This window comes from Roseivivax sp. CAU 1753 (assembly GCF_054482575.1).
The window spans coordinates 1-57,671 of the sequence record NZ_JBTLRF010000009.1 but is presented as its reverse complement, the minus strand read 5'-3'; the positions used below and the strand labels follow the sequence as shown (position 1 = coordinate 57,671).

38 protein-coding genes and 1 pseudogene (1 of these 39 running past the window's edge) are annotated in these 57,671 nt (G+C 68.0%); 14 read left to right on the top strand and 25 right to left on the bottom strand.

Annotated features, from left to right (window positions below; translation table 11 throughout):
- On the top strand, positions 1–687 hold the 3' portion of the coding sequence (locus tag ACXYMN_RS16375; RefSeq protein WP_459014733.1) for a sulfotransferase family protein. It extends 219 nt beyond the left edge of the window; 687 of the gene's 906 nt are visible here — the last part of the coding sequence; its start codon lies off the left edge, out of view; the stop codon is at positions 685–687.
- A 5-nt stretch (positions 688–692) separates the two neighbouring features.
- Complete coding sequence (locus ACXYMN_RS16370; protein WP_459014732.1) at positions 693–2,078, top strand: hypothetical protein; 1,386 nt, start codon at positions 693–695, stop codon at positions 2,076–2,078.
- An 88-nt stretch (positions 2,079–2,166) separates the two neighbouring features.
- Here ACXYMN_RS16370 and ACXYMN_RS16365 read toward each other — a convergent pair whose 3' ends face one another.
- The 14 genes from ACXYMN_RS16365 to ACXYMN_RS16300 all read right to left on the bottom strand — a co-directional run bounded on the left by ACXYMN_RS16365 (position 2,167) and on the right by ACXYMN_RS16300 (position 28,587).
- The gene (locus ACXYMN_RS16365) at positions 2,167–2,982 is read right to left on the bottom strand and encodes a sulfotransferase (RefSeq protein ID WP_459014731.1); all 816 of its coding nucleotides are present in this window, start codon (positions 2,980–2,982) and stop codon (positions 2,167–2,169) included.
- 5 nt (positions 2,983–2,987) lie between these two features.
- Positions 2,988–4,019, bottom strand: a complete 1,032-nt coding sequence (locus tag ACXYMN_RS16360) for a CE1 family esterase (protein WP_459014730.1) — start codon at positions 4,017–4,019, stop codon at positions 2,988–2,990.
- Between the two features lie 260 nt (positions 4,020–4,279).
- Positions 4,280–9,169: a beta-ketoacyl synthase N-terminal-like domain-containing protein gene (locus ACXYMN_RS16355; protein WP_459014729.1), complete on the bottom strand. Its 4,890-nt coding sequence runs from the start codon at positions 9,167–9,169 to the stop codon at positions 4,280–4,282.
- Positions 9,166–17,367: an SDR family NAD(P)-dependent oxidoreductase gene (locus ACXYMN_RS16350; RefSeq protein WP_459014728.1), complete on the bottom strand. Its 8,202-nt coding sequence runs from the start codon at positions 17,365–17,367 to the stop codon at positions 9,166–9,168. The genes ACXYMN_RS16355 and ACXYMN_RS16350 overlap by 4 nt, the downstream gene beginning before the upstream one ends.
- Before the next feature lie 59 nt (positions 17,368–17,426).
- Entirely contained in the window at positions 17,427–18,107 is a 681-nt protein-coding gene (locus tag ACXYMN_RS16345) for a hypothetical protein (protein ID WP_459014727.1), read from the bottom strand.
- Positions 18,108–18,167: 60 nt separating this feature from the next.
- On the bottom strand, positions 18,168–19,022 hold the full coding sequence (locus ACXYMN_RS16340) for a sulfatase-like hydrolase/transferase (RefSeq protein ID WP_459014726.1): 855 nt from the start codon (positions 19,020–19,022) through the stop codon (positions 18,168–18,170).
- 10 nt (positions 19,023–19,032) lie between these two features.
- On the bottom strand, positions 19,033–20,175 hold the full coding sequence (locus ACXYMN_RS16335; protein ID WP_459014725.1) for a tetratricopeptide repeat protein: 1,143 nt from the start codon (positions 20,173–20,175) through the stop codon (positions 19,033–19,035).
- Between the two features lie 644 nt (positions 20,176–20,819).
- A complete protein-coding gene (locus ACXYMN_RS16330) occupies positions 20,820–21,503 on the bottom strand; it encodes a heme oxygenase-like domain-containing protein (RefSeq protein WP_459014724.1) in 684 nt (227 codons plus the stop codon).
- Positions 21,504–21,762: 259 nt separating this feature from the next.
- Positions 21,763–23,091, bottom strand: coding sequence for a TRAP transporter large permease (locus tag ACXYMN_RS16325; RefSeq protein ID WP_459014723.1), 1,329 nt, complete (start codon positions 23,089–23,091; stop codon positions 21,763–21,765).
- On the bottom strand, positions 23,088–23,654 hold the full coding sequence (locus tag ACXYMN_RS16320; protein ID WP_459014722.1) for a TRAP transporter small permease subunit: 567 nt from the start codon (positions 23,652–23,654) through the stop codon (positions 23,088–23,090). Before ACXYMN_RS16320 ends, ACXYMN_RS16325 begins: the two co-directional genes overlap by 4 nt.
- 101 nt (positions 23,655–23,755) lie before the next feature.
- Positions 23,756–24,811, bottom strand: a complete 1,056-nt coding sequence (locus ACXYMN_RS16315; protein WP_459014721.1) for a C4-dicarboxylate TRAP transporter substrate-binding protein — start codon at positions 24,809–24,811, stop codon at positions 23,756–23,758.
- A gap of 67 nt (positions 24,812–24,878) precedes the next feature.
- Positions 24,879–27,260 (bottom strand): xanthine dehydrogenase family protein molybdopterin-binding subunit, encoded by a 2,382-nt coding sequence (locus ACXYMN_RS16310; RefSeq protein ID WP_459014720.1) that lies wholly within the window; start codon positions 27,258–27,260, stop codon positions 24,879–24,881.
- A complete protein-coding gene (locus ACXYMN_RS16305; RefSeq protein ID WP_459014719.1) occupies positions 27,257–27,757 on the bottom strand; it encodes a (2Fe-2S)-binding protein in 501 nt (166 codons plus the stop codon). The genes ACXYMN_RS16310 and ACXYMN_RS16305 overlap by 4 nt, the downstream gene beginning before the upstream one ends.
- Entirely contained in the window at positions 27,754–28,587 is an 834-nt protein-coding gene (locus ACXYMN_RS16300) for an FAD binding domain-containing protein (RefSeq protein ID WP_459014718.1), read from the bottom strand. The genes ACXYMN_RS16305 and ACXYMN_RS16300 overlap by 4 nt, the downstream gene beginning before the upstream one ends.
- Before the next feature lie 154 nt (positions 28,588–28,741).
- On the opposite strand from ACXYMN_RS16300, the gene ACXYMN_RS16295 reads away from it, so the two are divergent.
- The 7 genes from ACXYMN_RS16295 (at position 28,742) to ACXYMN_RS16265 (ending at position 40,687) form a co-directional block, all read left to right on the top strand.
- Positions 28,742–29,383, top strand: coding sequence for a TetR/AcrR family transcriptional regulator (locus ACXYMN_RS16295; RefSeq protein WP_459014717.1), 642 nt, complete (start codon positions 28,742–28,744; stop codon positions 29,381–29,383).
- Between the two features lie 92 nt (positions 29,384–29,475).
- Positions 29,476–30,729 carry a metallophosphoesterase family protein gene (locus ACXYMN_RS16290; RefSeq protein WP_459014716.1) on the top strand — a complete coding sequence of 418 codons (1,254 nt, stop codon included), beginning with the start codon at positions 29,476–29,478 and terminating at the stop codon, positions 30,727–30,729.
- On the top strand, positions 30,726–34,172 hold the full coding sequence (locus ACXYMN_RS16285; RefSeq protein WP_459014715.1) for an ATP-binding protein: 3,447 nt from the start codon (positions 30,726–30,728) through the stop codon (positions 34,170–34,172). The genes ACXYMN_RS16290 and ACXYMN_RS16285 overlap by 4 nt, the downstream gene beginning before the upstream one ends.
- A 183-nt stretch (positions 34,173–34,355) precedes the next feature.
- Positions 34,356–35,564 carry an efflux RND transporter periplasmic adaptor subunit gene (locus ACXYMN_RS16280; RefSeq protein WP_459014714.1) on the top strand — a complete coding sequence of 403 codons (1,209 nt, stop codon included), beginning with the start codon at positions 34,356–34,358 and terminating at the stop codon, positions 35,562–35,564.
- On the top strand, positions 35,561–38,689 hold the full coding sequence (locus ACXYMN_RS16275; RefSeq protein ID WP_459014713.1) for an efflux RND transporter permease subunit: 3,129 nt from the start codon (positions 35,561–35,563) through the stop codon (positions 38,687–38,689). Before ACXYMN_RS16280 ends, ACXYMN_RS16275 begins: the two co-directional genes overlap by 4 nt.
- 159 nt (positions 38,690–38,848) lie before the next feature.
- Complete coding sequence (locus ACXYMN_RS16270; protein WP_459014712.1) at positions 38,849–40,108, top strand: D-amino acid dehydrogenase; 1,260 nt, start codon at positions 38,849–38,851, stop codon at positions 40,106–40,108.
- A 147-nt stretch (positions 40,109–40,255) separates the two neighbouring features.
- The gene (locus ACXYMN_RS16265) at positions 40,256–40,687 is read left to right on the top strand and encodes a DUF302 domain-containing protein (RefSeq protein WP_459014711.1); all 432 of its coding nucleotides are present in this window, start codon (positions 40,256–40,258) and stop codon (positions 40,685–40,687) included.
- A 237-nt stretch (positions 40,688–40,924) separates the two neighbouring features.
- On the opposite strand, the gene ACXYMN_RS16260 is transcribed toward ACXYMN_RS16265, so the two are convergent.
- Positions 40,925–42,262, bottom strand: coding sequence for a SulP family inorganic anion transporter (locus ACXYMN_RS16260; protein ID WP_459014710.1), 1,338 nt, complete (start codon positions 42,260–42,262; stop codon positions 40,925–40,927).
- A 236-nt stretch (positions 42,263–42,498) separates the two neighbouring features.
- On the opposite strand from ACXYMN_RS16260, the gene ACXYMN_RS16255 reads away from it, so the two are divergent.
- Positions 42,499–44,847: a Tex family protein gene (locus ACXYMN_RS16255; RefSeq protein ID WP_459014709.1), complete on the top strand. Its 2,349-nt coding sequence runs from the start codon at positions 42,499–42,501 to the stop codon at positions 44,845–44,847.
- A gap of 52 nt (positions 44,848–44,899) precedes the next feature.
- Here the strand turns inward: ACXYMN_RS16255 and ACXYMN_RS16250 are convergent, their stop codons facing one another.
- The 4 genes from ACXYMN_RS16250 to ACXYMN_RS16235 form a co-directional block, all read right to left on the bottom strand.
- Positions 44,900–45,688, bottom strand: coding sequence for a crotonase/enoyl-CoA hydratase family protein (locus ACXYMN_RS16250; RefSeq protein WP_459014818.1), 789 nt, complete (start codon positions 45,686–45,688; stop codon positions 44,900–44,902).
- A gap of 330 nt (positions 45,689–46,018) precedes the next feature.
- The gene (locus tag ACXYMN_RS16245; protein WP_459014708.1) at positions 46,019–46,399 is read right to left on the bottom strand and encodes a DUF1761 domain-containing protein; all 381 of its coding nucleotides are present in this window, start codon (positions 46,397–46,399) and stop codon (positions 46,019–46,021) included.
- A gap of 97 nt (positions 46,400–46,496) precedes the next feature.
- A complete protein-coding gene (locus ACXYMN_RS16240) occupies positions 46,497–47,798 on the bottom strand; it encodes an NAD(P)/FAD-dependent oxidoreductase (RefSeq protein WP_459014816.1) in 1,302 nt (433 codons plus the stop codon).
- A gap of 8 nt (positions 47,799–47,806) precedes the next feature.
- Complete coding sequence (locus tag ACXYMN_RS16235; protein WP_459014707.1) at positions 47,807–49,156, bottom strand: glutamine synthetase family protein; 1,350 nt, start codon at positions 49,154–49,156, stop codon at positions 47,807–47,809.
- 124 nt (positions 49,157–49,280) lie between these two features.
- On the opposite strand from ACXYMN_RS16235, the gene ACXYMN_RS16230 reads away from it, so the two are divergent.
- Positions 49,281–49,982 (top strand): GntR family transcriptional regulator, encoded by a 702-nt coding sequence (locus tag ACXYMN_RS16230; protein WP_459014706.1) that lies wholly within the window; start codon positions 49,281–49,283, stop codon positions 49,980–49,982.
- 224 nt (positions 49,983–50,206) lie between these two features.
- Positions 50,207–50,797 carry a rhodanese-like domain-containing protein gene (locus ACXYMN_RS16225; protein ID WP_459014705.1) on the top strand — a complete coding sequence of 197 codons (591 nt, stop codon included), beginning with the start codon at positions 50,207–50,209 and terminating at the stop codon, positions 50,795–50,797.
- A 28-nt stretch (positions 50,798–50,825) separates the two neighbouring features.
- On the opposite strand, the gene ACXYMN_RS16220 is transcribed toward ACXYMN_RS16225, so the two are convergent.
- From ACXYMN_RS16220 to ACXYMN_RS16200, 5 genes are all read right to left on the bottom strand, one after another.
- Entirely contained in the window at positions 50,826–51,410 is a 585-nt protein-coding gene (locus ACXYMN_RS16220) for a poly-gamma-glutamate hydrolase family protein (protein WP_459014704.1), read from the bottom strand.
- A 72-nt stretch (positions 51,411–51,482) separates the two neighbouring features.
- Positions 51,483–52,433, bottom strand: coding sequence for a class II glutamine amidotransferase (locus ACXYMN_RS16215; protein ID WP_459014703.1), 951 nt, complete (start codon positions 52,431–52,433; stop codon positions 51,483–51,485).
- Positions 52,434–52,711: 278 nt separating this feature from the next.
- Positions 52,712–52,939: a hypothetical protein gene (locus ACXYMN_RS16210; protein ID WP_459014702.1), complete on the bottom strand. Its 228-nt coding sequence runs from the start codon at positions 52,937–52,939 to the stop codon at positions 52,712–52,714.
- Positions 52,940–52,997: 58 nt separating this feature from the next.
- The gene (locus ACXYMN_RS16205; protein ID WP_459014701.1) at positions 52,998–54,554 is read right to left on the bottom strand and encodes a GTPase; all 1,557 of its coding nucleotides are present in this window, start codon (positions 54,552–54,554) and stop codon (positions 52,998–53,000) included.
- The gene (locus ACXYMN_RS16200) at positions 54,544–55,650 is read right to left on the bottom strand and encodes a YcjF family protein (RefSeq protein ID WP_459014700.1); all 1,107 of its coding nucleotides are present in this window, start codon (positions 55,648–55,650) and stop codon (positions 54,544–54,546) included. The genes ACXYMN_RS16205 and ACXYMN_RS16200 overlap by 11 nt, the downstream gene beginning before the upstream one ends.
- Positions 55,651–55,955: 305 nt before the next feature.
- Between ACXYMN_RS16200 and ACXYMN_RS16195 the strand changes: the two genes are divergently transcribed.
- The gene (locus tag ACXYMN_RS16195) at positions 55,956–56,321 is read left to right on the top strand and encodes a hypothetical protein (protein ID WP_459014699.1); all 366 of its coding nucleotides are present in this window, start codon (positions 55,956–55,958) and stop codon (positions 56,319–56,321) included.
- Between the two features lie 688 nt (positions 56,322–57,009).
- Positions 57,010–57,192, top strand: coding sequence for a hypothetical protein (locus ACXYMN_RS16190; protein ID WP_459014698.1), 183 nt, complete (start codon positions 57,010–57,012; stop codon positions 57,190–57,192).
- Positions 57,193–57,568: 376 nt separating this feature from the next.
- Here the strand turns inward: ACXYMN_RS16190 and ACXYMN_RS16185 are convergent.
- A pseudogene (locus tag ACXYMN_RS16185) lies at positions 57,569–57,671 on the bottom strand (IS110 family transposase); the annotation flags it as partial.

The window sequence follows — 57,671 nt, the reverse complement described above, 5'->3', positions numbered from 1 at the left end:
GAAGAGGCGGTGATCCGCGCCCGCAGCTGGCTGATGGAGCACGCCCACTGGACCGTGGCGGAGCTTTTTGCGCATCTGCAGGACCAGGTCGGCGACCGCGCGCTTTTTGACAAGAGCCCGCTGACGGTGATGCGGCCCGAGAACCTGCAGCGGCTGGCGCGGATCTTTCCGCGCGCGTCCTACCTGCACCTGACGCGGCATCCGATCACCACCGGCAAATCGGCGATGTCGCTGCGCAACGACATCCAGTCGGGCAATGTCACCGGCGAGAAGATGCAGACCCGGCGCAAGCTCGACCCCGAGACGTCATGGCTGCGCGGTCATCAGAACATCACCAATTTCACCGCCAAATTGCCGGTGGGCCAGTGCCTGAGGGTCAAGGCCGAGATGCTGCTGAGCGATCCCGAGAAATACCTCGGACAGATCTGCGACTGGCTGGGCATCGCCGCGGATGCCAAGGCCATCGAAGAGATGATGCATCCCGAGAACTCGCCCTTTGCCTGTATCGGGCCGCCTTCGGCACGCTATGGCAACGACCCCAACTTCCTCAAGAACCCGGTCCTCGACATGTCGCGCCTGCAGAACATCCAGGAGCCGGACGTCGAGATGCCCGCCCCCTGGCGCGACGACGGCAGCACCCTGTCGCCCGAGACGATCAAGCTTGCCCGGCAATTCGGATACGGATGACTGACATGACCAAGCCAATGCCGCCGATCTCCTTCAAGACGATTGCCAATCGCGGACTGGGCCACGAGGCCTCGACGCTGGCGCATGCGCTGATCTGGTACAACGACTGGCTGTATCTGGGCGTCACCACGCCGCGCGGCAGCGGCCCCGAGGATTGCGCCCGCATCCTGCGCCACAATCCCGCGACCGGCGAATGGCAGACCGTCTACGAGGCCCCCGCCCGCGACACCGACGCGGTCAGTGTGGCCCGCCACCAGGCGCGGTCGGCCGAGTATGGCATCAAGACCAGCCCCGCGGTCCTTGCGGATTCGTTCGGGGTGCGGTCCTTCGCGATCTACCAGGGCGAAAGCGACCCGCATCCCTGCCTTTACGCCGGGACCATGTCGGTCTTCGGCGGCGGCATTCTGCGGTCGGAAGACGGCATCGACTTCGCGCCGGTGGTCACCGACGGGTTGCACGACGACACCATCCTGTCGTTCCGGGGGCTGACCCCGTTCAAGGGCTGGATGTTCACCGCGCCCGCGGGCATCACCTCGGCCGAGCGGGCGGATCTGAACTTCCCGCCCGAGACCGAAACGATGGTCTATTGCAGCCGCGACCCCAATGCCGGTCCGGACAGCTGGCAGGCGGCCTGCACGCTGGGTTTCGACGACCCGGTCAACGAGGCGATCTTCGCGCTGGGCAAGGCGCACGGATATCTCTACGCGGGCACCGCCTCGGCGAAACGCGGCTTTCAGCTGTGGCGCACCGATGGCGAAGGCGCGCCGCCGTTCAAGTGGGACCGCGTCATGGTCGACGGCGCATGGCGCTTCAACCACAACCACTCGGTCGCGACACTGGCCGAGTTCGACGGCGATCTGTATGTCGGCGGCGGCATTCCCGGCTTGGGCGAGGACCGCGAGAACAATGTCGGCCCCGCCGCGGCGGAACTGCTGCGGGTCTACGAGGACGGCACCTGGGATGTGCTGTTCGGAGAGCCGCGCTGCACCCCCGAAGGGCTGAAGGTGCCGCTGTCGGCGATGGGGCCGGGCTGGGACGATCCGTATAATTCGGTGATCTGGTGCATGGAGGTGCATGAAGGCGCGCTCTACGTCGGCACGCACCACTGGCAGCCCTTCGACTACGCGCTGAACGCCCGCGGCCAGGCGCTGCGCGGCGGCTACCAGCTGTGGCGGACGACCGACGGGACCGAGTGGGAGCGGGTCATCAAGGACGCGCTCGGGCATGTGTCGCAGACCGGGCTCAGATCGCTTGCCACGACACCCGAGGGGCTGTTCATGGGCACCACGGTCCACGCCAAGCTATTGCAGATCCTCAGCCGCAACTCGGACCCGGTCAAGCAGCAGATGGCGACGGAAACCAACGGCTTCACCATCCTGCGCGGGACCTGAGCGGTCTGATCCGGAGCGGTCGGTTTCGGAGCGCGCAGGCGGCGTCGGGCTGGGCGGAGCCCTGTTGCGGCACGCAACCGGCGCGGCCTCAGGCCGGGGCGTGCGCCGCGCGGAGCTGATCCCCGAGGGGGTGAATATCGCCGCGCCCATGTGCGCCGTAGGGTCCGACGGTGGCAAAGGGCGAGCGTTCGGGATGCCGCATGCGCGCCAGTTGCGCCGGGTCGTGGGGCAACGCCAACGCCTTGGCAAGACGGCGCAATTCCGCCTCGGGATCGCGGAGCAGATCGTCGAAATGCACGTGGTGCACCGGGCTGTCGGGCATCGATCCGAGCAGATGCTCCATCCCGTCTTCGGCCATCGACCGCAGGCGCGCCGGATCGGGAAGCGCCGCCCCCGGCTCTGCCGTGTCATAGGCCCCCAGCAAGGTCGCCGCGGCGCCCGCGTGGTCGGACATGACCGCGGCCTCGTGGGATGCGGGGTCGCGGGTTACGATCAGCAGGTCGGCACCGCGATAGATTTCGGCCAGCCGGTTGCGGGCGGTTTCGCTGAACAGACCGGAGGCCACCGGAACGATGGCGCGGCGCGGGGACAGGCGGGCGCAGACCCAGTGCGCCAGCTCGGCGCTCGACAGGTGCAGGCGGCGCATCAGCCAGCGGCGCGCCATGTCAACCGAATGCAGGCTCTGCTCGCCCGAGAGCAGATAGGCCAGCGCCCGCAAGGTGCCGTGCAACTGCGCCGCGCGCACCCCCTGCATCTCGAAGACCATGGCGTAGATGGTGTCTTCCAGCTCGGCGTTGAGCACCGGCAGATCGAAGGCCGCGGCGTTGCGACCCAGCGCCGACGCCACCACCTGCCCGCCGGCACCGGGCGCTGCCAGGACGATAACGGGGGCTGGCTGCGTCATGGCGCTTACAGGCCGTATCCGCGGAAGAAGGACAACATGGCGCTGGTGGCGCTGATTTCACGGCTGACCGTACCGGCCAGGCGGCTGCCTCCGACGCTGGAGTCGGGCCAGGTGTGACCGCCGCCCTCGATCAGGTAGAACCGCAGCGACGCGCCGCTTGCGCATTCGTAGCGGATCAGTTGCAGGCGGGTGTCGTCGTTCACGCGGTCTTCCTGCGGGGTCGAGGTGGGCGCGCCGCAGCTGTTGGCGCCGGCCCAGAAGTCGCGGGTCTGGACGTTGGACAGCACGTTGCCGCCGACGCCGAGCCCCATCAGGCGCGAGGTCGGGATGGCGCCGCCGCCGAAGGGCATCAGGCGATCGTCGGTACCGTTGAAGAAGATCATCGGCTGCGGCTGGCCGGTGCGGCAGCGGCCCGACAGATCAGCGGGCATGTTGGCCGCGACCACCGCATAGGCGCGGAAGAGGTCGGGCGCATCGCAGGCCAGACGCTGCACGAACATGCCGCCATTGGAGATGCCGCTGGCGAAGACGCGGGAGGTATCGGTGCCAAAGCGGGTCCGCAGATCCGAGACCAGCGCACGGGTGTAGCCCACATCGTCGATCCCCGAAGCGGTGGTCGCGCGCCCGTCATTCCACTGTTGCCCGGGCGAGTTCGGGAACACCGCCGTAAAGCCCTGCTGGCGGGCATAGCTGGTCAGGTCGGACACCTGCTGCGCCTTCCGGCCATCGCCTTCGCCGCCATGGAAGACCAGCACCGCGGGCCGCCCGCTGCCCGTCGTGGCGGGATCGACGAAATAGGACCGTTCGCGGCCCTGAAACGAGAACGAGAATTGCTGCAAGCCGTCGACCGACGCGCCCACCGGCTGGTCGCCATTGCGCGCCGCCCGGCGTTCGGCGATCCGTTCGCGCAGGGTCGACGGGGCCTCGCCGGTGGCGAGATCGGCATCGCTGGAGGCGGTGGTGGGCGCGGTGTTGGCGCAGGCGACCGCCGCCAGCAGCGCCACGATCATCACTCCGGTGAGACGAATTGCAAACATGGTCGATCCATTCCTCATTCTGTTCAATGCCCGGCCGGTTGGCTGGTCGGGCTGTATCGGGGCCGGGCTGTGTCGGGTCCGGGCTGTGTCGTTCCGGGCTGTATCGGGCCGGGCTGTGTCGGGGTCTGCGTGCGGCAAGCCCCGGACCGTCCGGGGCCCGAACGGACGAGGCGTTCGCGCAGCGGTTGCGCCAAGGCGTATCAAGCACCGCGAGACCTGTCTACGACACCCGGCCCGGATTAAGCCATATCCTGCCTGCGTTATCCGATAGCAAGCGCCATCACGTTGTCGCCGGACCGGGCCAGGGTCACGCGCACCGGCTCGCCCGAGGGGGGGGTGACCTGCGCGTTGTCGCGGGTCGCGTCGATCTGGCTGAGCACGAAGGCCTTTGGACGGCCGGTCAGCCCCTCGCCCAGCATCTTGGCGGTGGCCTCCTTGGCGCACCAGCCCGACAGCAGCTTCTCGGCGCTGTCCGGCCCGAGGCTGCCGTTGATGCCCAGACGGCTCAACTCCTCGGCGTCGAAGGCACCGTCGGCGAGCAGGTCGGAGGCCACGCTGCCCGCGGTCTCCATGTCGATGCCGATGCGGCGACCGGCGGGCACGGCGGCGGCCAGTGCGGCCCCCCCGGCATGGGACAGGCTGACCTCGGGCATGGGGGCGGCCACGCCCAGCGCCGCCGGACGGTCAGCCAGCACGAAGGGGCGGCCCGCGGCGTCGTTGGCGATTTCGATATCGGCGGGCAGGAGCGCCAGACCCTCGGTCTCCTGGATATGCGCGCGCACCACTTCCTTGAGCGCGATGCGGCCCATCAGCCAGTCGCGGCGACGCTTGCCCACAAGGCCCGCGAAGGTGTCCCGTTCCGCCCGGGACAGGATGGTCGCCGCCAGCACACGGGTCCAGATGCTGCCCGCGTCATCGAGAAATCCGCGCGGGAAGGCCGGAACCGACCAGAGCCGGACATCCGCCGGAGCCTGCGGAAAGAGGGCGGCGGCATCGACGCCGTACCACGCCGCGCGCGGGCGGTAGCGGGCTTCGTAGAAGCTGTGCGGCACGTCGAAGAAGCGGTCGCGCCAGCCGCGCACGGACAGCAGGCGCGCGCCGTCCGGGCCGATGGCATCGAAGTCGCCTTCGAGAAACCGGGCATGGGCGGGGTCCGGGACGGAACGATCCTCGTTGTCGCGAAAGCCCAGCCGACCGCAGATGCGCGCGCCCGAGGTGGCCTCGATGCGGGCATCCGGCAGGTCGATCCGGGCGATGCTGGAGGGGAAGGAACTGAAATCCGTGCCCCAGCCCTGGGCGATCCAGAAGGCGGTGACATGGCCCACCTGGTCAAGCAGCGCGGGGTTGATCAGCAGTCCCTCGGGGGCCTCGCCGTAACCAAAGAAGTCGTCCAGCGGCATGTCGCGCAGGCCCGCATCGAGACCGCCGGCATCCCATGCCTGCAGCGCTTCGACGCCTTGAAACAGCGGCCCGTGGAACATGCCAGTGCCGTAGAGCGCGTCGTTCGACCAGACCGGCGGTTGCGGCTGCACAAGCGGCGGCAGGGGCGGCGGCAGGTCGACGTCGGTCAGCACCGCCTCGGCCTCGAACAGCAGCGCATCGCCACGGCGGATCTGCACCGTGACACGGTCGTCCTGAAGGGTGGCATCGGTGGTCAGCGTCGCGGGGCCGTCGTCGAACGCCACCCAGTCGCGGGCGCGCACATTCTCGAGGCGGGTGGGCACCTGACCGGTCAGGGCGGCGGCGGCTTCGAGCACCATCTCGAGGCTGACCGCCAGCGGCAACACCGGCAGGGATTGCAACTCGGGGTCGCTGTCGGAGACGACATCGGCGTAGAAGGTGTGCTGCGCGATGAACGGGTCGCCGAGCGGGTCGAAATCGCTGGTCGCGCGCAGGTGTGTGCCGTCGGTGTCGACCCGGTGCAGCAAGGGCGGCTGCCAGTCGGAGGGGTCGGGCATTGCGTCGGGCATGGCGTCAGGCATTGCGTCGGGCGCGGACATGGCCCCGGTGCCCGATACCGCGACCGAGGTGACGTTGCCCGCGGTGTCGAGGAACCGCTGCATGATGTCGAAATGGCCCTGCATCACGCCGGGGTCGGCGGACATCGCGGGTGTGGCGCAGGGCTCGGCCCATGGGGTCGGGGCGGGTGCGGCCGCGGGCGCCGGACCGGGCGCTGGCGCGGGTGCTGCGGCGGCGGGCCGGATCATGGCGGCGACATCGGGCGGCACAAAACCGCCGCGCCCGGCCTGATCCGACAACGCGCTTGCGATCTCGGCGGCGACGTCGGTGGGCAAGCGCATCACCGGCAGGGTATTGTCGATATGGCGCGCGCGGCGCTTTGCCGGTTCGGCGGCCAGGTCGAGCGGTTCGAGATCGCGCCCGGCAAACAGCGCCGCCGGATCGAGCGCGCGACCGGTGCACCAGATCCGCCCGAGGGCCTGCAACAGGTGGGACAGCCCGCCGCGCCTGCGGGAATCGAGCGCGACCGCCTGCGCATCGCGGCCCTTGAGCGTATCCTCGACAAACCCCGTGAGGTTGGAGGATGGCCCGATCTCGACGAACAGCCGCACCCCGTCCGCATAAAGTTGCTCTACCGTTTCGGTAAACCGGACGCAGGTCTGCCACTGATGCGCGGCCAGGGCCCGGATCTCGGACGGGGCTTCTGGCATGGGGGCCGCCGTGGCGCAGGAATAAACCGGCAGCCGCGCGGCGCGGAAATCCATGTCGGCATAGACACGGTCGACCTTGGCCGCGACATCGGCGAACAGCGCCGTGTGATAGGGCCGGTCGAAGGGCAGGAAGCCGGTCATGCCGCCTTCGGGGCGCAGCTCTTCGGCGACGGCCTCCATCCGGGCGCGCGGCCCGTAGAGCACCGCCTGATGTTCACAATTGTCGAGGGCCAGGTGAATGTCGGGATCGGCGGCGACCAGCGACAGGATGCGCGCGCGCGGCACGCCGCCCACGGTCAGAAGCGCGCCCGAGGCCATGCCGCCCGAGGCCTCGATTTCCTGGTAGAGCCGGTTCAGCGACCGGATGCGACCGGCAAACTCGGCGCGGTCGGCGGCATCGCCGGTGGGCCCGAAGACCCCCGCCGCGGCCAGCGCCGCGTGTTCGCCCGAGGAGTGCCCGACGACCAGATCGGGGGCCAGACCGACGCGGTCGGCCACCCCCATCAGCGCCTGCGCCGCGATGAACATGGATTCGGACCCGAACTCGAGCCCGAACAGCTTTTCGGCCAGCGCGTCGCGCAGGTTGCCGGACAGAGTCGTGGGCGGCGGGAAGACCGAGGCCGAGGGCGGCGTGTCGCGACCCGGAAACAGCCCGTCCCAGAAATCGAACCAGGACCGCGCCTCGGGGAAGGCGGTCAGCACCTCGGACAACATGCCCTGATATTGCGCGCCCTCGCCCGGGAAGACGAAGGCCATCTTCCCCGCGAGCGGTTTGCTTGACGCGATGACGCCCGAGCGCAGCCGGAACGTGCCCTTGCCCGCCTCGAGCCGGTCGGCGGCCTTGGCCAGCTTGTCGGCCAGATCGGCGCGGCTTTCGGCGACGATGGCCAGGCGATGCGCACCGGTGCCCAGCGTGACCGCCGCATGCCGGGCGATCTGGGCCAGATCCGCACCGGCATGGACCGCCATCCGGTCCGACAGGTGGCGCGCGGCGGTGGCCAGATCGGCGCGGCGGTCGGCGGCCAGCAGCACCAGTTCGTGCCGCCAATGGGTCGGCGTCGCCCCGAAGCGGGCCTCGGCGCGGGGCGCGGCCTCTTGCAGGATGGCGTGCGAATTGACGCCGCCGAAGCCGAAGGCGTTGACCGCGGCGCGGCGCGGCGTGCCGGGGGCAGAAATCCAGGGCCGGGTTTCGGTGTTGACGTAGATCGGCGTCTCGGCCAGCCCGAGCCCGTCGCGCAGCTTGTCCGACAGGGTCGGCGGCAGCGTCTTGTGATAGAGCGCCAGCGCGGTCTTGATCAGGCCCGCCGCCCCCGCCGCCGGGATGCAATGGCCGATCATCGACTTCACCGACCCGATGGCCATGCCGGGCAATCCGTTGGCGGCGCGGTCGCCGAAGATGCCGTGCAGCGCGCCGATCTCGGTCCTGTCGCCCAGGGGGATGCCGGTGCCGTGCGCCTCGATCAGGCCCGGCGGCGTGGCCTCGGTGCCCGCATCGGCGATGGCGCGGCGGATCGCCAGTTGCTCGCCCTCGAGGCGGGGGGCCAGCAGGCCCGAGCCCTTGCCGTCGCTGGATTGGCCCGCGCCCTTGAGGATGGCGTAGATGCGGTCGCCCGCCGCCTCGGCGTCTTCGCGGCGCTTGAGTGCCAGAATGCCCAGCCCCTCGCCCAGAAGCGTGCCGTCGCCGCCTTCGGAAAACGGGCGCACATGGCCGTTCTTCGACAGCGCGCCCAACTGGTTGAACACCATGTAGACCTCGGCCGAGATCGAGGCGTTGACGCCGCCCGCGAGCATCATGTCCGAGCGGCCCGCGCGCAGCTCGATCATCGCCGAGAGCACCGCCAGCAGCGACGACGAACAGGCCGCGTCGAGGATGTAGTTCGGCCCGTTCAGGTTCAGCCGGTTGGCGATCCGGCCCGACATCACGTTGGGCACGAGGCCGGGCGCGATATCGGCGTTGAAGGGCGGCAGGCGTCTGGCCATCTCGGCGCGCACCCGGTCGAGCGTGGCGACATCGGCCCAGGGCATCAGCTGGCCCAGAAGTTCGCGCGTCTGGTCCAGCACGACACCGTGCTGCACGACGGCGGCATTGCCCCGGTGCAGGTAGGTCGAATGGCCGAGGATGACGCCGGTGCGTTCATGGTCGGCATCGAGGTAGCCCGAATCCGCCAGCGCCGCGCGGGCGATCTTGAGGGCAAGGAACTGGTCCGGCTCGGACCCGTCCACCGAGGACGGCATCACCCCCAGCTCGGCGGGATCGGCGGCGAAGCTGTCGCCCAGATAGCCGCCCCGCGCGGTGGGAATATGCGTCGGCCCCTGCCCGTGCAGGTAACGCTCGGCCTCCCATTCGGGGGCCGGCGCGCCGACAAAATCGAGCTTGGCGCAGATATTGGCCCAGAAGCGGTGGATCGTCTCGGCACCGGGGAACATGCCGGCCATGCCGACAATGGCGATGTCCCCGCTGGCCGGTGGGGTCTTGGTCATTCGGCGGCCTCGGCGCGGGGATTTCCGGTCACATCGCGCAGGATGTTGCCCTTGTAGCCGCAGAACCGGGCCAGCGCCGGATCGGAAGTGCATTCCAGCCCTTCGACCAGGAAGACCGGGCGGTCCTGGTCGTCGGCGATCACCGCATCGCACAGTACCTGCGGCGCGGAGGCCTCGGGGCGCATCGCCAGGATCATCCGCGTGGGCGTGCCGGTGCCCATGGGGATCAGCCGCTGGATCGCGTTCGGCAGCGCCGGGGCTTCGCGGGTGGCAAGCGACCAGACCCAAGCCAGTTGCGCCACGGCATCGAGAAGGCCGGGATCGACAAGCCAGCGGTTGCCCGCGCCGAAGGCCCCGGCGGGGCTGGCGTGGATGCGGGCGGTGACGCCGCCCTGATCGAGGCCCTCGATCTCCTTGACGCATTGGTAGGCCGGGCCGTGGAACAGCATTTCGCGATAGGCGCGGCGGGCCGAGACCTGCGACGCGGCGGCGCGGGTCAGCATGACATCGAGGGCAAGGTCTTCGGCCCCGTCAAGCGGCGCGTTGCTGCCTTTGGGGCGCAGGATGGCGGAGGCGCGGTAGTGCCCGCGCTGCGGCGGCTCGGCGGATTTCAGATCGACGCGGGCGGAAAAGCCGGTGGGGTCGCCGTGTTCGGCGGAATTGCCAACGATCAGCACGTCGCGGTCGGCGTCGCCTTCCAGCCGCAGGCCGGACAGGGCGCGCAGGTCCGACAGGCCCGCGACGCGCCAGTCGGGCCAGATCGCCGATGCCGCCTCTGCGCAGAGTTCCGCCGCGCAGGCCAGCGGCAGCACGGGCGTGTCGCCGATGCGATGATCGCCCAGCCAGGGGTCGCCCGCAACGCTGAGCCTTCGCGGAATGGCGGTGCCGCCCTTGGGCGCGGGTTGCGGGCGCGGATCGGGCAACAGCGGCGTGGCGCAATCGGCGGCGGGCACCAGCGACGGGCTGACCACCATATCGCCGCCTGCGCGGTCGGTTTCATGGGTTTCCCACGGGCCCGCGCCCAGGGTCACTTCGGTGACGGTGTCCGGGCCGCGCAGCATTTCGTCGAAGAAGGCGGACGCCCCGCCCTCGGCAGAGACAAGGGTCACGCCCTGGGCCTCGAATTTCAGGCGGACGGCGTCCGACACCATGCCCGCGCCGAATTTGGTGGCGTCCCACGGACCCCAGTTGACGGCGGTGACGCGGGTCGCATCCCAGCGCGCCGCAAGCGCGGCGGCGAGGCGGTTCATCACCTCGTTGGCGGTGGCATAGTCGGTCTGGCCAGAATTGCCGTAGCGCCCGGCGACAGAGCCGAACAGCGCCAGGAAGGCGGGCGGGTTGGCATCGAGCCCGGCGGCCAGGGCGAGCGCGCCGATGACCTTGGTTTCGACCACGCGGTCCCAGCTTTCGGGGGTCTTGTCCTCGATGCGGCGGTCCTCGATGACGCCCGCGCCGTGGATCACGCCGTGGACCGTGCCCAGTTCGACCAGAAGCGCCGCGACGGCGGCGGGGTCGGCCATGTCGCAGACCCGGTAGTCGACCCCGGAGGCACCCTGCGCCCGCAGGTCGGCGAGGTTGGCGCGAATTTCGCGGTCGCGCAGGATCGCCGAGAGCTGACGTTCTATGTCGGCGGGCTTGATCGCCGCGCCCGAGGCTTTCGCCGCCTGCGCCAGGGCGCGGCGCAGATCGCCCGGATCGGTCAGCTGTGCGGTTGCGGGGTCCTCATCGGCGGGCAGCGCCGATCGACCGACCAGCACCAGCCGCGCGCCTGCCCGGGCGAAGGGGCGCAGCACCTCGGCGGTGATGCCACGCGCGCCGCCGGTGGCCAGGATCAGCGCGCCCTGCGGCAGCTCGACGGCGGCAAGGTCGGACACCGTGTCGGCGACGCTGCGGAAGATGTGGCGCACGCCGCCGGGATAGCCGACCTCGATCCGGGCATGCGGCGCGGATAGTTCGGCCATGATGAGCGACGCCATGGTGTCGGGCGACAGCGACGGGTCGAGATCGACGGCGCGGGTCAGGCTTTCGGGCCATTCCTCGCGCAGGGATTTGGCCAGACCGGTGGCCCCGCCCGACAGCATCAGCCCGGCGGCACCGTCGCGTCCGAAGAGACCGCCCATCGCCGAGGCCAGTACCACGCGCCCGGTCCTGAGACCGGCGGCATGGGCGCGCACCAGCGCATAGGCGGACTTTTCGGATTGCGCGAGTGCCGCGCGCCACGCGTCGGGCCCGGCCTCCAGCGTGACCGGCAGCGCATCGAGCGGGGCAAGATGCACCAGCCCCGCCAGCGGCGATGCCTCGGACAGCGCGGCCTCGGCGGGCAAGACCTGCGCCACGGCCCCGGCATCGGTGATGCGTCGGGCCAGAAGACGCGCAACGCCGCGCGCGTCCTCGGTGATCAGGTAGGTGCCTTTCGGCAGGGTCCCCGCGGCCGGGCCCGGCTGGGCTTCGGCGCGCGTGACATACCGGGGCGGTCGGACCGTCGTCTGGTCCGCATTCTCCGCCCCGGTGGGATCAAAAGGGAGCGCTGCGCCCTCTTTTTCCAGATGCTCCACCAGCGTATCGACGATGGCCCCGAGCGTCTTCTGGGCATTCAGCGTCTCGCCCGCCGGAGCGGCAGCAGCGGCCTGGGCCTCGGGCAGGCCCTTGATCAGCGCGCCGACAATCTCGAGGCGCTTGATCGAGTCGATGCCGAGATCGGCCTCGATGCCCTGATCCATGCCGAGCATGTCGGCAGGGTAGCCGGTGCGGTCCTCGACGATTTCAAGCAAGAGCGCGGTGATGGCGTCCCTGTCGAGCCCGGCAGAGGGCGCGGCGGCAGGTGCCGGAGCGGCCGGGGCAGCGGCGGCCGGGGCAGCGGCCTGCGCGGCGGGGGCCGGTGACGGTTGCGGCGGCGGCACGGGGGCCGGTGCCGGGGCGGCGACCGCCTGCGGTGCCGGGGCCGGTGCGATGGCGCGCGGGGCCGGACGCGGCATCGGCCGGACCGGGGCGCGAACGGGGCGCTGCGGGGCCGCGGCAGAGGCGCCGAGGCTGGCCATCATCACCCGTTCCTGGGTCTCGAGGAAGCGCGACATGGTGGCCTGGAAGCCGGCCATGATGCCCTCGCTGTCGGAGGGGTAGGTGGGATGGACCGCCTCGCTCTGAGACAGATCCTGTGGAGAGTGGTCCATTGGGGACTCCTTTCGCGGTCGGGTGGGGGCAGCCGTTCCGGCGGCCTGCCCGGTCGTCATGGTGGCGGGTGCAGGTGCCTGCGCCTGCACGGCGGGGTCGTGCGGTTGCGCCGCAGTGGTGGTGGCGGCGGCGGTGGTGGGGGTGACCAGTTGCCGCGCGGCGATGTCCTCGATGGTCAGGACCGGCAGCGGCGGGCTGCCGACCTGCCGCGCGCCCGAGCCGTTCAGCATCCAGATGTTCTTGCCATGCACCGTCGGGGCCTCGATCGGGCCCTTGAGCGCCACCGGGGTCGTATCGCGGCCCTTGAAGAGCAGCCCCAGATCGAGCGCGGCACCTTCGGACAAGAGCGCGCCCAGCGCGCCCAGCAGGCCCTTGAGGCCGCCCGCTTCGTCGTCGGTGGTGATGGCGACGTGGTCCTGCCCCGCGAGGCACTGGCGCACCATCGCCGCATGGGCGCTTTTCGGGCCGACGCTGAGGAAGACCCGCGCGCCATCGGCATGCATCGCCCGGATCTCGGACAGAAACTCGACCGGCCGTGACAACTGGCGGGCCAGCGTCGTGCGGATGGCCTTGGCCCCCGCGTCATAGGGTTTCGCGGTGGTGTTGGAATAGACCGGGAAGCGCGGGTCCGCGACCGGCATATCGGACAGGAACGCTGCCAGCCGCTTTTCGGCGGGGGCCACGATAGGCGAGTGGAAGGCCGCACCCACAGGCAGGACGGTAAAGGACAGGCCCTCGGCCTCGGCGCGCTTGCCCGCCGCGTCGATGGCGGCGCGGGTGCCCGACAGGATGCTCTGTTCGGGCGCGTTATGGTTGGCGATGACGATATCCGCAACGCCGTCGATCAACGCCTCGATCCGGTCGCGGGGCGCGCGCACGGCGGCCATGGTGCCCAGATCGGCCCCCTCGCCCGCTTCGACCATGAAGCGGCCACGGGCGCGCGAGACGCGGTAGAGGTCGTCCTCGGCGATGGCACCCGCCGCGTGCAGGGCGACAAATTCGCCATAGCTGTGACCGGCGGCCATCTGTGCCTCGACGCCGGCATCGGCCAGGATGTGCCAGAGCCCGGCCTCGACCGCGCCCAGCGCGGGTTGCGCCATGTCTGTGCGGGTCAGCCGCTGGGCGGCCTCGGTCCGGGCGTCGGCGTCGTAAAGGCCTTCGGGCAGGATCGACCGGCTCAGGGTTTCGCCAAGCGCGCGGTCCGCCGCCCCGAGCGCGCGGGACATCTGCGGCATGAGGACGGCCAGATCGGCCATCATGTCGGGATACTGGCTGCCCTGACCGGGGAAGATCAGCGCCAGCTTGCCGCCATCGGCCAGCCGCGGATCGGCGTTCCAGCTTGCCCCCGGCGGCACCGGGCCACCGGTCTCGAGCGCGGTCAGAAGACCGGCGAGCTTGGCCGCAAGTTGCGCGGGATCGGACACCACCAGCGTCGCGGCCAGGCCCTTTTTCGGGGCCGCGTCCCACAAGGACCGGGCAAGATCCGCAAGCGCCGGGTCCCAGCCCTGGCCGAGACGGTCAAGCTGGGTACGGATCTGGTTCGCCACCGCCTTGGCCGAGGTGCCGCGCCAGACCAGCAATTCATGCGGCCAGCGGTCGCGCGCGGCGGGTTCCAGCGCGGGAATAGCGCGCTTGGCGTCGTGTTCCTCAAGCGTGACGTGAAAGTTCGTGCCGCCGAAGCCGAAGGCCGAGACCCCGGCGCGGCGCGGCGTGTCCTGCACGATCCACGGGCGCGGACGGTCGACGAGGTATAGCGGCAGGTCGTCGTCCAGCAGCTTGTCGTTGGGCGCGCCGATCCGGCCATGCGGCGGCAGCACGCCGTGATGACACGCGAGCGAGGCCTTGATCAGCCCGGCAATGCCCGCGGCGGCCTTGGTGTGGCCGATCTGGGTCTTCACCGACCCGATGGCGGCAGAGCGCGGCGCGGCCCCGGCATCGGTCAGAAGGCGGGTCACCGTCTCCATTTCGGCGGTGTCGCCGACGACGGTACCGGTGCCGTGCGCCTCGAACAGGCCGACGGTTTCGGGGCCGTAGCCCGCCATGTCATAGGCCCGGCTGAGCGCGCGGATCTGGCCGTCGGGATGCGGCGCGGTCATCGACTTGGCCTTGCCGTCCGACGAGCCGCCGACGCCCTTGATCACCGCATAGACGCGGTCGCCGTCGCGTTCGGCATCGGCCAGCCGCTTCATCGCGATCATCGCGAGGCCCTCGGAAATGACGATACCGTCGGCGTCCGCCTCGAACGAGGAGCAGCGACCACGCGGGGAAAGCGCGCGGGTCTTGGAGAAGCACAGGTAGCCGAACGGGCCCTGCACGGTGTCGATGCCGCCCGCCAGCACCATGTCGGAACGCCCGGTCTCAAGCTCGAGCACGCCCTGGTAGACCGCGGCGAGCGACGAGGCGCAGGCGGCGTCGATGGTGTAGTTCACGCCGCCGAAATCGAGCCGGTTGGCGGTGCGGCCTGCCGCCACGTTCAACAGGATGCCCGCGAAGCTGTCTTCGGTCCATTCCGGCAGGTAGCCCGCCGCCCGGTCGTCCAGCGCCCCGGTGAAGCGCGGCATTTCCGAGCGCACGGCGTATTGCGCGCCGACATCGCCCGCACCGCCCGACGCGCCGAGGATCACCGAGGTCCTGAGCCGTGGACCCGAGGCCCCGGACGTGTCGGTCAGACCGGCATCGTCAAGACAGCGCCGCGCCACCTCCAGCGTCATCAGTTGCAGCGGATCGAGCGCCTTGATCGCACGCGGCGGCACCCCGTAGCGCATCGGGTCGAAGGGCATGTCCTCGAGGAAGCCGCCCCATTTCGAGTAGATCTTGTCTTTCGCGGTGGGATCTTCGTCGAAATAGATGCGCCAGTCCCAGCGATGGCGCGGAATCTCGGTGATGGCGTTGCGGCCATCGAGCAGGTTTTCCCAATAGGCCTTGAGGTCGTTCGCGCCGGGCAGCAGCGCCGACATGCCGACAATGGCGATATCGGCGGGCTCGGGGGGGCTGACGGTTGCGGGCATGATCTCGGGCGCGTTCGCTTCGGCGGCAATGGATTTGATCAGGGCGGCCCCATCTTCGCAGATCGCCCGGTGCAGCCCCTTGATATCGGTCAAGTCGTCGCGCAGCGCCGCGACCTGACCGATCATGTACATGCCCTCTTCCTTCTGCCGCGCCACGGACACCTCATGCAGGTCGTCGCCCTGCCGTTCGGTCGCCTTCGATGCGATCCGCAGACGCCCGAGGGTCAGGCTTTCCAGCTCTTCGCGCATGTCCTCGGCACCGGTGCCCGCGGCCTCGAGCGCGCGACGCCTGGCGGCGAACTCTGCCGCGAAGGGGGTCAGGGCGGCGCGGCTGGCATGGCCCGCGCCGGTTTCCAGCGTGACGGTTTCGGTGCAGTCCACGAGGGTCTGCTGGAAGGTGTCGGCGATGGCCCCGTCGCGCACCGCTTCTTCGGTAAAGAGGTACGCCGTGCCGATCAGCACGCCGACCTTGATGCCGCGCGCGGCCAATGGAGCTGCGAAGGCCCCGACGATCGCCGCCGAGGTGGCGTCGTGGATGCCGCCCGCGAACAGCACGCTGATCTCGGACGCGGTCCTGGCGTCGGGCACCTCTTCGAGGAGGGTGCGGACCATATTGTCCCAGAGCACCAGCGACGACATCGGGCCGACATGGCCACCGCATTCGCGACCTTCAAAGACAAAGCGGCGCGCGCCCTGTTCAAGAAACATCGACAACAGGCGCGGCGACGGCACGTGCAGATACGAGGGGATGCCATCCGCCTCGAGTGCCACGGCCTGATCCGGCCGCCCGCCCGCGATCAGCGCGAAGGACGGCCCGTGTTTCAGCGCCACGGCGACCTGGTCCTTGACCAGTTGCGAGGGCGCGAAGCCAAGAAGGCCGACGCCCCAGGGCTTGCCCTGGAGCCGTTGGGCGACATCGGCCAGCAGCGTGTCGGCCTGACCGGGACGCATCAGCGCCAGCGCGATCATCGGCAGCGCGCCGCCTTCGGACACCGATTGGGCGAAGGGGGCGACGTCGGACACCCGCGTCATCGGCCCCTGAACGATGGGATAGGTGGTGCCGTGATCGGCGGCGAGCGGGCAATCCGCGCCGAGAATGTCGGTATCGGCGGCGCGGGCCACGGCCTCGGCGCTGTGTTTCAGAAGCGCCGCACAAAGCCGCCCGAGACCGCTGAAGCGGCGCGCGAGATCCGGCGCGAAGGCGGCGGCCTGCCCCATCGGGGCCAGGTGCCCGGCGGCGAGGTCCCAGCCGAAGGCGGCGTCGGCAATGGCACCTTGCGCCTGCGCATCGGCTTGGGCAATGGCGCTGCGCAGGGTCGCGGCGGTGTTCTGGCCGGGCATCTCGACGCCGCGCCAGCGCATGCCGTCCGCGCCCTCGATCAGCACCGTCTCGCCGCCGGTCATCCGCGCCAGCACCGGCGCGAGTGCGTCCGACGCCGCGCTTTCGCGCAGCATCAGGCATTGATCGTCGAGCACGATTCCCGCCGCGCCGCCTGCGCGCACGGCCCCGGCGGAGTGCATCCCGATGCCGCCGCGCACGAAGATCGATGCGACCCCCGCCGCGCGCGCCTTCTGCAACAGGATGAAGGCGGTCGCTTCGCCGACACGGCCCCCGGCCTCGTGGCCCTTGAGGATCACGCCCTCGGCGGCGACGGGGCCCGCAAGGCGGTCGTCCCAGACGATGGCCTCGAGGCGCACGACCAACCCGGCGGCCCGCAGCGCCGCGACCTCGGTCGGGGCGGCGAAGGCCGCGTCCGCAGGCAGGATCACCGCGGCAAGGCCCCGGTCGCGATAGGCCCCGGCCAGTTCGACCGCGCGGGCGGCATCCGGGATCGCGATGCCCCAGCCCGCCGGCGTGTTGGCCGCGAGGTGGTCGAGCCCGGCCTCGAGCGCGCCGTCGGCCAGGGGAAGCTCTGCATTGAACACGCCGAGATGGCCCGCGCGCTGTGCCGCAACCGCGAGGGCCGGATCGCCGGTGCCCGCCGGTGTCAGGACGATGATGCCGAAGGCGTTATCCATTGCAAAGTCTCCAGTTCGTTCAGAGCGCGGTCAGCCCCGCGTTCCGGTACCTGCCCCGGTCAGGTCTTGTTGCCGGACTTTTCCGGCGGCGGCGGAGGGGTATTGGGCGTGTCGATGGTTTCCGCGTCCTCGATGCCGTCGGCGGGCGCTGTATCGAGCGCCTGCAACCGGGCCTGCAGCTTATCGATCCGGTCTTCGAGGATGCCGCGAAGTTTTTCGGGATCGCGGGCCGCGCCCGCCTTGTCGCCGCCGCGCCCGCCGGCAGCAGCGCCACCGAGACCGCCGCCACCGAGACCCGCGCCCTTGCCCGCACCGCCGCGTTGGGCGAGAAGCTTGCGCAGAAGCGGGCGATCCTGTGCGCCACCGGCCCCGGCCCCGGCCCCGCCAGCGCCCGCGCCGCCGCCCAGACCACCGCCCAGACCGCCAGCGCGCCCTCCGAGACCACCGCCACCACCGAGGCCACCACCGGCACCGCCGCCTGCGCCACCGGCACCGCCGCCCGCGCGGGCCTGAAGCAATTGCCGCAGCTTGCCGCCGCCCGCACCGCCAGCGCCTGCCCCGGCACCACCGGCACCGCCCTGCCGACCGGCCAGCAGCTTGCGCAGCCGTTCGCCGCCGCCGCCCGCACCTGCACCACCACCGCCTTGCGGCAGGAGCTGCTGCGGGGCTTCGCCAGACCCGCGACGTTCCCGCAATCGCTGAAGCGCTTCCCGGCGCTTGTCTCCGTCATTGTCAGACATCTTTCATCCCTTTGTCTGTTGCGGCGATCGACACGACACGCGACCGCTGCAAAACCCCCGTCATATCAAGCGTGCCTTCCGGGGCCGTGGCCCTTCCACGAAGGGCACTTCAAAGACCTTTTCGTGCATGATCGGGCCGTGTCCGAAGTACCCCTGCTCTCCGAAGGCTTCGCCGTGGTCCCCCATGATCATGAACCATGTGTTCGAGGGGGCCTTTTCGTACAGCGCCTCCAGCAGCCCGTCGAGATACTCGACGCAGCGGATCTGTTGCTGGTGCAGACCGCGCATCACGTCATCGCTGAAGAACTCCTCGACGCTCATGGCACCGACCCCGCGCCCGCCTGCATCGCCGCCCGCCGCCAGCGTCTTGGCAACCCCATGCAGGCCCGAGATATGCGGCAGCGCGTCGTCCTTGAGCATGTAGGGGTAATGCGTTTCGCCGAGGTTGAAGAAGTGGAAGCTGGGCTGATCGCGCGAGAAGCTGACCTCGTCGACCATGCCCGCGAAATCGTTGTGGTTCGACATCAGCTTGTAGTCGTCGAAGGCGTTCGAGATCACCGTCTGCGGGTTCAGCACCGGCATCGAGACGCGCCCCACCGTGCGGTAGCCGTATTGCCGCAACATGCCGGGCAGGGAAAGCTGCGGCAGGAACGTCTCGAACGCGAGATCGGGGATCTCGAGCCGGTCGGACCACTTGGCGAAATCTTCCTTGTAGACCTCGGAGGCGTAGACATGCGACGGCGACGTGTGCGGCACCAGGCCCATCATGAAGGTGTAATGCGACGGCGCGGTCCAGGAGGCGTAGGAATAGCGTTTCTCGATTTCGCCCAGCTTGCGCAGCGCAGGGGCCTGCGCCGCCATGACCGAATCGAAGCGGCAGCTGTCATAGGTAATCAGGACGAGGTTGCGTGGCATCCAGGGACCCTCAGCTCGCCATCTGCTGACGACGCGCGGCAAAGCGGGCACGCAGACCGCCGCGACCGCCCTCCTGCCCCTCGGCGAGCGCGGACAGGTTTTCGACCAGCTTTCCGCGCAGCAATTCGGCAAAGGCGGGCTTGTCCTCGGGGACCGGGGATTCGGCCAGCTTGACCAGTTCGGGCGCGGCCTCGGCCAGCTTGGTCGTGTTGAGCACCGCGGCGCGATAGCAGTCGATCGCGTCCTCGAACCGCTCCATCCCCATGTAGATGTCGCCCAGCGCCTTTTGCACGAAACCCGACCGGCGCGCCTTGGGGCCCAGCTGCATCACCAGATCGAGCGCTTCCTTGGTACGCCCGGTCTTCGCACGCGCCTGGGCGGCCCGCAGCACCGCGCGCGGGTTGTCGGGCTTGAGCGCCACCGCCCGGTCGAAGGACCGCGCGGCCTGCGCGTGTTCCTCGAGCGCGGCCTGAACCTGGCCCAGCGCCTGGTGCACCGGCACGCGGTCGGGCGCCAGGGTGGCGGCACGGTTGAGCGCATCGCGCGCCGCCTCGTTTTCACCGGCCTTCATGTGCATGCGGCCAAGCTGATAGTGCGGCAGCCACAGGTCGGGCTTGATCTCGGCGATGCGGCGCAGCTCGTGGGCGGCGGCCTCGACCTCTTTGGCACGCCCGAGGGCAGAGGCCAGCGACAGGCGCAGGCGCACGTCCTGAGGATTGTGCAGAACGGCTTCGCGCAACAGCGCCAGAGCCTCGTCCTGACGCCCGTCCTCGGTCAGGATCCGCGACATCCGCAGGTAGGCGGCACTGGCGGACGGATCGAGCGCGACGGCGGTTTCAAGCTCGGCCATGGCCTCGTCGGTTTCGCCGAGCTTTTCCAGCATTTCGGCACCGAAGATCTGCGCCGGAACCATGTCGGGCTTGAGCGCCTGCGCTTCCTGGAAATGCTCGAGCGCGCGCTGCGTTTCGCCCAGCTTGGCCAGGACACGGCCCATGCCGAGATGCGCCACCGCGAGGTCCGGCTGCGCTTCGAGCAGATCGGTGAACAGCTCCTGCGCGGTATCAAAGTCATTCTGCTTGAGGGCCGCCAACCCATCTTTGACACGCTGGCGCAGCAGTGCTTGACTATCGCGGGCGAGGCGTCTTTCGGACATAATGGGCGGCTCCTAAATCGAACGGCGTGAATTCAATGCTTTAGGCGCGCAGAAAAAATCGCGCCGACAGCACTTTGGCCGACCAAGGTATAAACGCCGCCAGTATAGGCGTAAATACCGGTCACGTCTGGTCCGGAATCCCGCACCGACCTATGTCAAGATTACAGCAACGGCGTAACGCACTGATAATGAAGGGATTATCAGACCAGATGCACGGCGGGCAGGAAGCCGTTGCAGCGACTCGCCCTATGCGTGTAGCGCAGAATGTCGCAGTGCAGCATCAAAGCGACCATTGTGGCGCATTTCCGGGCACTTTCCAGTCAAGGGATTCTCTGCCGCGTGGAACGACAGATGCCAGAGGTCCGTCGCGCGGATGGTGACCCAAGGTCAACCGGGCCTGGAAAAGAGCTGAGGCAAGGGGCCGAGGTGCGGGGCGCGATCCGGGTGAATGATGGCCGAAGAGGGGCCTGGCCCGGGCCAGAGCGCCGCGCGCCGGGGGGCAGATCAGGCGGTGCGGAAGGCCCGCGGACGACAGGAGGACGCGGCGAGCGCGGTCCCGACACCGGGGTTTGTGCGGTGCTGTCGGTGCCGATGCCGGTGCCGGTGCCGTGACAGGCCGCTGCGGGCGCGGCGACCGGCAAGGGTCATGCGGGCGGGTGCGGCATCGGGCCGAAGACGTGCTGCGCCGCACCGGATCGCGCGGACGCGGCGGGCTTGGGTATGGCGGTGGTCCGGTCCGGCGGCGCGTCGTACAATGCCGCGCCGCAGGTGGTGACGAAAGCGCCCAGGGCGCGGACGGTATCGCCCGTCACATCGACCAGCACGGCGCGCCCCCGGTCGGACTGGCCATGGCGGTCGAGTTCGGCTGTCAACAAGCGCCAGAGCGGGCGACATTGCCCGAGCCCGACGAAATGGCGCGGCGCGTCCGGCAGCGACATGGCAATGCAGTCATCGAGTTGCCCCGAGCCGAACGGCGCGCCGTGCAGGACGTAAAGCGCGGCAAGGATCGCGCTGGGACTGTCGAGCGCGAGCGTGGGCCGGGGCCCGTCTGCCACCGGCGCAAGGGCCAGATGGCGCAGGTCCGCCCGCAAGGCGGCGAGGCTGCGGTCGAGCGTCAGCGCCTCGAAGGCGCAGGCGGCCCGGCGCCGATCCTCGACCGCCTGATGGAACCAGAGGCAGGCCTGCAGCAGCGCCGCGTATTCGGCGATGCGCAGGTCCGGGGCGGCCAGACGCGCGATCATGGCGTGGGCGTGCAGCGCCGCGTGCAGATCGCGTGTGCAATCGGCCAGCAGGGCGCGCGCGGCGGACGGTTCGGGCGCGCGCTTCATCCGCGCAGCGATCCGGGACGGACCCGGCCAGAGGCCGACCCCAAGGGCAACGCCGCGTCGCGACAGGTGGCGCGCCTGCCGGTGCCATGATCGGCCGAAGCGGGGGGATCGGTGCGTCCGTGGGTGTGCCACAGGAGTTTCGGTGCATTCATCGTTGATTCGCGGTCTTTTCACTGGCTTTCCGCCATCCTGCGCCCACAAACCTTAAGATATGCAAAAACGCCGACGGACCGCCGATCCTGTCCCGCGGGCGGGCGCGTCAGAGAAAGACCGTGGCTGTCCAGGGCAACAGCGCCACAAGCACCAGAACCAGCAGCATGACCCCGATGAACGGCATGGTCGCGGCGAAGATCTGTTCGACCGATACGTCGGGATCGTTCAGCGTGTTGTGCACGGTGAAAACCGAGATCCCGAAAGGCGGCGTCAAGAGCCCGATCTCGACCGCCAGCACGGTGACGATACCGAAATGCGAAAGGTCGATCCCCATGCCCTGCGCGATGGGCGCGGCGATGGGCACCATGATCAGCAGGATCGAGGTGGAATCGAGGATCATCCCCATCAGCAGAATGATGACCGCGTAGAAGAACAGAAAGCCCAAGGGCTCGAACCCGGAATTGGTGACCAGCCCGGCGATGGCGTTGGGCAGACCCGCGATCGACAGCATCCGTGAATAGAACGACGCCGCGATCAGCAGAAGCAGGATCGAGACCGAGATCACGCCGGTCTGCTTCATCACCTGCCAGAGCTTGTGACGGTCGAGGCTGCGGCGCGAGATGGCGACCAGCAGCGCACCGAAAGCGCCGATCCCGCCCGCTTCGGTCGGGGTGAAATACCCGGTATAGAGCCCGCCCAGAACGAGAATGACCAGGAGCACGATGGGGATGAGCTTGGCGATCATGGTGCCCAGCGGCATCGGCACGATCTCGCGGTCGAGGCGGCGTTCGCGGATGGCGTCGGGATCGGCCAGCACGAAGCCCGGAAAGAGCATGGTGATGGCCACGAGCATCGCCACGAAACCGCCGGCCAGAAACAGGCCCGGCAGGATACCGGCAAGGAACATCCCCCCGATCGAGACCTCGGCCAGCACGCCGTAGATGATCAGCAAGAGCGAGGGCGGGATCAGCATGCCCAGCACCGAAGACCCCGCGACGGTGCCCGCCGAGAAGGCCGGGCGGTAGCCGTGGCGTGTCATCTCGGGGACGGCGACGCGGGTGAAGACCGCCGCCGAGGCGATGGAGACGCCAGTGACGGCGGCGAAGATGGTGTTGGCGGCGACGGTGGCGACGCCCAGGCCGCAGATCATCCGGCGCAGCAATTGCTCGGCCACCTCGAAGGTGTCGCGCCCGACATTCGAGACGCTGACCAGCAATCCCATCAGCACGAACAGCGGGATGGTGGCGAACAGGTAATCGGCGATGCCCGAATAGGCGGTCAACTCGAGCATCCGGAAGGCAAGGCCGATGTTTTCGCGGATGATCCAGATGCCGACAAAGGCGACCGAAAACAGCGCGTAAGCGATATGCATGCCCAGAAGAACCAGCACGATCAGCGCGCCGATCAACACAAAACCGATCGCAAGTGTGGTCATGTGGACCTCCGGACATGGCGGATTTCATCCTGCATCCGGTAGAGCGCCGCAAGCGACGCCACCGCGGACCCGAGAACGGTGATGCCGCGGAACGGCCAGGTCGGGATGGTAAAGACGCCCTGGACGCCAAAGAATTCGGACGTGGCCCATGCGCTGCCGAATTTCGGCCAGGAGGCCCAGAGGATCAGCGCGAACACGACCGCGCCGACAAGGCAGAAGACGGCCTCGATCAGGCTGACGCTGCGCGGCGAGGCGCGTTCGATGCGGCGGATCAGGAAATCGGCGCGGGTCAAGCGCTTTTGCAGGATCGCGGCGGCAACCTGAAGAAAGACGATGGCCACGACCGAGCGGCCCGCGATCTCGGAGACGCCGGTGATCGGCGCATCGAGGAAGTTGCGCCCGATCACGTCGGCGACGATCAGCGCCATCAGCGCGCCGATCCACAGCGTGCCGACCGACGACATGATGGCCGCGACCCCGCCGAGAACCGCGCCGAACGGAGCGTCGGAAAAGCGTGGCACATAGGCGTCGCCGTGGTCTTCGACTTCGGTCTCGTCAGTCATCGCTGTCCCTGGCCCCCCGTCGCCATGCCGTCATTCCGTCGTATCAAGACGGGCCCGCCCGGAAGGGTTTCCGGACGGGCGGTTTCGAATACGGTCTGGCGTCAGAGGCCTTCGTCCCAAGCCCGAAGCGGTGTGGCCCCGCGTTCGCGCAGCGCGTCGAAATAGGCCTTGAGCACGACCCTGCCGGCATCGCCCGTCTGTTCGAGCCACGGCTCGATGATGTTGGGCAGCCCGTTCACCCAGGCGGCTTTCTCGGCCTCGGGCAGCTCGTGGATGGTCAGGCCCGCGTCCTGCATCTCGACCAGCGCGCGCGCGGCAAGGTCGGCCACGTAGTCGCCATGCGCCGCCGAGGTCGCCTTGGCGGCTTCGCGGAAAGCGTCCTGCACCGGGGCGGGCAGACCGTCGAAGACGTCCTTGTTGGCCGCGATGCCGCCGAAATACATCGACCCGATGCCGACGCGGGTCAGTTCGGGCGCCACCTCGTAGACGCGGGTGGGCAGGATGCCCGAGGCGAAGGACAGCGTGCCCTCGGTCACACCGGTCTGGATGTTGGTGTAATAGGTGGTCAGCGCGCCATCGACCGGCGTCGCGCCGGTTTCCTGCAGCCAGTTGGCCGAGGTGCCCGGCGCATTCAGCTTGCGGTTCTGCAGGTCGGCCATCGAGGAGACCGGGAAGGTGGCGTAGATGTCGTAGCTGTCGGTGATCAGCGACGACAGGTGCACCATGCCGTTCTCGGCCCAGCTGTCGCGCAGCTCGGGCAGGTTGGCGGACAGGTCGTCGAAGATCTCGATGATCATCTTGTGATCTTCGGTGGCGAAGGGCGTGAAGTAGGTCACGTTCTGGAGCGGCATGTTGGCGCCTTCCCAGACCGTGCCGACCATGCCGACATCGACGATGCCGTCCATCACCGCCTCGCGGGTATCGGTGAACTTGTACAGCGTGCCCGCATAGGATTCGGCCCAGTTGACCTGGTATTCACCCGCCTCGCCGAGGATGCGGTTCACCTCGGGCTGGAAGGTGTTCTTCATCGCATAGACCCAGATATTGGCCTCGGGGTGCGACGAGCCGATGTTGATGGTAATCTGCTGCTGCGCGGCGGCCATGCCCCCGGTCAGAAGCGCCAGTGCGGTTGCCGCACCGAATGTGGTGTATTTCATGTCGTTTCTCCTCCTGTGGGACGCCTCCTCCTGCGTCCCGGTTTCTGTCTGTCGGGTCCGGGCGCGTTCAGTCCCGGATCTTGCCGAGCGCGCGCAGGACGCGTTCGGGCGTGAACGGCATTTCGGTCACCTGCGCATTCAGAGGGCGCAGGGCGTCGTTGATCGCGTTCATGACGGCAGCGGGGGCCCCGGCGGTGCCCGCCTCGCCCGCGCCTTTCGCGCCCAGTTCGCTTTCCTTGGTCGGCGTCTCGACGTGGCCGATGACCATGTCGGGCATCTCGGCGGCCATCGGCACGAGGTAATCGGCCATCGAGCCGTTCAGAAGCTGGCCCTCTTCGTCGTAGTGGATTTCCTCGAACAGCGCGCCGCCGAGGCCTTGCACGATGCCGCCGCGGATCTGTTCGTCGACCAGCTGCGGATTGATGATGCGACCGCAATCCTCGACGCACCAATGCTTGAGCAGGGTGACGACGCCGGTATCGGTATCGACCTCGAGATAGCTGGCCTGCACGCCATTGGTGAAGGCGAAGGGGTATTCCGAGGTGATGTAATGGCGGGTCTGGACCAGTTCGCGCGGCAGGCCCTGCGGCAGGGTATCGCCGCGGAAATAGACGATGCGACCCAGCTCCTCGAGCGGCATGCGGTCGGCGCCGGTGTCGGCATCGACCACCTGCCCGTCGCGAATATCGAGCGTGTCCGCGTCGGCCTGCAACATCGCCGCCGCCACCTCGAGGATGGATGCGCGCAGCGCACGCGCCGATTGCAGCGCCGCCTCGCCGCCGATCCCGGCCCCGCGCGACGCCCAGGTGCCGCCGCCATAGGGCGTCACCTGCGTGTCGCCGGTGATGACGCGGACCTTTGAGGGGCTGACGCCGACGCCTTCCGCGACGATCTGGCTGAGCATCGCCTCGGTGCCCTGGCCCTGTTCGGTCACGCCCGACAGCGCCACGAGCGAGCCGTCGGGATCCATCCGCACGGTGCAGCCGTCCTGCGCCGAGATCCGCGCGCCGCCGATGCCGTACATGAAGGGCGACGGGTTGGTCAGTTCGATGAAGGACGCGATGCCGATGCCGCGATGCACGCCCCGCGCACGGGCCTCGGCCTGGTCGGCGCGCAGCGCGTCGTAATCCATCAGCGCCATGAGCTTGTCCATCGAGGCGTGATGCGACAGTCCCTCGAAGCGCATCTTGGCCGGCGAGGTGACCGGGTAGGCATCGTCGGCATACATGTTGCGACGCCGGATCTCGACCGGGTCCATGTCGAGCGCGGCGGCGGCCATGTCCACCAGCCCTTCGGTGATCGCCACGGCGATGGGGTGGCCCACGGCGCGATACTGGCAGGTCGGCGTCTTGTTCTGGAAGACCACCGTGGTCTGCGCGCGATAATTCGCGAAATCGTAGGGGCCGCCGCAGAGGTTGACGACCTGGTTGCCCTCGATCGCGGAGGTGCGCGGATAGACCGAATAGGCCCCGATGGCGGTCCAGTCGTCCACATCGATGGCCAGGATCTTGCCCTCCGCATCGACGGCGATCTTGGCCTCGATCTCGTGGTCGCGGGCGTGAATGTCGGTGGAAAAGCTTTCCAGCCGGTCGGCGACGAACTTCACCGGGCGGCCCATGATCCTGGCAATCGCGGCGGTGGCCACTTCGTCGGGATAGACATGCACCTTGATCCCGTAGGAGCCGCCGACATCGCCGCAGATCACCCGCACGCGCCCCTCGGGAATGTCGAGATGCTGCGCCAGCACGGTCTGCATCATGTGCGGGGCCTGGGTGGCGTGCCAGGCGGTCAACTGCCCTTCGGCGGGATTCCAGTCGACCAGGATCGAGCGCGGCTCGAGCGTCACGCCGGTGTGGCGCGCGGTGCGGAAATGCGCCGAGACGACCTTGTGCGCCGAGGCGAAGGCGGCATCGGTATCGCCTTCCTCGTGCAGGCGACGAAAGGCCAGGTTGTCGCCCATCTCGGGGTGCAGCACGGGAGTATCGGCATCGAGCGCGGTCATCATGTCGGTGACCACGGGCAGCGGATCGAAGTCGACCTCGACCAGGGCCGCGGCTTCCTCGGCGGCGGCGCGGGTGGTGGCGACGACGGCGGCCACGGGTTCACCGACCCAGGCCGCACGGTCCACCGCGATGGCGTGTTCGGGCGGCGATTTCAGGCCTTTGAGATGCGCCAGCACCGCCACCCAGGGCGTGCAGACCTCGGCGATATCGGCCCCGGTGAAGATGCGCAGAACGCCCCTGACGGCACGGGCCTCGGTCGTCTCGATGGTGCCGATCCGGGCATGGGCGAAGGGCGAGCGGACGAAGACCACATGCACCATGCGCGGCAGCTGGATGTCGTCGACATATTGCCCCCGGCCCTGCACCAGCCGACCCGCGTTGGGGCGCGGCACGGTCTTGCCGATATAGGAATTCGGACGGTCGGGATTGCCGAAAGCGATGGTCATGCCGCCCCCTTTGCGGCGCGCGCCTGCGCCACGGTTTCGACCGCATCCACGATGGCTTCGTAGCCGGTGCAGCGGCAATAGTTGCCCGAAAGGTGTTCGCGGATCTCGGCGCGGCTGGGCACCGGTCCGGCGCGGAGCAGTTCCTCTGCCGCGACCAGCATGCCCGGCGTGCAGAAGCCGCATTGCAGCGCGTTGCGGGTCACGAACTCGGCCTGCAGGTCAGCGATCTCGGCGCTTTCGGACAACCCCTCGATGGTCCAGACCTCGGCCCCGTCGGCCTGCGCGGCCAGCGTCAGGCAACCGCGCACGGCATCGCCGTCGACGCGCAGGGTGCAGGCCCCGCAGACGCCGTGTTCGCAACTTGCATGCGCCCCGGTCAGCCCCAGTTCGAGCCGCAGGAAGTCGATCAGGTGCTGGCCCGCGGGCACGCGCGCCTCGACCGGCTCTCCGTTCACGGTCAGTGCGATGTCGATCTTGTCGCGGAACATCCCGGTCATGCCTCAACTCCTTGGGTTCGCGCCATGGCGCGGCGCAACAGAACGCCGCTCAGGTGGCGGCGGTAGGCGGCACTGGCCTGGGTGTCGGACGGCGGGTCGATCTCGGCCATCAGGGCCTGAGCCGCCGCCTCGACGTCGCCCGCATCGAGCGCCGCCATCGCGCGCGTCGCCAGAACCGGCTTCGCGCCGACCGAAAAGAGCGCCACCCGGTGCCCTGCCGCACGCCGCACAAGACAAAGTCCGGCCAGCGCATAGTCGCCCGACCGGCGCGCGACTTCCTCGATCACATGGGCCTCGTCCGGCGCGGCCTTGGGGATGGATATGGCGGTCAGGATCTCGCCTTCCGCGAGTGCCGTTTCGAACACGTCATGGAAGAAATCGTCGGCGGCGACGTGACGCATGCCATCCGGGCCCTGCATCTCGAGCGTCGCCCCGAGCGCAAGAATGCAGGCGGGAAATTCCGCCGCCGGGTCGGCATGGGCCAGCGCGCCGCCGATGGTGCCGCGATTGCGGATCGCGGCGTGGGCGATGTAGCGGACCGCCTCTGCCAGAAGCGGGACATGCCGGGCGACCAGGGCGTCACTGCCGATTTCTGCATGGCGGGTCAGCGCGCCGATGCGCAGGGTGTCGCCGTCTTCGGAGACGCCGCGCAACTCGGTCAGCCGCGAGATATCGACCAGCATGTCGCCGGTGGTCAGCCGCATGTTCATCGCGGCGACCAGACTTTGCCCGCCTGCGAGAACCCGGCCCATGCCGTCCGCGTGGGCCAGCAGGTCCAGCGCGTGGCCCAGATCCCTGGCCCGGACGTATCCGCCCGCCGATGCTTTCATGGCTGTCCTCCCCAGACGTGCCGCGATACCTGCCTCACGAGATGCGGGCACCGCTTGTTGAGCAAGGGCTCAACTGTGTTGATCATTTGATCTATAAAACGCACCATAATGCAAGTAGATTGTTTTCGGCACAGCCTGCGGAGAGAACCGGACGATGGACAAACGGGTCGACAGCGATGGCGAAAAGGACGGTGCACAGGCCCCGCGTCGGCGGCTTCCCCCCGAGGAACGCCGCCAGCAGATCGTAGATGGCGCGGTGGCGTTCTTTGCCGAGCAAGGACTCGACGGCAAGACCCGCGACCTGGCAAAGCGGCTTGGCATCACGCAGTCGCTTCTTTTCAACTACTTCGCCTCAAAGGGCGACCTGATCGAGGCGGTCTATGAACGGGTCTACCTGGGCCGGCTGTCACCGGACTGGCCAGAGCGCCTGAAGGACCGGTCGGTGCCGCTGCGTGACCGGCTGCGCCACTTCTACGCTGAGTACAGCGCGCTGATCTTCCAGTACGAATGGATGCGCATCTTCATGTTTTCCGGGCTTGCCGGCACCGCGCTGAACCGCCGCTATCTGGAGCATCTGGGTGAAGCGATCCTGCGACCGCTGCTGGTGGAACTCGTCCATGACGCGCAGACCGGCCCGGAGCCGACAATGGAGGACATCTGGAACCTGCATGGCGGCATCGTCTATATCGGCATCCGTCAACACATCTACCGCATGCCCTGCCCCGACGACCCGCAGCCCGCCATCGACGGCGCGATCGACCGGTTCCTGATCGGCTTTGGCCTCTGCGGGGACTGAGGCGAGGGACCGGCACCGGGGGGCCGGGCGACGAAAACCCCGATTGCATCTGCCGGGCATCGCCTAGAATGTGCGCCCCGAAAGAGGCCGCCTTGATCAAGATACTCCATACCGCCGACATCCACCTCGACTCGCCGCTGAAATCGCTTGCGCTGAAGGACGCGGACCTGCGCGACCGGGTGCGCGCCGCCACGCGGGGGGCGTTCACGCGCATTGTCGATGCCGCCCTCGAGGAAGACGTCGCAGCGCTTCTGATCGCGGGCGATCTGTATGACGGGGCGGCCCGCAGCGCGCGCACGGCGGCCTTTCTGACGACGCAGCTTGACCGGTTGCGGGCGGCGGGCATCGCGGTGTTCTACATCAAGGGCAACCACGACGCCGAGAACCCGATCACCGGCGAGGTGCCCCTGCCCGACAACGTGCATGTCTTCGACGGGCGCGGCGGCAGGGTCCAGCTGGGCGATCACGACATCTGGTTGCACGGCGTCAGCTTTCGCGACAGGCATGCGCCGGACAGCCTGCTTTCGAAATTCGCGGCACCGGTGCCGGGGGCCGTCAACATCGCGCTGCTGCACACGTCGCTGGGCGGCTCTGCCGAGCATGACACCTATGCGCCCTGTTCGGTGGCAGAGCTTGTCGGCATGGGCTTTGACTACTGGGCGCTCGGACATGTGCACAAGCGACAGGTGCACAGCGAGGCACCGTGGATCGTGATGCCGGGCATTCCGCAGGGCCGCGATATCGGCGAGGCGGGCGCGCAGAGCGCCACAATGCTGACCATTAAGGACGGGGGCACCGGGACAGGCGCCATCACGGTGTCGCAGATCGCCACGTCGCAGGTCGAGTTCCGCAGGCTGGACGTCGATGCGACCGGCTGCGACGGGGATGACGCCCTGCGCCAGCGGATCCGCGACGCGTTGCGCGCGGAGGCGGGCAGGATCGGGTCGGACGCGGCGATCGTGCGGCTGCGGCTGACCGGGGCCTATGCGCGGGGCTGGCAGGTCGAACGGGACCGCGACTCATGGGAGGCGGTGATCGCCGATCTGGCGCGGGAGACCGGCTGTCTCTGGATCGAGCAGGTCACCGTCGCGCTGTCGGATCCGGCGGGCACCAGGACCGACGGCAGCGCCACCGCCGAGCTTGCGGCGCTGATGGAGGCGATCCGCGCGGAGCCCGGATTTGCCGCCGCGATGGCGACGCTGGTGGCGGACGTTCTGGGCGACGTTCCGACGCATCTGCGCGCCGCCCTGCTGCCGGACGCGGACGCGCAGGGCGCGCTGGCGCAGCGGCTGGCCCGGGACGGCGCGCGCCACGTCACAGCGCTGATGAAGGGATCGGCGGAATGATCCGGCTGCGGCGGCTTGACCTGTCGCTCTTCGGGCAGTTCACCGAGAAGTCCTATGACTTCGGCCCGCGCCCGCGCGGCGGGTCGGATTTCCACATTGTCCACGGCCCCAACGAGGCGGGCAAGACCACGACGATGGAGGGCTTTCTGCGGCTGCTCTACGGGTTTCCGCATATCGACCCCTACGCCTTCCGGCATGAGCGCAGGATGCTGCGGGTTGCGGGCGTGCTGGATCTTGGCGATCACGATCTGGCCCTGACCCGATCGCCGCAGCGGACCGGAAACCTGGTGGATGCGCAGGGGCAGGTGCTGCCCGAACAGGCGCTCGCGGCGCATCTGGGCGGGCTGGCGCTGGACGATTATCGCAACCTTCTGTGCCTCGATGACGAGACGATAGAACGCGGCGGCGAAGAGATCGCCAGCGCCAAGGGGGATATCGGGCGGCTGCTGTTTTCCGCCGCCGCCGGGATCGGCGATCTGACCGGCGTGCTGGACGGCGTGCGCGACCGGGCCGACGCGCTTTACAAGAAGCGCAGCAGCAAGACCCGGATGGCGACGCTGAAACACGAACTGGCCGAGGTCGAGCGCCGCATCCGCGACGAGGACGTCACCGCCAGCGCCTATCGCGGCTTGCGGCAGGCCCGCGACCGGGCGGTCGAGGCCGAGGCGCGCGCGACGGCGGATCGCGCCGCCCATGCCCGCGCCACCGCCACGGCCCGGGCCCGGCGCGACGCCTTGCCGAAACTGGCCGAGATCGACGCCTGCGCAGCGCTCATCGCGGCGCATCCGGGCTTTCCCGAGCGCCTGGACGTCGATGCCGAAACGCTGGTCGAGATGCAGAGCGATGAGCAGCAGGCGCAGTCGGATCTGGCGCGACTGGAGGCGGAAATCAGGCAGATCGAGGACGCGCTGGAGGACATCCCGCGCGACCCCGAAGGGCTGGCGCTTGGGCCACGGCTGGGCGCGCTGGACGAATTGCGCAGCCGGTTCGCGACCGCAGAGATGGACGTGCCGAAGCGCCGGCAACGCGTGACCGACATCCGCGACGACATGCGCCGTGCCGCCCGCGATCTGGGCGCGGCGGCCGATGCCGAACCGGAGGCACTGGTGATCGGCACGGTGCAGCTTGCCACGCTGGAGCAGGCCCGAGAGGGCGCCCGGCAGGCCAATGCCGACACCGAGGCGGAGCGGCGCGAGATCGCGGCGCTCGACACGCGGATCGCGCAGGCAGAGGCCGCGCTGGGCCAGCTTGCGCCCACACCGGGCAGCGGGCTCGATGCGCTGCTGGCGCGGTTCGGTGCGGACCGCCTTGGCATGCGCCATGCCGCGGCCACGCAGGCCGTCGCGGAGGCACAGAGGCAGGCCGACGCGGCGCGCGATGCGCTGGTTCTGAAGGGTCAGGTCTTCGACGTCCTGCCGACCTGCCCGCTGACCCCCGAGGAGGCGCAGGAACTGTCCGAGGCGCTGGCGCGCGCCGATGCGGAGGTGCGCGCGGCGGATCAGGAGGCGGCGGCCCTGGACCGCCAGATCGCCGAGGCCGAGGCAGGGATCGCGGCGCTCGGGGCGACCGAAGGGCTGGTCGGCGACAGCGCGGCGAAGGCGGGGATCGACCGGCGCGACGCGCTGTGGCGGGCCCATCGCGCGGCCCTGACCGAGGCGACCGCCCTGCCCTTCGAGGCGGCGATGCAGGCGGTGGACGTGGCGGCGGCGGCACGTCTGGCGCAGGCCCGCGACCTTGGCCAGATGCGCCAGCTTGAACAGGACGCGGCGCGCTTGCGGGCGCAGAGGGTCTGCCATGCCGAGACGCGTTCGGGTCTGCGCGCAACCCGGGCGGAGATGGCGGCACAGGTGGCCGACGCGGTGGCACGGACCGGCATCGACCATCCGGTGTCGGCGGCGGCGCTGACACGCTGGCTGGCGCTGTTGGCAAAGGCGCGGGACACGGCGCAGCGGCTGGACCGGGTGCGCGCCGAACACGCGGAAACCTTCGCGCAGGCGGCGCGTCTGGCCGAGGCGCTGGCGCCGCATCTGGACCTCGCGGACCCGGACTTCGGGACCCTGATGGATGCGGCGCGCGGCCTTGCCGAAGAGGAACGCGGGCGGCGCGCGGCGATCGCCTCTGCCGAGACGCTGTTGCGCGACCTGACCGGGGACCGCGCCCGTCGGGCTGGCCACCTCAAAACACTTGAGGCGCAGGCCGCGACCCATCAGGCCGCTTGGCAGGATGCGGTGGCAGAGGCGTTCGGTGGCAGGGTGGCCGCGGACGTGCTGACGACGTCCTTCGGCCCCTTGCGGGAACTGCGCGAACTGGAGGCGCAGCGCAGCGGGACCGCCCGGCAGATCGACGCGATGGTGGCGGATCAGCGCGCCTTCGCCAAAGCGGTGACCGAGATCGCGGGCCCCCTGGGCCTTCTGGGCGATGCCGCGCCGCTCGAGGTCTTTGCCGACCTGAGCGCCCGGGCCGAAACCGCGCGCGAAGCCGAGGCGCGGCACAAGGCGCTGAAAGACGCGTTGACGACCGCCACGACGGCCCGCGACGACGCTGCCCGCAGGCTCGCTGAGCTTGCCGACGCCGCGCGCCGGATCGCGCAGGTCTTTCCCGATGCGGTGCCTACAGACAGCCTGAAGGCGTTGCGTCTGGCGGTCGATCAGGCCCAGCGGGTGCGCGATGCGCGCGTCAGGCTGGATGACACGCAGGCGGCGCTGTGCACGATGCTGGACGCGGACGATCTGGGGGCCGTGCGGGCGATGCTCGACCCTGTGACCGCGACCGATCTGGATGCGGACCTGTTGCAGCTTGACGCGGACAGCGCCCGCATCGAGGAGACCTACCGCGACGCCATCGCCGCGCGCAGTGCCGCGGACCGCGATTTGCGCGCCGTGACCGGGGATGCGGATATCGCGGCGCTGACCGAACGGCGCGCGACCCTTGAGCTTGAGATGCGCGCGGTGGCGCTGTCCTATCTGGAGCTGCATCTCGGCCATGAGCTGGCCGAAGAGGCCATCCGGCGCTACCGCGACGCGCATCGCAGCGGCATGATGCGGGCGACCGAAACGGCCTTTGCGGAGTTGACCAACGACGCCTATACGCGGCTTCGCACGATGCCCGAGGGGGACCGCGAAACGCTGGTGGCGCAGGATCCCTCGGGGCGGACAAAGCGCGCGCAGGACATGTCGAAGGGCACGCGTTTCCAGTTGTACCTGGCGCTGCGGGCCGCGGCCTACGAACAGCTTGCGCAGCAGGGGACTGTGCTGCCGTTCTTCTGTGATGACATCTTCGAGACCTTCGACGAGGACCGGACCCGCGCCGCCTGCCGACTGATGGCGCGGATCGGTCGCACCGGGCAGGCCATCTACCTGACCCACCATGCCCATGTGGTCGAGATCGCGCGCGAGGTCTGTGGCGACGATCTGCGGGTGCATGAGCTTGGGGCGGAAAGCTGACCGGCGGAAAGGCGCGCGGAAGATTTCCCGCAGGGCGCAAGGCGTTGCGGGGACTGGCCCCCCGGCGCGGCACACGGTAGTCAGGGCTGGTCCGGCGGCGTCCGTTTTTGCGCGCGACCCCGGCGCGCCCGGATCTCGCCTGCGTGACGAAGCGGCCCGCACCCCGAAACGAAGGAGCCCTGAATGTCGAACCCTCCGAGCACGGCAGACAAGGGGTCGGCGGCAGCCGGTCGCGGCGCGGAGCGCAAGGCGCTGGTGTTCGACGACGACAAGGGATCGGCGCGTTCGGCGTGGATCGCCGCGGGCATTCTGGTGGCCATCGTGGGCTGGATGGCCAGTGGCGTCATCCTGCCCTCCGAGGATGTGACCGCCTCCGACACGGCCCCGCCCGAAGCGGCGGCGGTTTCGGTGGCGGTGCGGACCTCCGTCGCCCGGCCGGTGACGCTGTATTTCCGCGCCGAGGGGCAGGCCCAGCCGGACCGCGACACCGATATGCGCGCCGAAGCCTCGGGCGATGTCGCCGAGGTGTTGGTGCGCAAGGGCGACGATGTCGACCGCGGCACGATCATCGCACGGCTGACCACTGACCGGGTCGACGCCGACCTGCGCCGCGCGCAAGAGGACCTGGACCGGGCACAGCGGGACTACGACAACGCCGTCACCCTGCGCGAGCGCGGCGCGGGCACCATCGACCGGGTCGCCGACACGCGCGCCGCGCTGGCCGCCGCGCGGGCGGCGCTGGCCGCCGCCGAGGAAGCGGTCGACAACACCAATATCGTCGCCCCCTTCGGCGGCCGGATCGAGGCACTGACGCTGGATGCGGGCGAGTTCATCTCGACCGGCAGTACAGTGGGGCGCATCGTCGACAACCGCCCGCTGACCGTGGCCCTGCAAGTGCCGCAGCAATCGCTCAACCGGATCCGCAACGGCCAGACCGCCGAGGTGTCCTTTATCACCGGCGAGAGCCGCGAGGGGCGCGTCAGCTTTGTCGCCACCTCTGCCGCGGTCGAGACCCGCACCTTTCTGGCGGAGATTGAGGTCCCCAACGCCGATGGCGCGATCGCGGCGGGCATCTCGGCGGAAATCCGCATTCCGACCGGCGATGCCACCGCGCATTTCATCTCGCCCTCGGTGGTCGCGCTTAGCCCCGACGGCGAAATCGGGGTCAAGACCGTCGAGGATGACACGGTGGTGTTCTACAGCATCGAGATCGTGCGCGCCGAGGTCGATGGCATCTGGGTGACCGGGCTGCCCGACACCACGCGGATCATCACCATCGGCCAGGGCTTCGTGCGCAACGGCGAGCCGGTGATTGCCCGCCCCGAGGCCCCGTCCGGCGCTGCGGAGGCCGCGGACGAACCGGTGAACGCCGCGCCAGAGGCCGCCGAATGAACGCCCTGATCGACGCTGCGTTCTCGCGCTCGCGGGTGGTGATCATGGCGCTGGCCATGCTGCTCGCGGTGGGCACCTATGCCTATGTCTCGATCCCCAAGGAATCCTCGCCCGAGGTGTCGTTGCCGCTGGTCTACGTGTCGACCGGGCTGAGCGGCATCAGCCCGACCGATGCCGAGCGGCTGCTGCTGGAGCCGATGGAGGCGGAGTTCGGCGCGCTGGAAGGGCTCGAGAAGATGTCGAGCGACGCGACCGAGGGCTTTGCCAGCCTGCAGCTTGAATTTACCGCCGGTGGCGACATCGACGAGGCGCTGGACAAGGTGCGCGAAGCCGCCGACCGGGTCGAGGGCAACCTGCCGGACGACGCCTATGACCTGTCGATCGTCGAGATCAACACCGCGATGTTCCCGATCATCACCGTGGTGCTGTCCGGGCCGGTGCCGGAACGCGCCCTGAACCGGATCGCCGACGCGGTCGAGGAGGCGGTCGAGGGCCTGCCGGGCGTGCTCGAGGTGGATACCGGCGGTCAGCGCACGGAATTCATGGAGGTGCTGGTCGATCCGACCGTGTTTCAGACCTACAACCTCAGCTTCGACGAATTGATCGGCCAGTTGCAGCGCAACAACCGCCTGATCGCCGCCGGGGCCATCGAGACCGGCGGCGGGCGCATCGTGCTGAAGGTGCCCGGCCTGATCGAGGGCGAGCGGGACGTCATGGAGATGCCGATCAAGGTCCGTGGCAACGCGGTGGTGACCTTCGGCGACGTGGCGACGGTGCGGCGCACCTATGACGACCCGACCAGCTTCGCGCGGGTCGATGGCCAGCCCGCGATCTCGCTCGAGGTCAAGAAGCGGTCGGGAGCCAACATCATCGACACGGTCGCCGCGGTGCAGGCGCTGATCGAGGAGTCGCGGCGGGACTGGCCAGATTCGGTGCAGGTGACCTACCTTCAGGACCAGAGCGTGCAGGTCAAAACCTTCCTCTCCGACCTTGAGGCCAACGTCATCGCGGCGGTGATCCTGGTGATGATCGTGATCGTCCTGACCCTCGGCGTCCGCTCGGCGCTGCTGGTCGGGCTGGCCATTCCGGGGGCCTTCCTGACCGGTGTCGCGGCGCTTTGGGGGATGGGCTACACCATGAACGTCGTGGTGCTGTTTTCGCTGATCCTGGTGGTGGGGATGCTGGTCGACGGGGCCATCGTGACCGTCGAGCTGGCGGACCGTCGCCTGCAGGATGGCGCCACGCGCAAGACCGCCTATGCCGATGCGGCCAAGCGCATGGCCTGGCCGATCATCGCTTCGACGGCGACGACCCTGTCGGTGTTCCTGCCGTTGCTGTTCTGGACCGGACTGACCGGCGAGTTCATGAAATTCCTGCCGATCACGGTGATCCTGACGCTGTCGGCATCGCTGGTCATGGCGCTGATCATCATCCCAGTGGTCGGCGGCGTGATCGGGGGGCGCCAGTCGAAAAGCGCGCGCGACAAAGCGGCGCTGCACGCCGCCGAGCTGGGCGATCCGCGCGAGATCGGTGGCGCCACGGGGGCCTATGTGCGGCTGCTGGAATGGGCGATCCTGCGGCCCGGCGCGGTGGTGCTGCTGGCGCTGGCGGTGCTGACCGGGGCATTCGGGCTTTACGGGCAATTCGGGCGCGGGCTGAGCTTTTTCCCGTCGATCGAGCCCGAGTTCATGCAGGTGCAGGTGCGCGCCCGCGACAACTTCTCGATCTGGGAGCGCGACACGCTGGTGCGCGTGGTCGAGGACCGGCTGCTGGAATACGAAGGCGTCGAGACCGTCTATGCGCGCGCCACCATGAGCGCAGGGCGCGGCGACGAGGAAACCATCGGCGTGATCCAGCTGGATCTGGTGGACTGGAGCGCGCGCGCCACCGCCGCCGAGATCGGCGAACGGATCCGCGCCGACATGGCCGACATCGCGGGCATCGACGTGCAGGTCCAGACCGACTCATCGGGGCCGTCGGCGGGCAAGCCGGTCAGCCTCGAGTTGCAGGCGCACGATCCGGCGACGCAGGCGCAGGTGGTCGCGCAGGTCCGCGCCATCATGGACGATATCGGCGGCTTCACCGACGTCACCGACACGCTGCCCCTGCCCGGCGTCGAGGTGTCGATCCTGGTGGATCGCAAGGAGGCCGCGCGCTTCGGGGCCGATGTCAGCCTGCTGGGCCAGGCGGTGCAGCTGCTGACCCAGGGCATTACCGTCGCCGATTACCGCCCCGACGATGCCGATGGCCCGCTCGACATCCGGGTGCGCTTCCCGCGCGAGGACCGGTCCCTGTCGGAGTTGAACAACCTGCGGGTGCCGACAACGGCCGGGCTGGTGCCGATCTCGAATTTCGTGGCCTTCGCGCCGACGGAACGGGTGGGCACGCTGCGGCGCGTGGATGAACGCCGGGTGGTCACCATCGAGGCCAATGTCGGCCCGGGCGTGCTGGTGAACGACCAGATCGCGGCGTTAAGGGCGGCGCTCGATGCGGCAGGCCTGCCGGACGGCGTCAGCTATGCCGTGGCGGGCGAGGCCGAGGACCAGCAGGAGGCGATGATCTTTCTGGCCGGGGCGTTCATCAGCGCGATCTTCCTGATGCTGGTGATCCTGGTGTTGCAGTTCAACAGTTTCTACCAGGCCCTGGTGGTGATGAGCGCCATCGTCTTTTCCATCGCGGGCGTGCTGCTGGGCCTGCTGGCGACCGGGCGTCCGTTCGGCGTGGTCATGGGCGGCATCGGGGTGATCGCGCTGGCGGGCATCGTGGTGAACAACAACATCGTGCTGATCGACACCTACAACGACCTCAGGCGCAGCGGGCAATCGCCGCTCGAGGCGGTGTTGCGGACCGGGGCGCAGCGTCTGCGCCCGGTGGTGCTGACCTCGGTCACCACCGCGCTTGGGCTCATGCCGATGGTGATCGGCGTCAACCTCAACTTCTTCACGCGCAGCGTCGTCTACGGCGCGCCGTCGACACAGTGGTGGACCGAGATGTCCAGCGCCATCGCGGGCGGACTGGTGGTCGCGACCCTGCTGACCCTGGTGGTGACGCCCGCGATGCTGATGCTGGGCGAAAGACGCAACGCGCGGCACCTGCCCGCACCGCCCCGGGCGCAACCGGCCTGAGGGCGTCGCGCCTGCGCCGCGCGGGTGCCGGAGGGGGCAAAGCCCGGAGTGCGCGGGTCAGGCCGTGTCGGCCACCTCGGCGGGCGGGCGGCGACACAGACCTTGCACGCCGACTGTCGGCATCGCAGGCTGCGATAAACCAGACAGAAAGGCTATGCGATGAAGGTCGTCGTCCTGGGTGCGGGTGTCATCGGCGTCACCACGGCCTATTACCTTGCCAAGCAGGGCGCGGAGGTCGTGGTCATCGACCGCCAGACCGGGCCGGGGCTTGAGACCAGCTATGCCAATGCGGGGCAGCTGAGCTATGGCATGAGCTCGCCCTGGGCGGCCCCCGGCATTCCGCTGAAGGCGGTCAAGTGGATGTTCATGAAGCGCCGGCCGCTGTTCATCTGGCCGCTGATCAGCCCGACCATGTGGAAATGGTGTCTGCAGATGGTGCGCAACTGCAACGCCGAAAGCTACCGCGTCAACAAGGGGCGCATGGTGCGCGTCTCGAGCTATTCGCGCGACATCATGCCAGACCTGATCGCCGAGACCGGCATCGCATATGACGGCCGTGCGCAGGGCACCTTGCAGCTGTTCCGCAGCGCCAAGCAGATGAAGGCGTCGCAGACCGACCAGGCGATCCTTGCCGAGTATGGCTCGCCCTATGAGGTGCTTGGCCGCGACGCCTGCATCGCCGCAGAGCCGGCCCTGGCCGAGGTGCGGAACAAGTTCGTGGGCGGCCTGCGCCTGACCGCCGACCGCACCGGCGATTGCCGCATGTTCACCATCGCGCTGACAGAGAAGTGCATCGAGATGGGGGTGGATTTCAAATACGGGCAGACCATCCGGTCGCTTGCCGTCGAAGGTGACAGGATCGCGGGCGTCGACACCGAGATTGCCGGGCGCATCACCGGCGACGCTTATGTCTGCGCATTGGGCAGCTATGCGGTCAACGTGCTCAACCCCGTCGGGATCAAGCTGCCGGTCTATCCGGTCAAGGGCTACTCGGTGACGCTTCCGGTCATCGATGACGCCTATGCGCCGCAATCGACCATCATGGACGAGACCCACAAGGTCGCCATGACCCGGCTTGGGGATCGCATCCGGGTCGCGGGCACCGCCGAGATCGCGGGCTATTCCAACCGCCTTGGCCCGCATGCGACCGACACCGTCAAACACGTGATCGGCGATCTGTTTCCCCGGGGTGGCGACATTTCGCAGGCGGAAGGCTGGACCGGCTTGCGCCCGATGACCCCGGACGGGACGCCGGTGCTGGGTCCATCGCGCTACGACAACCTGTTTCTCAACACCGGGCACGGCACGCTGGGCTGGACCATGGCCTGCGGGTCAGGCCGCGCGGTGGCGGACGTGGTTCTGGGCAAGACGCCCGAGATCTCGTTCGACGGTCTGACGGCGGCGCGCTACGGGCGCTGAGCCGGCCGGCAAAGCCTGCGCGCGCAGACCGGACCGAAGCGAAGGGTCGCCCGGAGACGCCCGCGCTTTCAGGCGGTTGATGGAAATCATGGCGAGGCGGGTGCCGGGGCGATAGACTGGGAAGGCAATTTTCAAGGGAAGAGAATCATGAAGCGTTTTTGCGCAACCCTTGCTCTCGTGGCGTTCGCGGCCCCTGCCGCAGCCGAGGGCGTGACCACCTACCAGACCGATGCCAGCTTCGAGGACGCGACCTTCGCGGTGGAAAGCGCCATCATCGGGCGTGGGCTGGTCATCGACTACACCAGCCATGTCGGCGAGATGCTGGCACGGACCGGGGCCGACGTGGGCAGCGAGGTCGAGTTGTTCAAGGCCGCGGACGTGTTCCTGTTCTGCTCGGCGGTGACGTCGCGCAGCGTGATGGAAGCCGACCTGATGAACATCGCGCATTGTCCCTACGGCATCTTCGTGGCCGATACCGGTGACGAGGTGACGGTGGGTTTCCGCAACATGCCCGAGGGCCCGATGCAGGAGGTCCAGACCCTGCTGGACGAGATCGCGCAGGAAGCCGTCGGCAACTGAGCCACCGCGCGCCCCGGGCCTGACGTCCTGGGGTCGGGTCTGACGGGTCCGTCGAGCCTGGCAGGTCAAGACGACCGGACGCGGCTGCACGCCGGGTCCGGTCTTTGACGTCGGCGCAGGCGGGACGTCACGGTCAGGTCACCATAGGACACCACGAGGCACCACGGGCGGCGGGCGGTTGACCGGGTCTCCGAGTCTTACCAAGTCATACCGGGCCTCACCGGGTCCGACCGGACCTCACCGGGTTTCGGCGTCCTGGGGCCGGTCCTGCGGGTCATGCGTCTGATCGTCGGTCAGTGGCGCGGCCTCGAGGCGCTCGGGCGGGGTCCAGTGCTGCTCGATGTCGGGATTGCGCCGCCGCAACCGCAGCGCAAGGCCCACCGAAACCCCGACCCCGATGGCGACCGTCAGGTCCGCGAGGACGGTCAGAACCAGCGTCAGCACAAGCAGCACCTGATCCGAGACCCGGGTCTGCAGGTAGCCGCGCCACTTGTGCGGCTCGCTCATGTTCCACGCGGTCAGGATCAGCAACCCCGCCAGCGCGGGCATCGCAAGGTAGCCCGCAAGCGGTGCCGCCAGCAGCATGACCAGCAGGATCGTCAGCGCATGCACGATCCCCGCGACCGGTGTCTTGCCCCCGGCGCGCACATTGGTGGCGGTGCGCGCGATGGCCCCGGTTGCCGGCAGGCCGCCGAACAGCGACGAGCCGATATTGGCAAACCCCTGCGCCAGCACCTCGGCGTTCGGGCGATGCCGTCCGCCGATCATCCGGTCGGCAACCATCGCCGACAGCAGCGACTCGATGCTGGCAAGAAACGCGATGACCAGTGCCGAGGGCAACAGATCGGAGATCCGCTGAAGGCTGATCTCGGGCAGCGCGGGCATGGGCAGCGTGCCGGGCAGGGCCCCGAAGCGCGAAAAGATCGTATCGACCGGCAGCGCGGCCAGCGACACCAGCGCCGACGAGAGGCCCACCGCAACGATCAGGCCGGGAAGCCGTGGCGCAAGCCTGCGGAAGGCGACGATCATCGCCATGGTGCCAAGCCCGATGCCGACGGCGGGCAGGCTCAGCGTGTCGCGCGCGCCCCAGAGCGCCGCGATCTTGGGCAGGAACTCTGCCGGGACCTCGGCCATGGACAGCCCCAGCAGGTCCTTGATCTGGCTGGTCGCGATGATGATGCCGATGCCGATGGTGAAGCCGTTGATCACTGGCTCGGGCACATAGGCGACCAGATTGCCCGCGCGCAGGACGCCCGCCGCCAGCATGATGAGCCCGGCCATGAACGTCGCCAGCACGAGCCCGTCATAGCCATGCTCGGCGATCACCGCGAAGACGACGACGATGAAGGCCCCGGTCGGCCCGCCGATCTGCACGCGGCTGCCGCCCAGAAACGAGATCAGGAAGCCCGCGACAATGGCCGTCACAAGGCCCTTTTCCGGCCCCGCGCCCGAGGCGATGGCGATGGCGAGGCTGAGCGGCAGGGCCACCATGGCCACCGTCACACCGGCGACGAGGTCGCTGGTGAATTGCTGACGGTCGTAGGTGGCCATCGTGGTCAGGAGTTTCGGTGTCATGCGGCCAGCTAAGACCCTGGGCCGGGAAAGTGCAATCGGGCAATCGGCATGCTTGCGGCGCGATGCGGGTGGCCGCCTGTCCTGCGTTGCGGGCCAGATGCGGGCCTTTCCCGCGCGGTCGGCCGGTGGAAATCACCGCGCGCGGCACCACAGGCGGCATCTGACCGACCGGGATGGCTTGGCGGCCCGCGCGCGGGGCGTTATCACGGCCTCCCGAGCAGCAGAGAGAGCCCACCATGACCGCCGCCGCAGACCGCATCGCCCGAAACATCGCCACCGATATCGGCGCGCAGGTTGACCAGGTCACCGCGACGATCACGCTGCTGGACGGGGGCGATACGGTGCCCTTCGTCGCGCGCTACCGCAAGGAGGCGACGGGCGGTCTGGACGACACTCAGCTGCGCCGTCTGGCGGAACGGCTGGACTACCTGCGCGATCTGGAAAAGCGGCGCGCCAGCATCCTGGCCGAGATCACCACCCAGGGCAAAATGACCGACGAGCTTGCCCGCGCCATCGCCGCGGCGGACACCAAGGCGGTGCTTGAGGATCTGTACCTGCCGTTCAAGCCCAAGCGGCGCACCAAGGCGATGATCGCGCGTGAAAACGGGCTGGAGCCGCTGTTGCGCGGCATCCTCGCCGATCGCCGCGCCGCGCCCGAGCGGCTGGCCGAAGGCTACCTTTCGGAGGCGGTGCCGACCCCGAAAGACGCGCTGACCGGGGCGCGCGACATCCTTGTCGAGGAACTGGGCGAAAACGCCGCCCTGCTGGGGCGGCTGCGCGACGTGCTGCACAAGGAAGCGCTGATCACCGCAAGGGTGATACCCGGCAAGGAAGAGAGCGGGGCCAAGTTCTCGGACTACTTCGCCCATAGCGAAAAATGGGCGACGATCCCGGCGCACCGGGCGCTGGCCATCCTGCGGGCCTCGAAGGAAGAGGTGGTGACCGTCGATATCGGCCCCGAGCCCGAGGCGGGCGTGCCGCGCATCGTCGGGCTGATCGCCGCCGAGATCGGCATCCGGGGGCAGGACCCGGGCGATCTGTGGCTGCGTGACGCGGCGCAATGGGCGTGGAAGGTCAAGTTGAGCCTGACGATGTTTCTCGATCTGATGGGCGATCTGCGCCGCCGCGCCCACGATGCCGCCATCGATGTCTTCGCGCGCAATCTGCGCGACCTGCTGCTGGCGGCCCCCGCCGGGGCGCGCGCGACGCTGGGCCTTGATCCGGGCATCCGGACCGGCTGCAAGATCGCCGTGGTCGACGAGACAGGCAAGCTGCTCGAGACCGCGACGATCTATCCGTTCCAGCCGAAAAACGACCTGCGCGGGGCCGAGGAGACGCTGCTGCACCTGATCGCCAAGCATGGGGTGGCGCTGGTGGCCATCGGCAACGGCACCGCCAGCCGCGAATCCGAACGGCTGGTGGCGGATGCGCTGAAACGCCTGCCCGCAGGCACCGCGCGCCCGACGCCGGTGATCGTGTCCGAGGCCGGCGCGTCGGTCTATTCGGCGTCGGAACTGGCGTCACAGGAATTTCCCGGCATCGACGTGTCGCTGCGCGGCGCGGTGTCGATCGCACGGCGCTTGCAGGACCCGCTGGCGGAACTGGTCAAGATCGAGCCGCAGGCGATCGGCGTCGGGCAATACCAGCACGATGTCGATCAGCGGCGGTTGGCGCAATCGCTGGCGGCGGTGGTCGAGGACGCGGTGAACGCGGTGGGCGTGAACCTCAACATGGCGTCGGCGTCGCTGCTTGCGCATATCGCGGGGCTGGGGCCGTCGCTGGCGCAGTCGGTCGTCGCGCACCGCGATGCCAATGGCGCGTTCGCCAACCGCAAGGCGCTTTTGAAGGTGCCGGGGCTGGGCCCCAAGGCGTTCCGGCAATGCGCGGGGTTCCTGCGCATCCCCGACGGGACAGAACCGCTGGACGCCTCGTCGGTGCACCCCGAGGCCTACGGCGTCGCGCGCCGGATCGTCAAGGCCTGCGGGCGCGACATCCGCGCGATCATGGGCGACAGCGGTGCGTTGTCGGGGGTGCGGGCCGAGCAGTTCGTCGATGACAGTTTCGGCCTGCCCACGGTGCGCGACATCCTGACAGAGCTGGAAAAGCCGGGCCGCGACCCGCGCCCGACCTTCAAGACCGCGACCTTCGCCGAGGGCATCGACAGTATCACCGACCTGAAACCCGGCATGTCGCTGGAAGGGACGGTGACGAATGTCGCGGCTTTCGGGGCCTTCGTCGATATCGGCGTGCATCAGGACGGGCTGGTGCATGTCAGCCAGCTTGCCGACCGCTTCGTCAAGGACCCGCATGAGGTGGTCAAGGCCGGTGACGTTGTGCGGGTGCGCGTGACCGAGGTCGACGTGCCGCGCAAGCGCATCGGGCTGAGCATGCGCAAGGACGGCGGCGGGGCGTCGTCACCGCGCGGCGAGAGACCCGCAAAGCCGCAGGCACGGCATGCAGCGCAGGCCTCTGCCGGGCCGAAAGCCAGGGGGGACGCGCAGGGCGCGCTGGGCTCGGCGCTGGCGGCGGCGCTGAAGACCGCGCCCGGGACGGACGGTCGAGGGCCGAAGAAACCGCGGCGCTGACCGGGCGGTGGGCGTTGCGCGCACCGGATCGTGCCCCGCTGACGCCCTGCGCTCAGCTGTCGGGGCGCACCCGAGCCGCGCTTTTGTCGGCGAAAGCGGCGAGCCGCGCGCGCGCATCGGGCTGGGTGTTGACGACACCGGCCACCACCGATTCCGCATAGGCCGCATCCATCGCCGACATGTTCTGCATGTGACTGACCGCCGAGCAGATGGCGAAGTTCGACAGCGGCAGGTTCTGCGCGGTCTTCCGGGCCAGCTCCATCGCGGCGTCCAGGCTGGAACCGTCGACGAAATACTGCGCCAGACCCAGGTCCACGGCCTCTTGCCCGTGATAGACGCGGCCCGTCAGCATCATGTCGATCATCCGCGCCTTGCCCACCAGATCGGTCACCCGGATGGTCGCGCCGCCGCCGGTGAACAGACCGCGCTGGCCCTCGGGCAGGGCAAAATAGGCGGTGTCGTCCATGACGCGGATATGCGCCGCGCTGGCCAGTTCCAGCCCGCCCCCGACCACCGCACCATGCAGGGCGGCGATGATCGGCACGCCACCGTATTCCATCTTGTTGAAGGCTTCGTGCCAGCGCAGGCACACATGCATGAAATCGGCGGGGCTGCGATCCGCGTCGTGATGTTCGATCAGGTCGAGCCCGGCGCAGAAATGATCGCCCGCCCCGGCCAGCACCACCGCACGCACCCCGGCGCGGGGGGCGGCGGAGAAGAAGTCGACCAGTTCGTCGATGGTGGCGAGGTCCAGCGCGTTGCGCTTGGCCGGGCGGTTCAGGGTGACGACCCAGACGCCATCCTCGTGAGACTGGATCGCGAGGTTCTGGTAGCGGGACATGTCGATCTGGAGGCTCATTGCGGTATCCTTCTTCGAAAGCGGTCTGGCGTGACCCTGATTGTGCCGGGCGCGCCCGTCCAGAGCGAATTCGCACCTGCGGGGGGCGGGGAGCCTGCGCCGCCTTTGCCAGCGGTCAGGCGCGGGACAGCGATGTCGGGACCGGGGTGCCAGGACAGGGCCGGACGGGTGCCAGAACCGGTCCGGAGATTGGCCGACAGGGCGCGTGGTCGCCCGGCGCTGTCCTGCCGGGCCGCCTTGCCCTGCCCTGCCCTGCCCCGTTCTGTCCTGCGAATGCGGCGACAGGTGCGCGGGACGCGCGGCGGAGGGATGCTAGAGCACGGCCTGTATCAGGATCATGATGACCCCGGCGACGCAGATATATCCGGCGTCGACCGCGATCGCATAGCTGGATTTCCTACAGAAACCGCCGTTCGACGCGACAAAGAGCGCCGCGGCCAGGATGGCGAAGATCGCGGTGGGCAGGGCGTTGGCGGCGGCGGCCGCTCCGACCACGATGCTGAGCGCGAGCAGCGCCAGAAGCTGCGTCACCATGGCCTGAACCGGCATCTTGTCTGCCGTGTTCAGCGTCACGCCCGAGCCTTCCGCCCATTTCCTGCCGAAAAGCATCGGCGAATAGAACAGCCACCCCGCAAGAAAGCCGATGACCGTACCGACGATCACGGCCAGCCAGTTCATCTCTGCAAACGCCATGTCAGCCCCTCCTGCAGGGCGCATGGTACAGCGTTCTGATGAGATGTCAGGGGTTTTCCCGCTTGGCCCCTGAACGCGACGGGGTGCAAAAATGCCGTCAGACGCCCAGCCTGTCGCGCAGCCCGTACCACCACGACCCCACAACCGAATAGGGAACCCGCAGCATCCGCCCGCCGGGGAACGGATACCAGGGCACCTTGGCGAAAACGTCGAAACGGGTCAGATCGCCGGCGATCGCCTCGGAGAGGATGCGCCCGAAGGTGTGCGACCCGGTGACGCCGTGGCCGCTGTAGCCATGCGCGAAATAGGTGTTGTCGCCGATCCGGCCCATCTGCGGGACGCGGCTGAAGGACAGGGCGAAATTGCCGCTCCAGGCGTAGTCGATCCCGACGCCCTTGAGCTGTGGAAACACCTTGTCCATGTTGCGCCGCAGCTTGGCCTTGATGTCGCTGGGATCCGCGCCGCCATAGACGGTGCCGCCACCGAACAGCAGGCGCTTGTCACCGGACAGCCGGTAATAATCGAGGATATAGCGGATGTCCTCGATACAGGTATCGGTCGGCAGGAGTTCGTGCGCCAGCGTCTCGCCCAGAGGTTCGGTCGCCATCACCTGGGTCGAGACCGGCATGACCCGCGCCGCAAGCGTCGGCACCACGTGGCCCAGATAGGCATTGCCGCACAGAACCAGCGTCTTGCAGGTCATCGACCCCTTGGCGGTCCGGACCACGGGCCGCGCCGCTGCGTGGTCGACGTCGATCACCGGCGACATCTCGTGGATCGTGCCGCCGTTCTTTTCGAAGGCCGCCGCTTCGCCAAGCGCGAGGTTGAGCGGGTGCATGTGGCCGCCGGAATGGTCGATCAGGCCGCCGACATAGAGATCCGAATTGACGTGCTTGCGCAGCTGGTCCTTGTCGAGAAGCTCCTGGTTCCTGATGCCGTAGCTGGCCCAGAGCTTCATGCGGTCCTCCAACTCGCCCATATGGGCGCTGGTCAGGCCGGTGAAGATGTTCTTGTCCTTCAGGTCGCACTTGATGTCGTAGGTGCTGACCCGCTCGCGGATGATCTCGCCGCCCTCCTGCACCAGACCGGCGACGAAGGTGGCGGTGTCCTGGCCATAGCGTTTCCGGATCGTCTGCAGGCTGGCGTTCAGCCCGTTGACGATCTGCCCGCCATTGCGCCCCGACGCGCCCCAGCCGACCCGCGCGCCTTCGAGGATGGCAACCTTGTAGCCCTTTTCGGCAAGGTGCAGACCGGTCGAGAGGCCGCTATACCCCGCCCCGACGATGCAGATGTCGATGGCCTGATCGCCGATCAGTTCCGGGCGGTCGGGCGCAGGGTTGGCCGAGGCCGCATAGTAGCTTGCGGTATGGGTTCCGTCGCCCGCATAGGAATGCGCCATCGCGGTCATCAGACGACCTCCAGATAACTGTGGTATTCGAAGCTGGTCACGTGCCGCGCGAATTTGCGCAATTCCTGCATCTTGCCCTCGACCAGCATCGTCTGCAGGCGGCGCGAGAAGATTTCGGGCACGTCGGGCCCCTTGCGGAAGGCGTCGATCGCGGTTGCCCAGTCCAGCGGCAGATTGTCGAGCTTCATCGCATAGGCGTCGCCGGTGATCGGGGCGACCGGCTGCATGTCGTTCTCGATCCCCAGAAGCGCGCCGCCCAGAATGCTTGTCAGTACCAGATAGGGGTTGGCGTCGGCCCCGGCCACGCGATGTTCGATGCGGCGCGCCCTGGCATCGCCGCCGGGAATGCGGATTGCGGCGGTCCGGTTCTCGTAGCCCCAGGCGACATTGGTGGGGGCGTGGGCACCGGGCAGGAGGCGACGATAGGAGTTTTCGTGCGGCGCGAAGGTCAGCGTGTTCTGCTGCATCGTCGCGAGCAGTCCCGCCACCGCGTTCAGCATCAGGGGCGTGCCCTCTTCGCCGCCATTGTCGAACACGTTCACACCGGCCTCGTCGACCAGCGAAAAATGCACGTGAAAGCCGCTGCCAGAGAGGTCGCCATAGGGCTTGGCCATGAAGGTCGCGGCAAAGTCGTGCTTGCGGGCGATGCCGCGCACCAGCCGCTTGAACAGCACCGCATCGTCCGCCGCGCGCAGCGGATCGGCGACGTGCCGCATGTTGATCTCGAACTGGCCAGCGCCGTTTTCGGAAATCGCGGCATCGGCGGGAATACCCTGCAATTCGCAGGCATCGTAGACGTCGTTCAGGAATTCGTCGAAGTGCTGCAATTCGTCCAGCGACAGCGCCCCGTCGCTATCCAGCCGCTTGCCGGTCACCGGAGAGCACGGCGCGCGCGGATGGTCCTCGGACGGATCGACCAGGTAGAATTCAAGCTCGGTCGCCACGACCGGCGTCAGGCCGCGCGCCGCGAACCGGTCGGCGATCCGCGCCAGCGCCCTGCGTGGATCGCCGGGGAACGGCGTGCCGTCCTCTTGCCGCATCCACAGCATCGCCAGCGCTGTCGGACGGCTGGTCCAGTTGATCGGCATCAGCGGGCGGCCGGTGAAATCGCACAGCCCGTCGGAATCGCCGGTCTCGAAGACCAGTTCGCTGTTTTCGACATCCTCGCCCCATATATCCATGCCAACGATCGACAGGGGCATCCGCAAGCCGCCATCGACCACCTTGGAGACCTGATCGACCGGCACGCGCTTGCCGCGCATGGTGCCGTTGAGGTCGCACACGCAGGCGAAGATCGAATCGATCTCGGGGTGCCGGGCGAGCCAGGCTTCGGCCTTGTTGTCAGACATGGAAGACCTTTCGATACCGAAACATTTTTTGTGATATCATTTTCTTGAACGTAATATCGTTTTTTGGTTGTGTCAAACATCCTGTGGACTACACTCGCCCGCGAGGAGACCCCGGGGCAGCGACATGATCGGCAACGCCACTCTCAACATTCCCGACATCCCCGAAATGCCCGGGGCGACGACGCAGGAACACGTATACGAGCGCCTGCGCAACGCCATCATGCTGGGTGCGATCGAGCCGGGCACGTCGCTGACGATGCGCGGATTGGCCGACCATCTGGGCCTCAGCCCGACCCCGGTGCGCGAGGCGGTGCGGCGGCTGAGTTCGGAACATGCGATACAGATCAAGGACAACCGGCGCATGACGGTGCCCCTGATGACGCCCGATCGTTTCGAGGAACTGGTCGCCCTGCGCGTCGTCGCCGAGGTGCATACGGCGAAACGCGCCCTGCCCTACATCTCGGATATCGTCATCGACACGCTGGCCGAGATCGATGCAAGGATGGACCAATCCGCCGCTGACCGGGATCACGACAGGCTGACCCTGCTCAACCAGGAATTCCACCGCACGCTTTACACGGCGAACCCCGCTCAGGTCTCGATGCCGATGATCGAAAGCATCTGGCTGCAGCTGGGGCCGTTTCAGCGACAGGTCATCACGCGGGTGGCGGACTATTACCAGATCGACCGCCACAAGGAGATCCTTGCCGCCCTGACAACGCGCAACGCAGCCGCCCTGCGCGACGCGGTGACCCACGACATCCGCGACGGGGTCCTGAAATCCGGGCGCAACCTGCTGGCGCGGATGTCGGCGATGCCTGCATGACGGGGCATTCGTCGGGCCCCGTGGTCGCGGCGTCCTGACGGGGGCGGGCGCGCCATTGCGGTGATACGGGGGGCGAACGGCCACCATGGCGGGTTGTGGGCAGGTGCGCGCGGATCACAGAGCGCAGAGGGCGGAGGGCGGATATTCCCCGACAGGGACATCGACGCGGCGAAGTGCCGCACTATTTCGCATGTGGAAACGTCATGGAAAACCGGGGGGTCACGATGAAATACCGCATATGGGCCGTTGCCTTGATGCTTGCCGCAGCGCCTGCGCTGGCCGACGTCGAGGTGGGGATCACCAAGACCATGCCGACCGCCCTGGTCCAGACGCCGGATGGCGCGGTCGAGATCGGCCGGATTCAGGACACCGAAAACACGCTTGAGGGCGATTGGGCAAAGACGTCGCGTCCGTGCCCGGACTTCTGCATCCAGCCGTTCACACCCGCCGAGGGGGTGACCACCATCGGCGAGCTGGAGCTGATCGACATGCTGCAGGACAGCGAGGCGGTGGTTGTCGACAGTCGCACCCAGGACTGGTTTCAGGGCGGCACGATCCCCGGCGCGATCAACATTCCCTACACCTATATCCTGGACCAGCTGGGCCAGCTGGGATGCGAGCCGGATTTCGACGGCTGGGCCTGCGACGATGCCAAACGCGTCGCGCTGTTCTGCAACGGTATCTGGTGCGGCCAATCCCCCACCGCGATAGGCAACATGATCGAGGCGGGATACCCTGCCGACCGCATCTTCTACTATCGCGGGGGCATGCAGGTCTGGCGGATGCTGGGCCTGACGGTCACCGGCGCGGACTAGACGCCGCGCAAGGCATGTGGCGCGGGATTCAGTCCGTCACGGTGGACTGGATAGCGGTGCGGACCGCGGTGCAGAAGTCGTGCAGCACCGCGCTTTGGGCCGCCAGTGCGCGCCGCAGCGATCTTGGCAGTTCAAGTTGCACGCCCCCGCCAGAGCGGGTCCGGTTGCAGATGTTGTCCGGGTGACGGCCCGGTAATGTCGCGTTGACGTAGGCCCCGAAGCCCGCATCGCGCAGCGACAGGCCGATGGCATCGCGCAGACCGTCGCCGCGCCCGCCCAGCCAGACGGTATCGGTGCCATCGTTCCGGCGTCCGTGGATCGCAACAGCGGTCAGCGCCCCGCCGACCAGCGCGATGGCTGTGGGTTCATCGAAGCGATGCGAGGTGATGTGTGCGTCGCCATGCGCCCCGGGGTTCAGCGCCTCGAACGCATAGAAAGACAGGTCCGAACCGGCGATTGTCCGGGCGATGCGCGACGTCTCAGGCTCTATGGTGCCGCCATGCGGTGCCAGGATCACCACGGACGAGCCGCGATCCTCGGCGTGGATGCGGTAGTCGACGTCGCGCACCAAGGCGGCGGCAAGCGCGTCGAAACTTCCGAAGCGATCAGCCATCGCCGCCGACCCCGCCATGGCGCCCGTGACCGTAACGCGGCAGGGCGTGGGTATCTGCCCGAGACCGCGCGGTCACAGGGTCAGCTTTCGCACCTGTTTGGCGATGGTTCCGCCCTTGCGTTCCAGCGCGATCAACTCGCCAAATTCGACATTCAACCAGTTGTCGCGATTCTCGGTCAGGGGTTCGGACGCGAAGATCGCCGATGTTGCCTCGCCCTCGGGGCACGCATCGACCTTGTATGATTTTGCATGGTCCGAGAAATTCTTGCCCATCAGCAGGTACATCGGTTCGAGCAGCATGGAGAGCGCATGATCGTCGGTGCCGGGCCCCGGCTTTCGCAGCTCTTTCCAATCGCCCTCGGGGGCCGTTTCGCCGTTGTGGCCAGAGCCGTAATTGACGCCGATGATGCGGTTCGGCGCGACCAGCGCGATCTTGAGCTTGGTCAGTTCGACCAGCCCGAGCTTTTTCTGCGCTTCGAGGATGACCTTCAGCAGTGCCTCGAACCCGGCCTGCACATCGTCGTCGCTGTCGCCCTTCAGCAGTGACAGCAGCAGCACATACAGAAATTCCGTGTCGGTGGTGCCCCGCAACTGCTTGAGATACCTGTCCTCGCAATGGGAGATCAGTTCCCGCTGCAGGATCCGCCAGTGCGGCAGGGCCCCGTTCTGGGCGATGATCCAGGGCGTTCCGTCGTAGGAAAACGGATGGCAGTTTTCGTCCGCCAGCACGGTAAGTGAATTGTAGGCGGCGGCCCGGACATGCGCGAGCAGCGTGTTGCCCTGCAGGCTCGGGATGATGCCCTGCGCGTTGTCGTCGTAAAACGCCCCCATCGGCCTGTGATAGAGTAACGGCGCGTCCGGTTTCAGAAGATGATCGCTCCAGGCGCCGAAGCCCCACCCCGCCAGTTGCAGCAGCGGATGCAGTTCGGGATCGAGGGCCTGGTTGATCAGGCTGTTCTCCGGTTCCAGCAACAGGCTTTCGAGCGGAATTTCAGGACCGATATAGGCAAGGACGCGGCACATGGTTTTCCTAACGTGTCAGGTCGACGCGGGGGGATGGAGCAGGATGAACGCGCGGGACGCTTGAAAGATCCGGGGCGGGCTCTGCCCGGTCGGGACCGGGGAAGGATGCGACCATGCGCGGCGGGACTTCTGCGTCTTCGTCGATCAAGAAGTTAGCGCGGCTGGCCCTGGAGACAACGCCCGCGCGACGATGCGATGCAGGGGGCGGGGCCTGCCAGTGCCCGCCCCGGCACATGGCCGGTGGGCGGGCCCGGCGCGCGGAGCGGGGGCAGCCGCGGTCAGTCCTTGCGCCGGGCCGCAGTCCGTTGGCACCAGGCCAGGATCACCCCGACAAGACCCACCGCGGTGGTCGGCGCGGCGGCGGCAAGCCATTCGGGCGCGCCCAGCCGGATCAGGGCCAGCAGGGCGGCGTTTCCCAAAAGAACGGCGGCGGCGATGAGTGGCCAGAAGCCCCTTGGCAATTTGCGGTCGGTCCGGTTGCGGGTCATGTCTGTCTTTCCCATCATCGGACCTGCCCGGTGCGTCAAGCCCCGGTCGGGCCGACGGCAATTGCGGCGCGGGGGGTCACTTCTTCTCCGGGCGACGATAGCGGGCCGCGGCCTGCCGTGAGAGCGATTTCAGGCTTCTGGTGACGCCCTGCACGGTGTCGATCGCTTCGCGCCCGAAGGACTTGTCGACATGTGTCAGGCGGGCGCGGTTTCGCTGCACGTTGATCCCCTCGAGCATCCGGGCCGAGATCTGCTGGCGCAGGGCCGGAACGTTCCATTCGTGTTTGCCAAGCGCGACGGGCACCGGGGGGCTGATGCCGATCTCTTGCGCGATGGCGGTGACCGCCGCGCCGATGCGGGTCTGGACGTCCTGGGGGATGTTGTGTTCGGGATAGGGCCAGTCGGGACCGGCCAGCTTGTCGCAGAACGTGGCCACCCCGATCAGGGGCGGCACGCGTCGTCCCGGCACGGTGGCGAAATGCGCCTTGATCCGCTCGACCGTGACCCTGTCGATTTCGCGGCCCGGTCGGTTCACCGCCGAAACCCAGACCAGGATATCGCAGCGGTCCGCTTCGCGCAGGGTGACATCCGACGCCTGCACGCTGCCGTCGAGCCCCGGCAAATCGACCATCTTGCAGGGCAGACCGGCGATTTCGCCTTCGTGAACGGTGTCGCGATGGGTTGTCGGCGGCATGTCGGTTTCGGCAAGATCGACGCCGAGAACGGCATTCACCAGGCTCGACTTGCCGGCGCTGATCTGCCCGGCGACGGCGATGCGCAAGGGGGATTCCGGCTCGGCCAGTCGCTGCCGGTCGATCTCGGCCTCCTGCAGGATACTTTCGAGCAGTTCCGCGTCCGACATGCGCAGGCGGCCCGAGTAAAGCTCGGTCGCGGCCCGGGCGATCTCCTCGAAGAGGATGCGTTGCCCGATGACCTGTATCTCGCCGGTCAGCATCTTCGAGTTGCCGCTGGTGACCAGATCGAGAACCTCGCGCGCCACTGCGACGGGAAGGCCCGCCGTCAGCCGGTATACCCGATATGCCCCGTGCCCGAGCCCGTAGAGACGCTTTGCCCGATCCTGATTTTTCCACAGCCACACCAGCGTCCCGACCGAAATGCGGTCGGACATGGAGATGTAGGACCTGAGATCGGCGCGCAGCCGCGAGGACACGCGTTCGACCAGCAAAAGCGCTTCGGGGATCGTGAAATCGAGCTCGGTCTTGCCCTTGTCGCCCGAGGCTTGCGCGACAGCCTTGATCACCTCAAGCGCGACATCCTGAATTTCGTCGACCGCTAGGGCGGTCTTCAGGCGGTTGTCGATCAGTTTCCGGGCCGCCGCGAAGGCATCGCGTTCCTGTTGCGTCCAGTCGGGATCGGCCTCGACGTGATATTCGTCATCGGGGTCGGGACCCGCGTCCTCGCGGCTCCTGCCCAGCCACACGGGCAAGTTGAGCGCCAGGTAGGCGGTCAGCCCGATGCCGAGGCAAACGCTGGTGAAGATCAGAAGGTAGCCGTGTTCGCGCAGCCACAGCAGGCCCAGCAGGACGCAGGCCAGAACCGGGGCGCCGACCGCCCCTGCCCGCACGAGGATGCGCCATCTGAAAAGGAAGGTGCGCGCGCGATCAATGATCATCGGTCTTGCCCGCGCCTTTCAGCGCCTCCCGGAAGGTGGCTTGCATGTCCTCGCGGGTCGGCGTCTCGCCGATGGACAACGCGTAGAGATACCGGCACGCGGTCCGCCCGAGCGCGTAGGTCGCAACGAAGGTGAAAGCACCGGCGGCCACCGCGCCCGCGGTCTGCCCGTAGCCCGGAATGAGCTTGCCGCCCTGGCGAATGGCCACGCTGGCAAGAAAGCGCCCGCCGATCCCGACACCAAGCAGCGACAGGAAATTCCGGGCAAGCGCCAGGGTGACCGGCACGCCGTAATGATCGCCGAGCTTCTTGAGCATGGTGAACTGCAACCCCGTCGACGAGATCAGCCCGAGGATCGGCACCGCGTCCGACCCCCCGGCAACCCCGGAGTAGAACAGAACCGTCTGGCGCACCTCTGCGAAGGCCCGCGATTCCGCATCGGTCACCGCCTCTTCGCGCAGGGCCAGCCCGGCGTTCGGCAATGTCACAACCAGCGCGTCCTTCAGCGCGCCAAGTTCGTCGTCGCGCGGCAGGCCGTCGGGCGGCAGGCTGATCATGACGTTCGGGATTTCCCGACCAGCCGCGGCGTCGATCAGTTTCTGGTTCGCCGCCCGCGCCCGTGACACCATGGACGGATCCGGCACAAGGTCGGCTCCGGTGTGGACCAGCAGGATTTCCATCTTGGGCCGGCGGCGCACGACCTCTCTGAGCGCATCCGCCACTTCGCCCTGGATCGGATCGTCGAGCCGCGCGACCACGATGATCGCATGGCTGTGCCCTTCGCAGGCGGCCAGATCCTCGTCCGGGTCATATCCGGCCTCCCCGAGGCCACGGGTGTCGAGGAAACGCACCAACGGCTGATCGGCGGGAAAGTCGAACCGTTTCGACGTTCGGGTGCATGACGTATAGCCGTTTCCGACCTCGATCTCGTCGAGACCGGTCAGGACGCGGATCAACGAGCTTTTCCCGGCGCCGGTGCGACCAAGCAGCCAGACGATCGGAATGTCACGCCGGAGGGCATCGCCGTCCTGGCCCGCGCCCGCGTTCGCGACATCCGGTGTTTTCTGGCCTATCAGGCGGTCGAAGAGTTTTCGCATCACGGTTCACTATACTCATTTCTGAAACAACACATATCCCCCGGTCGCGGCAAGGCACACCGGATGCCGCAGGTCGGTAACAGGGTAAAAACGCGCCGTGTCAGGGCAGTACGGTCAGCGCCCGCGCCGCGTTTGCGTCGCCGCCAAGCGGGTCATCGCCCGCGGTTCTGTCGTGGTGCCGTGTCGTGCCGTTCGGACAATGCCGGGGTTTGCGTCGAAGCGGCTTCGGGCGCCGGGCGTAGGGCGCCGAAATCCATATTCGGCACGCAAGAGGTCGCGCGTTCCCGACCATTCAGCAGAAGGAGATGACCAGACAAATGCAGACCGATCATCATAGAACCCGTAGCATGCCTTCATTTGGCATTCAGGCTACCGGCGTTGCAGTTGCCCTTGTCGGTCTGTTCCTTCTGTCCGGATGTCTGCAGGAAACAGAAGTCGACGCCGAGGCGTGCGAACGTCATGGGGGTCGGTACGAAACGTTCATCGGTTCCGGCGAATCCTACTGCAACTTGCCGACTTCGGATGCCGGCAAGGTGTGTGCAATATCCGCAGATTGCGAAACTTACTGCCAGGCCGATACGCTGACTTGCATGCCATACAAGGTGCTTGCCTCGGGCTGTCACTCTTGGATCGCGGACAACGGTGACCGCGTCGACATGTGTTTTGAGTGACGCGGAATGCGGCTGTTGCCGCGCCCTGTTGCCGCGACAGGACGCCGTCCGATGCCCGGGCCTGCGCCACACCCTGTGTCAGGGTTCGGGTCGCACCCCGGATGTCAAGGGATGACCCGGAGTGCCCACCGGCTCATGAGACCCATTTGCCGGGGTCTTTTGCGACTGGGACTGGAACATGGCTGGGGTGGTAGGATTTTCTGTTTTATTTCATATACTTGAAAAATATGATGATATGGTGTTATCTGTCAATTAAAGGAAATCGATTTCCGGCAATTTGTGTCAAGTTGCGTGTCACAGCGATTGCCGCAACTTTTAGGCCGAACAGGCAAGTTGGCGTGGTCGTCGCACCCCGCGGATCAGCGCGCAACGCCGAGCGCCAGAATTAAAAAGCGCCTGCGACTCGCAGTGACACAACATCAGGCTCATCAACATTGTGCTGCTCCCTCTGGATCGCCTCCGACCCAGATGGGGCGGTCCCCGCATGAATGTTATTCTCGGAGGTCGCGGCGCTTTCTGCCCCACTGACTGCCGGTTTTTCAGTCCGCTCCCGGCCCAGGGACGAAGCCGCTCGCGCGGCAATGGCGCCCGTGCCTGGCGTTGAAGACTGATCGCCGTCCTGTGCATTTGGGAATGTCGGCACCTACCTGACGATTGAGGTCTCTCAATCGACAGACAGGAGGTTCCCATGGCAGGAGTAACCCCGCTGCGTCAGCGGATGATCGAAGACATCAACATCCGGGGTTTGGCCAAGAAGACCCAGATGACCCAGATGACCATGATCTTCTCCTCGCTCGCAGCATCATGCTGCTGTTGCGCGAAAAACCCACTTTTCCCGGCTGTGCAGATTTCCGGATCCACCTCTATCTGACGCACAGCATCGGCAATTGAGCTTCATTGTCCTTGCAGGACTTCAGCCCACCGCAGCTTCAGTACGATCTCTTCAGGTTTGTCTCGCTTTCCAGTTTTGTCTCGCTTTCCAGCCATCTCTTGGTTCTCCTGACATCAGGACAAAACTACCCCAGTTGGTGGACCACTTCAGTGGCGGCACTCCAAGTGCATGGAGGAAGAGCATTAAGGGACCCGGGAAGCTTGAGATGCGTCTACGAAATTCCGCTCACCGTCGCGATATTTGGCCTACCCTTTGGAAGCGCCGAGAAACGCGCGAAAGTTGGTGATGCCCTGAGGCGCCGCATATCATGGCGGTGTTCAGAAGCCGTCAATTCTCTGCCGAGTATCCGTTATGATCAAGCGGGTTCTTGTGCCCATTTTCGGCCGTCTCTAATCAATGCGTTTGCCAGGACGACGAGCTTCCTCATGACGGCTGTCACCGCGACTTTGCGCGGCTTG

Excerpts from the sequence above, each read along its gene's own strand:
- ACXYMN_RS16370 (WP_459014732.1), top strand. The coding sequence starts at position 693 with ATGACCAAGCCAATGCCGCCGATCTCCTTCAAGACGATTGCCAATCGC.
- ACXYMN_RS16365 (WP_459014731.1), bottom strand. The coding sequence starts at position 2,982 with ATGACGCAGCCAGCCCCCGTTATCGTCCTGGCAGCGCCCGGTGCCGGC.
- ACXYMN_RS16360 (WP_459014730.1), bottom strand. The coding sequence starts at position 4,019 with ATGTTTGCAATTCGTCTCACCGGAGTGATGATCGTGGCGCTGCTGGCG.
- ACXYMN_RS16355 (WP_459014729.1), bottom strand. The coding sequence starts at position 9,169 with ATGACCAAGACCCCACCGGCCAGCGGGGACATCGCCATTGTCGGCATG.
- ACXYMN_RS16350 (WP_459014728.1), bottom strand. The coding sequence starts at position 17,367 with ATGGATAACGCCTTCGGCATCATCGTCCTGACACCGGCGGGCACCGGC.
- ACXYMN_RS16345 (WP_459014727.1), bottom strand. The coding sequence starts at position 18,107 with ATGTCTGACAATGACGGAGACAAGCGCCGGGAAGCGCTTCAGCGATTG.
- ACXYMN_RS16340 (WP_459014726.1), bottom strand. The coding sequence starts at position 19,022 with ATGCCACGCAACCTCGTCCTGATTACCTATGACAGCTGCCGCTTCGAT.
- ACXYMN_RS16335 (WP_459014725.1), bottom strand. The coding sequence starts at position 20,175 with ATGTCCGAAAGACGCCTCGCCCGCGATAGTCAAGCACTGCTGCGCCAG.
- ACXYMN_RS16330 (WP_459014724.1), bottom strand. The coding sequence starts at position 21,503 with ATGAAGCGCGCGCCCGAACCGTCCGCCGCGCGCGCCCTGCTGGCCGAT.
- ACXYMN_RS16325 (WP_459014723.1), bottom strand. The coding sequence starts at position 23,091 with ATGACCACACTTGCGATCGGTTTTGTGTTGATCGGCGCGCTGATCGTG.
- ACXYMN_RS16320 (WP_459014722.1), bottom strand. The coding sequence starts at position 23,654 with ATGACTGACGAGACCGAAGTCGAAGACCACGGCGACGCCTATGTGCCA.
- ACXYMN_RS16315 (WP_459014721.1), bottom strand. The coding sequence starts at position 24,811 with ATGAAATACACCACATTCGGTGCGGCAACCGCACTGGCGCTTCTGACC.
- ACXYMN_RS16310 (WP_459014720.1), bottom strand. The coding sequence starts at position 27,260 with ATGACCATCGCTTTCGGCAATCCCGACCGTCCGAATTCCTATATCGGC.
- ACXYMN_RS16305 (WP_459014719.1), bottom strand. The coding sequence starts at position 27,757 with ATGACCGGGATGTTCCGCGACAAGATCGACATCGCACTGACCGTGAAC.
- ACXYMN_RS16300 (WP_459014718.1), bottom strand. The coding sequence starts at position 28,587 with ATGAAAGCATCGGCGGGCGGATACGTCCGGGCCAGGGATCTGGGCCAC.
- ACXYMN_RS16295 (WP_459014717.1), top strand. The coding sequence starts at position 28,742 with ATGGACAAACGGGTCGACAGCGATGGCGAAAAGGACGGTGCACAGGCC.
- ACXYMN_RS16285 (WP_459014715.1), top strand. The coding sequence starts at position 30,726 with ATGATCCGGCTGCGGCGGCTTGACCTGTCGCTCTTCGGGCAGTTCACC.
- ACXYMN_RS16280 (WP_459014714.1), top strand. The coding sequence starts at position 34,356 with ATGTCGAACCCTCCGAGCACGGCAGACAAGGGGTCGGCGGCAGCCGGT.
- ACXYMN_RS16275 (WP_459014713.1), top strand. The coding sequence starts at position 35,561 with ATGAACGCCCTGATCGACGCTGCGTTCTCGCGCTCGCGGGTGGTGATC.
- ACXYMN_RS16270 (WP_459014712.1), top strand. The coding sequence starts at position 38,849 with ATGAAGGTCGTCGTCCTGGGTGCGGGTGTCATCGGCGTCACCACGGCC.
- ACXYMN_RS16265 (WP_459014711.1), top strand. The coding sequence starts at position 40,256 with ATGAAGCGTTTTTGCGCAACCCTTGCTCTCGTGGCGTTCGCGGCCCCT.
- ACXYMN_RS16260 (WP_459014710.1), bottom strand. The coding sequence starts at position 42,262 with ATGACACCGAAACTCCTGACCACGATGGCCACCTACGACCGTCAGCAA.
- ACXYMN_RS16255 (WP_459014709.1), top strand. The coding sequence starts at position 42,499 with ATGACCGCCGCCGCAGACCGCATCGCCCGAAACATCGCCACCGATATC.
- ACXYMN_RS16250 (WP_459014818.1), bottom strand. The coding sequence starts at position 45,688 with ATGTCCCGCTACCAGAACCTCGCGATCCAGTCTCACGAGGATGGCGTC.
- ACXYMN_RS16245 (WP_459014708.1), bottom strand. The coding sequence starts at position 46,399 with ATGGCGTTTGCAGAGATGAACTGGCTGGCCGTGATCGTCGGTACGGTC.
- ACXYMN_RS16240 (WP_459014816.1), bottom strand. The coding sequence starts at position 47,798 with ATGGCGCATTCCTATGCGGGCGACGGAACCCATACCGCAAGCTACTAT.
- ACXYMN_RS16235 (WP_459014707.1), bottom strand. The coding sequence starts at position 49,156 with ATGTCTGACAACAAGGCCGAAGCCTGGCTCGCCCGGCACCCCGAGATC.
- ACXYMN_RS16230 (WP_459014706.1), top strand. The coding sequence starts at position 49,281 with ATGATCGGCAACGCCACTCTCAACATTCCCGACATCCCCGAAATGCCC.
- ACXYMN_RS16225 (WP_459014705.1), top strand. The coding sequence starts at position 50,207 with ATGAAATACCGCATATGGGCCGTTGCCTTGATGCTTGCCGCAGCGCCT.
- ACXYMN_RS16220 (WP_459014704.1), bottom strand. The coding sequence starts at position 51,410 with ATGGCTGATCGCTTCGGAAGTTTCGACGCGCTTGCCGCCGCCTTGGTG.
- ACXYMN_RS16215 (WP_459014703.1), bottom strand. The coding sequence starts at position 52,433 with ATGTGCCGCGTCCTTGCCTATATCGGTCCTGAAATTCCGCTCGAAAGC.
- ACXYMN_RS16210 (WP_459014702.1), bottom strand. The coding sequence starts at position 52,939 with ATGATGGGAAAGACAGACATGACCCGCAACCGGACCGACCGCAAATTG.
- ACXYMN_RS16205 (WP_459014701.1), bottom strand. The coding sequence starts at position 54,554 with ATGATCATTGATCGCGCGCGCACCTTCCTTTTCAGATGGCGCATCCTC.
- ACXYMN_RS16200 (WP_459014700.1), bottom strand. The coding sequence starts at position 55,650 with ATGCGAAAACTCTTCGACCGCCTGATAGGCCAGAAAACACCGGATGTC.
- ACXYMN_RS16195 (WP_459014699.1), top strand. The coding sequence starts at position 55,956 with ATGACCAGACAAATGCAGACCGATCATCATAGAACCCGTAGCATGCCT.
- ACXYMN_RS16190 (WP_459014698.1), top strand. The coding sequence starts at position 57,010 with ATGGCAGGAGTAACCCCGCTGCGTCAGCGGATGATCGAAGACATCAAC.